Here is a 57,671-nt window from a genome sequence, read left to right on the forward strand (position 1 = left end):
TGCTTGCACTTGAACTACAAACAAGAAAGCGAGAATAATATATAATTTTTTCATTTTAATTAATTAGTTAATTAGTTTTCTCTATTTAAATATACCCAAGATGTTTTGGTTTTGTTTCCTTGATATTCCATTACGTAGAAATAAGTTCCTACTGGTAATTCATCGCCACTATCAGACTGACCATACCAATCATTAGTATAATTAGTTTTAGAGTATACTTTAATACCATGTCTGTTAAAAATTTCTAATTTACTAACATCATATCCTGTTAAATCGAAATTATCATTTTTACCATCATTATTAGGAGATATACCTTGAGGAATAATACAATTAATACTTTCTACAAGTACGTCATTGTAAACCACGCAACCTAAGTCATTAGTTACTTCTACCACGTAGTTAAATGAACTTCCAGACATTGGAGGAGTAAAAATACTTGCATCTATAACAAATACATTATCACCAACAGTATTAGTTTGTAAAACAGAATCCATATCATCATATAATACATATGTTGCAGTACTAGCATCATAACTATCATTTGCTGGGTTAATAGTTAACTCATAAATAGCACCATTACAATCCCCTATTACTGTAAAATCAAATGCATCAAGAGTAGTTAAAACCTGAGTGCTAGTTTCACTACATACTCCTGAAGTTGTGTATTCTATAGTGTATGAAGTTCCTGGCAATGCATTAGTAACTTCACCTGTTACAGGGTCAATTAGAGTTCCATCTGTTACTGCTGGGTTGAAACTAAAAGTTCCGCCAGCGTCTCCAGTAATTACCACAGTACCACCATCACATCCAGCAGTTACAGTAAACGATGCATCTTCTGCATCTAAAACAGTAACATCTTCTGAACTAGTTGCGGAACAAGAACCAGATGTAGTATATACTACCGTATATGTTTCTCCAGGTGTAGCCTCTGTTACTGTACCTGTTGCTGCATCAATTAATGCACCATCTGTTGGCACAGGATCAAAAGTAAATGTACCTCCTGTAGTTCCTGTAATTTCTGCAGTACCTCCATCACAAGTTGCTGTCATAGTAAAAGTAGCGTCTTCTACACTAGAATCATCAAAAGTAATTACAACATCATCTGTAACAGTAGATGTACCACCTGTACAAAGCTCATAAGTAATAGAAGCTGTATATGTAGTTGTTTCTGTAGGTGAAACTGTTATTGTTTCAGTATCTCCTAAAGATGTAGTACCATCAAACCATTCAAAAGTATAGTTTGGAGTACCTCCTGAAGGAGCAAATCTCCAATACTCATCACTTGCAGACCAGTCTCCTGTATTTCTTCCTGGAGGAGTAAATGCAACCGTTCCTGCTACGTTTTGAACACCTATTACAGCGCTACCACTATTCCAAGTTGTACAAGTTGGTTTATCAAAAACATTTACATCAATATTGTTAGATGATTCATATAAAATAATCTGACTGCTTGATGTTAAAGAATTACAACTAAAGTGACATACATCTGTATAATTAACAACAAACTGTCTATAAGGAGCAGAACCTAAAATATAATAATTGATATCACCACAAACACTTGGGTCTATATCATGCGCAACACCAAATATATTAGCTTCAGATAATGCATTATTTGTACTATTAGGTAAACTATCTGTAAAGCCCCAAGCATTGTAGCCACCAGCATTTTCTAATTCAAAAGATAATACACCATTAGAACCAATAAGTATTTGACTATATGTTTCCCCAAAGAAACAGAATTCAAATCCTAATTCAATAATATCTGACCATGTATCATCAATATCTAAACTAGTTGGCTCACCTCCACTTGTAGCAGGAGTTGGACAAACATCTAGAGCATTAACTACATAAGTATTAGTATCGGTTCCGAAAAGGTGGAAACTTGCAGTTAAGTCTGTTTCTGGATCATCACAGGTTACTGTTTGATCTTCACCAGCATAAATAATAGAACAAGGATTTGGTGCTGGAGGACAAACAAATGTTAATGACATGCTATCAACAACACAGTTTGCGTCATCAGTATTTGCTGCAGAAAGTATAACTTCTGTATTCGCAGTATAAGGACCAAATACTACAACACCAGGTTCTGTTAGAACTTGAGGAGCACTACCTTGATCATCTGTTACTGTTATTGAAGTAGCGTCACCAAAGTCTGTAACGTTTACTTCTACGTTAAATTCTGGATTATCTGGATCTGTATTACAATCACCAACCACATCAAAATCTACAGTTTGTGGTATACATGTTTGACACCATACATCAAAATCCCATGGTGTATAACCTGTACTTGATTGACAACTACCTGAACCATCAGAATCTATTGCAACAGATATAGAGCTTCCAGTACTTGAAAATGTTAATCCTGTAAGATCTCCACCATTATCGTCTTGAAATAAAATAGAACCATCTGAATCATAAACAATTATTTCATCCCAAAAGTTTTCAATATCACCTGCATTAAACATAAGATTTAATGGGTAACCATCTGCACTTGCAAAATAAAATACCATTGGGTCATTATTACCATAACAATATGTAGTATTATAAGGACCTGCTGCACAATCTATAATAACATTTGGATCATTACGTGTTGTAAAGCTTTCTTCTGTACAACCTGTAGCATCTCCATTACCATTATATGGTACAATAGTTACATAATACGTTGTAGCATAGTCTAAAGTTCCTGGATCATAAGTTAAAACATCTCCTACATCTAAACCATTAAGCACATCTGTTCCTCCTGGTGTTGTACCTATATATAATTTATAACCGTCTACAATAACAGATGCTGCAGACCAAGTTAAATCATCATTTTCATCTACATCTATCTCACCATCCACAGGACCTGTAAGTGCTGCATTACAATTAGGTAAGGCTGTTGTATCTACACAAGCGACATCAAAACTAACTGGTGTATAACCACTAGATTCACAGCTTCCGAAACCATCTGCGTCAAAAAAGATATATAGATTACCACTATTACCTACAAAATTAAATCCTGCTAAATCACTATTACCTACAATTCCGTCATTAGAATCATATAAAAGTGTTCCGGTATTGTCTGTACCATCATAGATAAATAAATCATCCCATGTATTACCAGAGAATGCACTTTCTTCTAAGAAACCAGCAAGAAAAGAAATTGAAATAGGGTTTCCGTTTGAAGATGCAAACCACAATTCAATTATTTCGTTATTTTCATAACAAAATGTTGTATTTATTACTTCACTAGTATCACAATCTACAATTTGATTAGGATCATCTTTTACAGTAAAGCTTTCTTCTACACAATCTACAGCAGAACCATTAACATTGTATGGTACAATAGTTACATAATACGTTGTAGAATACTCTAATACTCCTGGGTCATATGTTAAAACATTTCCTACATCTAAATTATCTAAAACGTCTACACCTCCTGGTGTTGTTCCTATAGACAAGTAATACCCTTCAACAAATACTGTTGCTGCACTCCATGTTAAATCTTCATTTTCATTTACATCTACTGCTCCGTTAACTGGAGAAGTTAGAGATGCATTACAGTTAGGTAAAGCTGTTGTATCTACACAAGAAACTGTAAAATTCCAAGGATTATTTGTACAACTAACCACAGAACCATCTGATGTTACTCCTATTGAGATTGAACCTCCTGTAGAAGTAAACATTAATCCTGCTAGATTTCCTCCATTACCATAACCATTATATAATTCTGTTCCGTCTGAATCTGTTACCACTAATTCATCAAAGATATTTTCTGTAGTTCCTGAATTAAAAACGACCACTAAAGGTGCTCCTGAATTACTTGCAAAACTATACACTGTATTGTCGTTATTTTCATAACAAAAAATAGTATTTACTTCTTCACTTATAGAACAGTCTACTATTTGATTAGGATCATTTTCTGTTGTAAAAGTTTGTTCATTACAATTAACAGCTGAACCATTATCATTATAAGGAACAATAGTTACATAATACGTAGTTTCATAAGCTAAAGTACCTAAAGTATAATTTGTAGCTCCAAACACATCTACATTATCAACAACATCTGTTCCTCCTGGCGTTGTACCAACAGAAAGAATATAACCAGTAACTAAAACAGAAGCTGGGCTCCAAACTAAATCTGTATTTACATCTACATCTATTGCACCATTTACTGGTGTTGTTAAAGTAGCATTACAGTTTGGTAAAGCTGTTGTATCTACACAAGACACATCAAAATCTATAGGTATATAACCATTAGCAGCACAACTTATAGAACTATCACTATCAATTTCAATAAAAACAAAACCTGAGGTAGCTATTACAGAAACTCCTGTTAAATCTCCATCATTATTATCATCATAAAGTACGGTTCCTGTATTGTCAGTACCATCATAAATAGTAATTTCATCACAACAAGACTCCATTTGTCCTGCATTAAAAAACACATTTAAAGGACCTCCTGTTGAACTTTGAAAGTTCCACGTTGTTGTATCACTGTTACCATAACAGTATACTGTATTAATTGGTAAGCCTGAAGCACAATCTACAGGTGCATTTGGATCTGCTCCTGTTGTAAAGGTATATTCTGTACAATCTACTGCATCACCATTAGCATTAAAAGGAGTAATTGTTACATAATATGTAGTACCATATTCTAAATCTGGTAAGTCATAAGTTGTAGACAAACCTGTATTTACATTATCTAAAACATCTGTTCCTCCAGGAGTTGTACCAACAGATAAAGTATATCCTGTAGGTATTCCTGTTGCATCAGTCCATTCTAAATCTGTAGTAATAGAAACTCCTGAACTACCATTTGTTGGTGTAAGTAAGTTTACACAAGAAGGAGGATCTACAACTACTTGTGTTGCAGAAACATTATCTAAATACAGATAATAAGTAACATCTGTATCTGTAGTAATCCAATTAGTATTAATACGTAACTTAAAGTCACTTCCTGTTGGAACATCTGCTGCAGGAACTACTACAGACCAGTTAGCACAAATATTTGATGTAACATGGTTTGAATCATCAATAGTGTCAACTGTCACCCAGTTTGTCCCGTCATCTACAGAATATTGCACCAATATTTCACCCCAACCAGGTTGTGTTTCGGTTGTTGCTAAAGACCAATCTACTATTTTATAATCAAAGGCAATAGTTAAATCAGATCCATTAGATTCACCTACAATATTTGGCGAGGTAAGTTGTGCATCTGTATTTGTAACATCTAAGTTTGCTCTTACAGATCTACCATCACAGTTTTCAACAAAAGATACTGAGTAATCTTCTGCATCACTTGTCCAACCAGTTGGCAAAGTAACTCCAGAGTCGAAATTTTCTACTAAACCCACTTGGGAGAAGCCTACAAGAGACATAAACCCCAATAATAGGGAAAGGGTAATTTTTTTCATTTTACGGTTAAGGTTAGTTAATAAATATTAAATATTTTTTTTGTAATTTACTGTTATATAAACTATTATATTTAATTGTGCTTTTTTTATTAAAACACCACCTATATTTTGATGCTTTAATTAATTACCTAAAGTATAAAAAAAGATTAGCCCTAATAAATTAACTTTAATTTAATAGATTAAATACATTTTTATCCGATAAAAAACCTGTTTTATTAACAGGTATGGTGTTTTTGCAAATACTTTATGAAGTAGGATTTGGTATGGTATTATGCACCTCTTTTATCCTGTCTAAAACTTCTTTTTTTAGCTCAATATTTACACTATCTATATTTTCTTTTAATTGGGCTATTGTAGTTGCTCCTATAATATTACTTGTTACAAAAGGCTGCTGTGTTACAAACGCTAGAGACATTTGTGCTAAACTCATATTATAATCTTCGGCTATTTTTAAATATTTTTTGGTAGCTTCTGTACAAGAGTCACTACTATACCTATTAAATCTAGAAAATAATTTTAATCTTGCATTAGCAGCTGCAGTACCTTTAATATACTTACCTGAAAGCACACCAAATGCCATTGGCGAATATGCTAACAAACCAATATTTTCTCGCATTGAAATTTCTGCCATATCCCCTTCAAAAACACGATTAAGTAAAGAGTATGCATTTTGAATGGTTATCATTCTTGGTAAGTTATGTTGTTTAGATTCTTCTAAATAACGCATGGTTCCCCAAGCTTTTTCGTTTGAAATTCCTATTTGACGAATTTTACCTGACTTGATAATTGTATCTAAAGTATGTAATATTTCATTAAAATTATCTTGCCATGCATCATTTGGATTGTGTGCATAATCTCTAACTCCAAAAGTATTGGTTTGTCTTTCTGGCCAATGTAATTGATACAGATCAATATAATCTGTTTGTAAACGCTCTAAACTTTTGTTTACAGCATCCTGAATAGCTTTTGGCGTAAAACCATCGGTTCTAATATGTGCCGTATAATCTCCTGGTCCTGCAATTTTTGATGCCAACACAACCTTGTCTCTGTTTCCAGATTTTTTAAACCAATTACCTATTATACGTTCTGTTTCTGCATAAGTTTCGACATTTGCAGGAACTGGGTATAATTCTGCAGTATCAAAAAAATTCACTCCTTGATCTAAAGCATAATCCATTTGAGCAAACCCTTCGTCTTGGGTATTTTGATTTCCCCAAGTCATGGTACCTAAACAGATTTTACTTACTTTAATACTGGTATTTGGTAGTGTAGTATATTTCATCTTTAGTTTCTATAAAAGTGCTTTCTTTTTTAATTAGTTATAATAAATAACAAGCAGTATTGACTTTTTGCAACACTATTAAATATCATTTAAAAGCTTAGTTACCTCGTCTAATTTAGGAGTTAAAATAACTTCTATTCTTCTATTTTTTGCTTTTCCTTCAGTAGTTTCATTACTTGCTATTGGTGCAAATTCCCCACGTCCTGCAGCAGTTAAATTTTCTGGTTGAATCGCTTTATTCTCCCTTAATATATTAACAATTGCTGTTGCACGTTTGGTTGACAAATCCCAGTTGCTAGAAATTTGTCCTGTTCCAGTATATGGTACATTATCTGTATGCCCTTCAATTAAAACTGCTATTTCGGCATTTTCACCAAGTACAGAACCTAGTTGTTGTACTGCTTTTTTTCCTTGAACACCAACTGCCCAACTACCAGATTCAAAAAGCAATTTATTCTCCATAGAGACATATACTTTTCCATCACGTTGCTCAACGGTTAATCCTTTACCTTCAAAATCTGTTAATGCTTTAGAGATGGCATTTTTTAATTGTGTCATTGCAGCATCTTTTGCAGCAATCATGTTTTCTAATTCGGCAACTCGATTAGAACGTTGTTCTAATTCGCTTTTTATTTTTTCAAGCCTAAGATTTTCTGCTTCTAAGGCTTGTTCTTTAGCTTCTAATTGCGCTAATAACTCTCTATTTTTTTTAGAGTTTTCTGCTATAGATGCAGAACTGTTTTTTTCTAAAGCATCATAAGAAGCTTTTAAATTTTCTAGATTTGTTTTAGATGCATTATAATCTGCCTGCAATTGGTCTCTATTAGCAATGGCTTGATCATAATCTTTTTTAAGCGTTGCGTAATCGTTTTCTGTTTTGTTATTTGCTTGTAAAAGAGATTCGTTTTCATCAGAAAGCTTTCTGTTTTCTTTTTTTAAGCTTGCATATTTACTTTCTAAATCTTTATATACTTTAGGCGAAACGCATGAGGTTACTGCTATTGTTGCTATTGCTAAAACTACTAATTTACTTTTCATATTGTATTTGGGTTCTTTTGGGTTCTTTATATTCTGTCTTTTGATTTTTTGTAAAAACCAATTACTACTAACTAAAAACTAAGTAGTAGTTCTTTTATTATTCTATTTCAACTAAAACTGGACAATGATCACTGTGCACAGCTTCTTGAAGAATAACGCTTCTTTTAATTTTTTCTTTTATAGGGTTTGCAACCATAGTATAATCTAAACGCCAACCTTTATTATTTGCTCTAGAATTTGCACGATAACTCCACCAGCTATATTCTTGTTTTTCTGGGTGTTTATAACGAAAAGCATCTGTAAAACCACTAGCAATAAAATTGCCAATCCACTCTCTTTCTATAGGAAGAAAACCTGAAACGCCTTTCATTTTAGGATTATGTATATCTATTTCTTCATGACATATATTATAATCGCCACAAATAACAAGATTAGGTATTTCTTTTTTTAAGTTATTAATATACTCCTGAAACATATCCATATATTCTAACTTATGCTCCAATCTTGCATCATTTGTTCCAGAAGGCAAATACAAACTCATTACAGAAACATCTTTAAAATCTGCACGAATATTTCTACCTTCAAAATCCATAGACTCTATTCCTGTACCAAATTCTACATGATCCGGTTTAGTTTTACTTAAAATAGCAACACCACTATACCCTTTTTTTTGAGCAGAAAACCAATAATTATATTGGTAACCAGCTTCTACAAAAACATCTAAATCTAGTTGTTCTTTCATTGCTTTTATTTCTTGCAAACAAATTACATCTGGGTTTGCTGCTTTTAGCCAATCTATAAAGCCTTTATTTAGTGCTGCTCGAATTCCGTTTACGTTGTATGAGATTATTTTCAAAAGGTTTTTTATTTTAAAATAGTTATGTTTCAGCTAAAATAAATAATGCTTTACATTTACACTAAAATATTAATGTCCTTTTAACAAAAAACTATCCATAAAATATTTTAGGTATTTTTTAGTTTTAGTAACGCATGAAGTTTACATACTTTCTTTTAATGTTCTTAATTGGTTTTACTGCTTTAGCACAAGACCAAGAATCTAATTACAAGACCAAAAAGGTTCTTGTACAAGACAGTATTGCTATAGACAGTGTTAGCATAAACCCAGCTTACTTTACTATTAAAAGAAAAGACAACACTATTATTGACAGCACTTACTATTCTGTAGATTTTGCAAAAGCAAAACTATATTTAAAAAAACCTATTGCAACAGACTCTTTATTTATTAACTACTTGAAATATCCTGATTTTATAACCAAAACCTATAAACAGTTAGACCAAAAAGTTATAGTAGAAAACACAGACAACCAGCAGCAGTTATATAAAATAAAACAACCTAGCCTAACCAATACCTTTACACCTTTTGACGGCTTAACAACTTCTGGAAGTATTTCTCGAGGCGTTATTATTGGTAACAATCAAAACTCGGTTTTAAATAGCGAATTAGATTTACAAATTACTGGTAAATTAAACGATAAGGTTTCTTTAAGAGCTTCTATACAAGACGCAAACATTCCGCTTCAAGAAAGTGGCTATTCGCAACGCTTAGATGAATTTGACCAAGTATTCGTTGAACTGTTTAGCGATAACTGGAAAATTCGCGCTGGAGATGTAGACCTAGAAAACACACAGTCTACTTTTGCTAATTTTTCTAAACGCGTTCAAGGCCTATCTCTTGATGCAACCTTACACCATCCAGATTCTAAAACCAATGTTTTTGCTGCTGGCGCAATTGTAAGAGGCCAATTTACCTCCAGTCAATTTACAGCAGAAGAAGGAAACCAAGGACCTTATAAATTAAGCGGACCCAACAACGAGCTATATGTACTTGTTGTTTCTGGTAGCGAAACGGTTTACGTAAACGGAATTACCTTAGAAAGAGGTGAAAACAATGACTACATTATAAATTACAATGCTGGCGAAATTATTTTTAATTCTACTTTTCCTATAACTAGTGAAATGCGTATTACTGTAGACTACCAATACAGCGAACGCAATTACTCCAGATTAGTAGTATACGGAGGAAGCAACTACGAAAGCGAAAAACTAAAACTTGGGGTTGCTGTATATAGTGAAAATGACGCAAAAAACAACCCTTTACAACAAAACCTATCTACAGAACAAGTAGAAATATTAGCAAATGCTGGAGATGACGAAACACTCATGACAGCTTCTTCGGCAACTCCTGAAACCTATAATGAAAACCGGATTTTATATAAAAAAGAAGTTATTAATGGTGTAGAAGCTTTTGTGTTTTCTAACAACGAAGATGATGAACTTTACAGCGTAAGCTTTTCTTTAGTTGGTGATAACTTAGGAAATTACGTAGTAAGCAATATTAACGCCATTAGTACTATTTATGAATATGTAGAACCCTTAGCAGGAATAGCTCAAGGAAATTATGAACCCATAACCAACCTTATTGCACCAGACAAATTACAAATAGCTGTTGTAAACGGAAGCTATACACCTAGCACAAAAACAAATATTGGTTTTGAACTTGCTGGAAGTAAAAATGATTTAAATCTATTCTCTAATTTAGATGATGATGACAATGATGGTTTTGCTGCTAAAATAAAATTTGAACAAGCAATATTAAAAAAAGATAGCCTTTGGAATTTAAATACTTTTGCTGATGCAATCTACATGCAAGAAAATTTTAGAACCATTGAGCGTTTATATAATGCTGAATTTATTCGCGATTGGAATATAGAACAAACCTCAACCAATGAAAATGTAATAGACAATGGTAACCAAACACTTTTTACCACTGGTGTACAAACAACACATCATGAAAAAGGACTAGCCAAATACCAATATGAATATTTAAATTATTCTGAAAACTTTAACGGAAGCAGACATATACTCTATGGAGATTTAAGGTTAAATAAATGGCAAATAACATCAAACTCTAGTGCTTTAAATGCAGAATCTACTTTAAACAATTCTACTTTTTTAAGAAGCTACAACAGTATAACCTATAGCCTTAAAAAAGCTTGGATTGGCACAAAACTCGATTATGAAAACAACGAACAAAAAGACAAAGCTACAGACACCTTTACCGCATTAAGCCAACGATATAAATCGTACGAAATATATACAGGAATTGGTGATAGCACCAAAATATTTGCAGAAATTGGTTACAAGCACAGAATTAATGATAGTGTAGTAGGTACCAATCTTCAAAAAGTAAACACCTCAAACACCTACTATATAGATTCAAGAATTATTCAAAATCAAAATACTAACCTAGCCATTTACGCCAATTACAGAACATTAAACAATGTAGATGAAACACTAGACAACGAAGAATCTTTAAATTCCAGAATACAATTCAGTCAAAAATTATTTAAGCAAATGCTACACTGGAATACGGTGTACGAAACCAATTCTGGAACCTTAGCACAACAAGAATTTACCTATGTAGAAGTAGAAGCAGGACAAGGAGCATACACCTGGATTGACTATAACGAAAACAACATTCAAGAGTTAGAAGAATTTGAAATCGCTCAATTTGCAGATCAAGGTACTTATATAAGAGTATTACTACCTAACCAAGTATATGTAAAAACGCATCAAAACAGGTTTAGTCAAACCATAACACTAAACCCTCAACAATGGGCAACTAATGATAAGGGGTTAAAAAAAACACTGTCTCATTTTTACAATCAAACGTCTTACTTAATAGACAGAAAACAAAAACGCGAAGGCAGCTCTTTTGACCTTAACCCTTTTAAAGATGATGCAGAAAAACGCCTTGGTTTACAATCTAGCTTTAGAAATGTTTTCTTTTTTAATAGAGGAAAACAACATTACACAACCTCTTATACTTTTTTAACAAGCGACTCTAAAAACCTACTAACTATAGGCTCTTTAGAGGCTAACTCCAAAAGCCACCAGTTACTTTTTAACCATAAATTTGCCACAAATTGGCTAGCAAACTTATCCACCAGTTTTAGCACTAATGAAAGTAAAAGCGAAAACTACACAAGTAAAAACTATAATATAGATGAAACACAGTTAAACCCAAAATTATCTTATTTATTTAATGATAATACACGCTTTGATATATATTACCAATACACAAACAAAGAAAATACAATCACTGACCTAGAAACACTACAACAACAAAAATATGGTGCTTCTTTTGCTTTTTCTAGTCAACAGCAAATGGCTATTTCTGGAGAATTTAACTATTTTTCAAACACTTTTACAGGAGACTCTAGTTCGCCTGTTGCATACCAAATGCTAGAAGGTTTACAACCAGGAAAAAACTTTACATGGACTCTTTTAGTGCAGAAAAAACTAACCAAATACCTAGACTTAAATCTGAGTTATTTTGGTAGAAACACAGAAACTAGTAAAACCATTCACACAGGTAACATACAATTAAAAGCCTATTTTTAAATCATTTGTAACCTATGTTACGTATTTAATAATGCTAAATTTGTAAATTAGCATTTGTTATGAACAAGGTTTTAGCATTTACTTATTCTATTTTGATTCTCATCCAGAGTTTCAACATTAACTTAGAAGATTTTTCTAAGATTAATGCTTTGCTAAATCACGCCGAATTTCACAAAGAAATGTATGGCGATACTTTTTTTGAATTTATAGCAGAACATTATGGCGATGCTAAAGACAGCCATAAAAACGACCACAAAGAGCATGACGATTTACCTTTTAAAGACAGTCATCACATTTGTACTCACATCAACACATCCTTTATTAGTATTACTAACCATTTCGATTTTATCTATACCGATTTTATAGAAATACCTTTTAATTTTCACTACAACGAAGCATTAACAGATTCTGAAAAATCTTCTGTTTTTCAGCCACCCAAACACGCATAATTCATTTTAGATTTTAATCCTGTACTATAAAACAGGCATTTATTATTTTTTAAATTAATATGAATTATGTTAACAAACATTATCAAATTTAGCTTAAACAATAAGCTAATTGTTTTTCTATTTACAGCCTTTATTTTAGGCTTTGGTATTTTTTCATTATCCCAAATACCAATTGGTGCTGTACCAGACATCACCAACAATCAAGTACAAGTTATTACAACTTCAAGAAACCTATCTACACAAGATGTCGAGCAGTTTATTACCTATCCTGTAGAGCTAGAAATGGCCAATTTACCAGGAGTTGAAGAAATTAGATCGGTTTCAAAATTCGGGTTATCCGTAGTTACCATTGTATTTAATGATGATTTAGGCACCTATTTACCACGCCAGCTTATTGCTGAAAAAATTAAATCTGCTTCAGAGCAAATACCTGAAGGTTTTGGCGCTCCAGAAATGGGACCTATAACAACAGGATTAGGTGAAATTTATCAATATATATTAGACGTAAAACCCGGTTATGATGACCAATACAGTACAACCGATTTACGTACCATTCAAGATTGGATTGTTAAACGCCAATTATCAGGAATTCCTGGGGTGGTAGAAATCAATACCTGGGGAGGATTTTTAAAACAATATGAAGTTGCTATTAACCCCAACAAACTAACAGCAATGCATATTTCTATTGCAGAAATTTATGACGCTTTAGAAAAAAACAACAGTGTAACAGGAGGTGGTTATATTGAAAAAAATAACAAAGCATTTTTTATTCGCGGTGAAGGATTGGTTAGCTCCTTACAAGATATTGAAAATATTGTTGTTAAAAATGATGGCACACCTATTTATATTAAAGATGTTGCTAATGTAGGTTTTGGTAGCGCTACACGTTTTGGTGCCATAACTGGAAATGGAGAGGGTGAAAAAGTATTGGGGCAAATCATGATGCTTAAAAACGGAAACTCTAAAGAAGTAATTGACACAGTTAAAGAACGTGTTGCACAAATACAAAGCACACTACCTGAAGGGGTTTATATTAATGGTTTTTTAGAGCGTAGCGAACTCATTAACAAAACCACGTTTACAGTAGCAGAAAACTTAATTTTAGGATCTTTAATCGTCATTTTTGTCGTGGTTTTACTCCTTGGTAATTGGCGATCTGGATTGGTTGTAGCTTCTGTTATTCCGTTAAGTTTATTATTTGCCATTATATTAATGAACTACTTTGGTGTAGATGCTAATTTAATGAGTTTAGGTGCTATTGATTTTGGTATCATCATCGATGGAGCTGTTATTATTGTCGAGTTTATTGCTTTTCAAATCATGTCTAAAACCAAACATTTGGCAGAAATTAGCAAAAAAGAAAAACAAGCAGAAATAGACCAAATAACACTAAAAAGCGCTTCAAAAATGATGAATTCTGCCATTTTTGGCCAATTAATCATCTTAATTGTATTTATCCCTATTTTATCTTTAAGTGGTATTGAAGGTAAAATGTTTAGACCAATGGCTATGACCTTTAGCTTTGCTCTAATAGGAGCCATGATTTTATGCCTAACCTATGTTCCTGTAGTTTCATCGTTATTTTTAAAACCTAACAAACAATCTGCTAAAAACATTTCGGTAAGGCTCATGCAGTTTTTAAACAAAGGATACCAACCAATTATAAACTGGGCTTTAAACAACAAAAAAATAGTAATTGTACTTTCTGCAATATTACTAACATCCAGTATATGGATTTTTAGTAAAATGGGAGGCGAATTTGTACCTACTTTAGATGAAGGTGATTTTGTTATTCAACCCGTTTTAAAAACAGGAACATCTCTTGGAAAAACCATAGAAATAACCACCAGAATAGAACAGATTTTATTAGATAATTTTCCAGAAGTAGATCAGGTAGTTACTCGTATTGGTGCAGCAGAAGTACCTACAGACCCAATGTCTATGGAAGAGAGTGATGTTATTATAAAACTAATACCTAAAAAACAATGGACATCTGCAAACAGTAAAGATGAATTAGCAGATAAATTTAAAGAAGCATTAAAGGTTATTCCTGGTATGGAAGTTGAATTTACACAACCTATTGAAATGCGATTTAACGAGCTAGTTACAGGTGTAAGGGCAGATGTTGCTATTAAAATCTTTGGAGAAGACTTAACCATTTTAGCTACTAAAGCTGACCAAATAAAAAACCTTATTAAAAATGTAGAAGGTGCTGCAGATATTTCTGTAGAAAAAGTAGAAGGTTTGCCACAAATGAGTGTAACATTTAATAGAAGTAAAATTGCACGTTACGGACTAAACATTAAAGAGGTAAACCGTATAATTTCTATGGGTTTTGCTGGTGCTACTGTAGGAAATGTTTTTGAAGGCGAAAAACGCTTCGACTTAGTACTTCGCCTACAACAAAACAGTAGAAAAAACCTAGAAAGCCTACAAAATTTATTTGTTGACACTCCTAACGGAAACAAAATACCGCTTAGCGAATTAGCCGAAATCAAATACACTAATGGTCCTGCGCAAATATCACGTGATGATACCAAAAGACGTATTGTTGTTGGTATAAATGTAAGAAACAGAGACTTACAATCTGTGGTACAAGACATACAAAACATACTAGAAAGTAAACTAAAATTACCAACTGGATACAACATTACTTATGGCGGACAATTTGAAAACCTGCAAAGTGCAAAAGACAGACTACTAATAGCTGTTCCTGTTGCTTTATTACTCATATTCATCTTACTTTATTTTGCCTTTCACTCGGTAAAAGAAGCGCTTATTGTATACTCTGCCATTCCGCTTTCTGCTGTTGGAGGCATCTTATTACTTTGGCTTAGAGGTTTACCTTTTAGTATATCTGCAGGTGTTGGGTTTATTGCTCTTTTTGGTATTGCTGTACTTAATGGTATTGTACTAATTGAACATTTTAAAGAACTAAAAGAACGAGGATTTTCAAATATTAATGAACGCATTAAAAAAGGAACTAGTGAACGTTTACGCCCTGTTTTACTTACAGCTGCTGCTGCTGCTTTAGGGTTTTTACCTATGGCTGTTTCTACAAATGCTGGAGCAGAAGTACAACGTCCATTAGCAACCGTTGTTATTGGTGGTTTGGTAACAGCAACGCTACTAACCTTGGTTGTTTTACCAATTTTATATGCTTGGTTTGAAGAAAAAAAAGAACTTAAAATGAAGAAAAAAAACATAGTAACAGTACTTGTTTTGCTACTAACATTTCAAATACAAGCACAAAACAAGCCTTTAACCATTGAGCAAACTTTAGCTTTAGCAATTGAAAATAACGCAAGTTTAAAAGCTGAAAATTTAAAAACAAATCAAGAAAACGCACTCGTTAATTCTGCTTTTAGCTTTGATAAAACGAATATCTATTATAATTATGACGAAAGTAACTTAGCTATAAACAACAAACCTTTAAAGGTTTTTGGAGTATCACAAGACTTTAAATTTCCTACGGTTTATTTTGCTCAAAAAAAACAAAACCTATCTAAATTAGGAATGCAAAAAGCATCTTACAGCATGCAATTACAGCAGGTAAAAAAGTTAGTTTATGTTAATTATTACCAATTAAGCTACGCAAAAAATAAAGTTAAAAACTATAAATACCTAGATAGTTTGTATCAAGATTTTGTTGTAAAAGCAGAACGTCGTTTTGAGCTAGGGGAAACAAATTACCTAGAAATGATTACGGCTCGCTCTAAACAAAAACAATTAGAAACACTTTACAAACAATCGCTTCTAGAAGTAAACTTATCAAGAGAACAACTAAAAAAAGTGGTGCAAATAGACTCTATCGCAATTGCAGATGATTTACTTAAAAAATTGGAAGTAGAAAATATATCCGTAAATCAAAACGCAGGCCTTTCCTTGTTTGACGCTTCTATTAATTATCAAAAAGCACAAACTACTTTAGAAAAACAAAACCTGCTTCCAGATATTAATGCAACATATTTTCAAGGAACTAACAATGGTTTAAACAAAAACTTAACAGGCTACCAACTAGGCCTTAAAATACCTATTTTGTTTGGCGCACAACGTTCTAAAATTAAAGCTGCAAAAATTGCACAAGAAGTTGTTTTAACACAAAAACAAGATTACAAAACACAATTACACGCAGAACAGCAATCTTTATTTGCAAAATTACAGCAGTATGAAGAAGCTATTCAATATTATAAAACACAAGGACAAACCCTTTCTGAAGAAATAATAAAAACCGCTAACAGAACCTTTAAAGAAGGCGAAATTGATTTCTTTCAATACATACAAAGTGTAGAAACTGCAAAAGATATTCAACTCAATTATCTGGAGCAATTAAACAATTACAACCAAACAGTTATCAACATCAATTACTTAATTTTATAACAATGAAAAACATATATATCCTATTATTTTCAATGGTTTTAATAGCCTGCGGAAATTCAGAAAAAAAAGAATCTACAATTCTTGAACCAAAAACAAATAACAATCAAATTACCGTAACCAAAGCACAATTTGAAGGCGAAAAAATGGCTTTAGGAACCCTAACGGAATTCAATTTTAATGAAACCATTAAAGTAAACGGAATGATTGATGTGCCACCACGCAACAAGTCTAGCGTTACTACTTTTATTGGTGGTTACATTACAAAAACGCCATTACTAATTGGTGATACGGTAAAAAAAGGACAGCTTTTAGTTACCTTAGAAAACACAGCATTTGTAGAAATACAACAAAATTACTTAGAAGTTGCAGAGCAATTAAACTACTTAAAATCAGAATTCAACAGACAAAAAACATTGTTTGATGAAAAAATTACTTCTGAAAAAAATTATTTAAAAGCAGAAAGCGCATACAAAAGCAACTTGGCACATTACAACGGTTTACGTAAAAAGCTACAAATGATGCATCTAAATCCTAACAATGTAGAACAAGGCAAAATCTCTTCAACTATAAATTTATACGCACCAATTAGCGGAAATATAACAAAAGTAAACGTTAGTAACGGAACCTATGTATCACCAAGCGATGTCATTTTAGAAATTGTAGATATTGATCATATTCACTTAGAGCTATCGGTTTTTGAAAAAGACATTCTAAAAATAAAAAAAGGTCAGAAAATACTATTTAAAATCCCCGAAGCTTCTAATAAAACCTATGAAGCAGAAGTACATTTAGTTGGTACGACCATTGATGAGCAAACCAGACGTGTAAAGGTACATGCGCATGTAGATAATGACAAAGAAAACTTTATAGTAGGTATGTTTGTAGATGCAGATATTATTATAGATAGTAAAAAAGCACCAAGCCTACCAAAAGAAGCGATAATTGAAAGCGATAATAATTTCTTTGTTTTAACTTTAAAGGAAGAAAATGCTACCGAATTTTATTTTGAAAAGATTAAATTAGTCACAGGAAAACAAACCGAAACCTATATTGAAATTGTAAATACTGAAGCTTTAAAAGAAAAACAAATTGTAGTTAAAGGCACAACGTTATTAAATAACAGCGAAGAATAAAACACACAAGCGCGAACACATTTTTAAAAAACTAAATGAATAACCACACAACCCATTCACACAACCATGGTCATACTATGATTTTTGGTAAAAAAACAGAACTGTATTTTGCTATACTATGTGGTATTTTTTTAGTACTTGGTTTTATTATTCAAATGCTTACTAATGCACCTAACTGGTTACACTTATTAAGCTATCTTATTTCTTATTTTTTTGGAGGGTATTTCATTTCTATTGAAGCTTTTCAAAAAATAAAAAAAGGAGGTTTTGATATTGATTTTTTAATGATTGCAGCAGCCATAGGAGCTGCCTATATTGGCAGTTGGGCTGAAGGCGCTTTACTTCTGTTTTTATTTAGTTTAGGGCATGCTTTAGAGCATTATGCCATGAATAAAGCAAAAAAATCTATTGAAGCTTTAAGTGATTTATCGCCAAAAACAGCAATAATTAAAAAAGACAACCATTTAACAGAAGTTCCTATTGAAAACCTAAAAATAGGAGATATCATTGTTGTTAAGCCAAACACTAAAATAGCAGCAGATGGCGTAATAATTTTTGGAAACAGCAGTATTAATCAAGCGCCAATTACAGGAGAAAGTATGCCTGTAGATAAAACTGCAATTTCAACAACAGATAAACTACCAGAATTTAAACATATAGACAAAAAGCATATTGCTTTTACAGGAAGCATAAATGGAGATAGCACCATTGAAGTGCATGTGCTAAAACAAAGTCATGACTCTACAGTAGCACGATTAATAAAAATGGTAAGCGAGGTAGAAACGCAAAAATCACCAACACAGCGTTTAACCAAAAAGTTTGAAAAATGGTATGTACCAATAGTAATATTTGTTGTGGCACTTTTATGTTTTGCCTATTTAATTATAGACGAAACTTTTAATCAAAGCCTATACAGAGCAATAACCGTTTTGGTTGCAGCCAGCCCTTGCGCTTTAGCAATTTCTACACCAAGCGCAGTTCTTAGTGGTATTGCAAGAGCGGCACAAAAAGGGGTTTTAATTAAAGGAGGAAAAGCGCTTGAAGACCTAGGAAGCATTAAAACCATTGCATTTGATAAAACAGGAACCTTAACCGAAGGAAAACCCAAACTTACTAATGTAATTCCTTTACATAATTTTAATGAAAAAGACTTTTTACAAATAGTTTTAGAGGTAGAAAGTTTAAGCAACCATCCTTTAGCAAAGGCAATTGCTAAAGACATTGAAAAATTACATGGTATTCATTTTAACAACCATGCTAACACCATAGAAGCCATACAAGGAAAAGGAGTTTCTGCGATTTATAAAAACGAAAAAGTTCTTATTGGTAACTTAAAACTAATGGAAGATGAAGGCATCGCTATTACAGATACCGTAACGTCAAAAATGAGCAGCCTATTGCAAAATGGGCACACTGTAATGCTAGTATCTTTTAAAAAGGAAGTTATTGGTATTATTAGCGTGATGGATCTGCCTAGAAAAACCGCAGCAAACACACTACAACAATTAAAAGCTATTGGCATAAAACGCATGATTATGCTTACTGGAGACCACCAGAATGTTGGAGATGCTATTGCTAAACAAATTGGCTTAACAGAAGCAAAAGGAAACTTACTACCAGAAGACAAAGTTGCAGCTATTAAAAATTTGTTAGCAACAGACACAAAAATAGCAATGGTTGGCGATGGTGTAAATGACGCTCCTGCAATGGCATTGAGTACTGTTAGTATAGCTATGGGAGCAGCAGGTAGTGATGTAGCTTTGGAAACTGCAGATGTAGCACTAATGTCTGACAAGATTGAAAACCTACCTTTTGTAATAGGCCTAAGTAGAGCATCTAAACGCATTATAAAAGAAAATATTTTTATAAGCCTGGGTGTTGTAGCTGTACTTGTTCCTGTTACTATTTTAGGACTAACTAATATTGGCTTGGCAGTTTTTTTTCACGAAGGCTCAACAGTGGTAGTTGTATTAAATGCCTTACGATTATTAGCTTACAAAAAACATATATAAAGTAACATTTTTAACGCAACCATTTACTATTTTAAGCATCTACTAAGGGTATATCTTTTAGAAAAATAAAGACACAACTTAAATAACAACAAAATGAAAAAAATATTTTTAGGATTACTACTTTTTACCGCTTTTACAACCTTTGCGCAAGAAGCTATTCCAGAAGAAAAAGTGAAGCATAGTGAAATTAAAGTAAATACTTTTAATCTTATTGTATTTAAAGCTGTAGATTTTTCCTATGAATATTTAATAGATTCTGAATCTTCAGTTGGCGCTTCTTTTCTTTTTAATTTACAAGACCGAGAAGACAGAGAATTTGAAGATGGACCTATTTACAACGAAAAATTTGCCTTTACGCCTTACTACAGACGCTACTTTTCTAGCAAGTATGCCTGGGGATTTTTCTTAGAAGCTTTTGGTATGTATAGCGTTCAAGAAGATGTATATACAGAGTACCTAGTAGGCTCTAACGACCCTGTTTACACAGATGAAACATCAAACAACTTAGCTTTTGGTATGTCTGTTGGCGGAAAATTTGTAAGCAAAAAAGGTTTCTTATTTGAAGTATATGGTGGCGTTGGTAGAAATTTAACAACATCTAACAATGAAGTTGGAACTGATTTTGTACCTCGTTTAGGCGCAACCCTTGGCTGGAGGTTTTAATACCAAAACTGATTTTATAAAAAAAAAGCCCAAGTTTAAAACTTGGGCTTTTTTTATTCCTGCTTTTTGCAAAGATTTATTATTTCATTTTCATTAGCCAATGTTTCACATCTACCTCAGCTTTTATTAAATCTTTTAAATCTTCTATTTTAACACGTTTTTGTTCCATAGTATCTCTGTGTCTTATAGTAACCGTATTGTTCTCTAAGGTTTCGTGATCTACAGTAATACAAAATGGTGTTCCGTTAGCATCTTGACGTCTGTATCGTTTTCCTACGGCATCTTTTTCGTCATAAAACACATTAAAATCCCATTTTAAGTCTTCTACAATTTGCTTTGCTACTTCTGGCAAGCCATCCTTTTTTACTAAAGGAAAGATTGCAGCTTTTACAGGAGCTAAAACTGCTGGTAGTTTTAAAACAGTTCTTGTAGTATTATTTTCTAATGTTTCTTCTACTAAAGAGTTTGAAAACACAGCTAAGAACATTCTGTCTAAACCAATAGAGGTTTCTAACACATAAGGTGTGTAGCTTTTGTTTTCTTCATGGTCAAAATACTGAAGCTTCTTACCAGAAAATTCTTCGTGTTGTTTTAAATCAAAATCGGTACGCGAGTGTATTCCTTCTAATTCTTTAAATCCGAAAGGGAATTTAAATTCAATATCTGTTGCAGCATCAGCGTAGTGTGCTAATTTTTCGTGGTCATGAAAACGATAATTGTCCTCTCCCATACCTAAAGAAAGGTGCCATTTTAATCTGGTTTCTTTCCATTTATCAAACCATTCTTTTTGTGTACCTGGTTTAATAAAAAATTGCATTTCCATTTGTTCAAACTCACGCATTCTAAAAATAAACTGTCTAGCAACAATTTCATTTCTAAATGCTTTTCCTGTTTGTGCAATACCAAAAGGAATTTTCATTCTTCCTGTTTTTTGTACATTCAAGAAGTTTACAAAAATACCTTGCGCTGTTTCTGGACGTAAGTACAAATCCATTGCTGTTTCTGCTGATGCACCAAGTTTGGTACCAAACATTAAGTTAAATTGTTTAACGTCTGTCCAGTTTCTGCTTCCTGTTAACGGATCTGCTATTTCTAATTCTTCAATTAGGGCTTTAACATCTGCCAGATCTTCTGCTTCTAAAGATTTTCCTAAGCGTTTTAATATGGTATCAATTTTTTCTTGATATCCTAATACTCTTCCGTTAGTTGTTAAAAACTCTTCTTTATTAAAGGCTTCTCCAAAGCGTTTTTCGGCTTTTTTTACTTCCTTTTCTATCTTGGTTTCTATTTTAGCACAATAGTCTTCTACTAAAACATCTGCGCGATATCTTTTTTTAGAGTCTTTGTTATCTATTAATGGGTCGCTAAAGGCATCAACGTGCCCAGAAGCTTTCCAGGTGGTAGGATGCATAAATATTGCGGCATCTATACCTACAATATTATCATGCATTTGCACCATGGCTTTCCACCAATAGTCACGAATGTTCTTTTTAAGCTCTGCTCCATTTTGTGCGTAATCATATACTGCACTCAAACCATCGTAGATTTCACTACTCTGGAATACGTAACCATACTCCTTTGCGTGAGAGATTACTTTTTTAAATTGTTCATCTTGATTTGCCATAGATGCAAAAGTAAAAAACCACTCCATATTAATGGAATGGTTTTTAAAAAATTATACGTTATTTTTTATTTTAATGTTATTGATGTATTTCCTAAAAATGTTGCGTTTTGAAATATGTTAACATCATAAGTACCAGCTTTTAGCATTTCTTTGTTTTTTAAACTTATTTTAAGGCATGCGGTTACTTGATCTGACACATTTTTTACTGTTGTTTTTCCGCTATATGCAATGTGCTTTTCTTCAAATTTAAGAACACCTCTTTCAGATATTATTTCATCATTAACATCTACAATTTGAACATAAATATTTTTACTTCCTTTATTTGTATATGCATTACTCTCTAAGGTAGTACAAACCTCAAAATAATCTGTTTTACTCGCTTTATTGGTTTCAAAAAACCTTAATGATGAGCTAGTATTTAATGCTGCAACTTTTATATGGTTTGCTTTAAGCATACCAACCTCATTAATGATTTTATATAGTTTTTTGTTTTTTAATACCAAACTATCTAATTCTAGTTTTTGGCTTTCAAATTGTTGAGAAACAGAATCTACCTGTGATTGTAAGATATTATTATTTCTAACAAGCGAGTCTATATGACCAAAAACACCTTCTCTTTCCTTTTTAAGAGTATGTATTTGGCTTTTGTATTTACTAATTAATGATACATCTGTTTTTGTGTTTTTTACTAAGTTTAAAATGCTCTCTACTTTTGTTTTTGAGGTTTCTAACTTTGTTTTAACAACTTGGTTTTCTACAAAAACATCTTCATAAAGAGAAATCATTTCTTTTAATTCATTTTGAACAAGGTTTTTTTCTTGCTCTAAAAATTCTTCTTGATTTTTAAATGAATTAAAATAGGAAATACTATAAGATCCTAAAACAGTAATTACAATTACCAGTGTACCAATAATTAATCTGTAGTTAAAAGTTTGAGGGAAAACTAACATATTATTTATTTTACTGCACGAAACTATATATTTTGTATGATTTATTACATTTTATTCGTTAAAGTATAAGAAATAATTGTTAAAGCAATTTTATTAAACTTTTCACTTTAAATTTTGTAAGTTTAGTATTATGTTTCAATCTATTATAGATTTATTCTTTCCAAAAGTATGCTATGCATGTTATGTGCACTTGCAGGATTATGAACAGTATGTTTGTACATCTTGCAGACATAGTTTGCCTGTTACTAATTATCATTTTAATGCAAACAATGCGGTTGAAAAAGTTTTTTATGGTCGTGAAAAAGTAGAACAAGCTACTGCTTTACTTCGTTTTGAAAAGAAAAGCATTGTACAGCAACTTATTCATAATTTAAAATATAGAGGTTATGAAGAAATTGGTGTTTTTTTAGGGCAATGGTTAGGTAACGAATTAAAAGAAATAGCAGCTTATAATGAAATAGATATTGTTATTCCTGTGCCTTTACATAAAAAGAAATTAAAAAAAAGAGGCTATAATCAAGTTGCTAAATTTGGCCAAGAAATAGCCAAAGCTTTGCAAGCAGATTACAATGATGCTTCATTAATTAAAATTACAAATACCACCTCACAAGTAACCAAGAAAAGATTTGCTCGTTGGCAAACTAACTATGAGCTTTTTGCTTTGCAAAATGCTTCTTTAATAGAAAACAAACATGTTTTAATTGTAGATGACATTATTACCACAGGAGCAACTTTAGAGTCTTGCATTCAAATACTAAATAAAGCCAAAAATGTTAAAATAAGCATTGCTACCATGGCAATAGTGCAATGAGTGTTTTGTTAATGATAAATATGTTGTTACTTTGTACAAAATCATGAAATTAATAATGCGTAATAAGTTATCTAATTTATTTTTTATACTAACCATAGGCTTAATCCTAATTAGCTGTGCAAATAGAGGAAATCCTAGTGGTGGACCTAAAGATATTACTGCTCCTAAAATTGTTAAATCTATACCCCAAAATTACACCACTAATTTTAACGGTAAGGAAATTAAAATCTATTTTGATGAGTATGTAAAAATTAAAAACCTTACCAAACAGCTTATTATTTCTCCGCCAATGGATCCTTCTCCAGAAGTAACTCCTCTAGGTACAGCCAGCAAGTACATTACTATTAAAATTAATGATACCTTGTTAGAAAATACTACCTATGCTTTTAACTTTGGAAACAGTATAGTAGATAATAATGAAGAAAATCCATACTCTTATTACAAATTTGTTTTTTCTACTGGTAATTATATAGATTCACTATCTGTTAAAGGAGATATTTTAGATGCTTCGTTACGTAAACCTGAAGATTTTGTTTCTGTTAGGTTATATGAAATAGATTCTACTTTTAGCGACTCTATTGTATACAAAAAACTACCAAAATATGTAACTAACACATTAGATAGCACTACAACTTTTAGTATAGATAATATTAAAGCAGGCAAATATATGCTTGTGGCCTTAAAAGATGCTAATGAAGATAATAAATTTCAGCAATTAACAGATAAAATAGGGTTTTATAAAGACTACATTACAGTACCTACAGACAGCACTTATTCTTTAAAATTATTTAAAGAAGAAGCAGATTTCAGCATTATAAGACCTCGTTTGGTTGCTGGCGAAAAAATAGCATTTGGTTATCAAGGTGATTACAAAAATACAGCAATTAATATTACCTCTGTGGTACCTGATACTTTTAAATATACCATTACAAAAGATGCTCAAACAGATTCATTAAACTATTGGTATTCCCCAAGATTAAAAGATACAGACTCTTTACTTTTTACAGTAAAAAACAATAAATACACTAAAGATTTTACGGTTAAAATAAGTGACCAACCTAGAGATTCATTAAAAATAGAGGCTAGTAAAGGAACCTTAAACTTTAAAGACAATTTTAAAATAACTGCCAATATTCCGTTGACTAATTTTAACGAAAAAAAACTTACTATTTTAGATAAAGATTCTTTACAAGTAGCATACACAACGGTTTTAGACACGCTTAAAAACACCTATTCACTTATTTTTGATAAAACGGAAAACAACAAATACTTTGTTCAAGTTTTACCTGAAGCCTTTACCGATTTTTTTAATAATAAAAATGATTCTTTAAATTACACTTTAAGCACAAGAAACTTTGCAGATTATGGTAATGTAAGAGTAACTTTATACAATGCTAAATACCCAATAATTGCACAACTAACAGATGCTAAAGGCGAATTAAAAGCAGAAATATATAGTACACAACCAGAACCATTAGATTTTAGGTATTTAGACCCTGCAAAGTATTATTTACGTATTATATATGATACCAATAAAAACAAAAAATACGACTCTGGTAATTATTTAAAAAAGCGTCAACCAGAGCGTATTAGCCATTTTAAAGAAGCTATTGAGGTACGTGCTAATTGGGATCCTATTATAGATTTTACTCTGTTAGATTAAAAGCATCGCTATCTCCTAAAAACTGTAATCGCTCACGATATTTTTTTATATGCTTTTTATCTAGTGTAACGATTTGGGTTTGCTCTTTACCTAAGGTAATAGCACTTATTTTTTCACCTAAAACGTCATATACAGCAGAACTTCCAGAGTATTCATAATTATTGACATCAAAACCAACTCTGTTAACACCAATGCAATAGCTCATATTTTCTATAGCACGTGCTTTTAGCAAGGCATCCCAAGCAGTAATTCTTAGTTTTGGCCAATTAGCAACATATAGTAACAAATCATATGCATCTGTATTCCTTGCCCAAACAGGAAAACGCAAATCATAACACACTAAAGGGCATATTTTCCAACCCTTATAGTTTACCAATATTCTTTTATCTCCTGCCTGATAGACTTTATCTTCGCCTGCAAGCGTAAAGGTGTGTCGTTTATTATAAACGTCTATTCTTCCTTCAGGATGCACAAATAAAAGTCGGTTATAGTATTTATTATCCTCTGTAATAATAAGACTTCCTACAATAGCAGATTTACTTTTACTAGCCATTTCAAGCATCCATTGTACCGATGCTCCTTGCATGGTTTCTGCAAGTGTTGAGGCATTCATGGTAAACCCTGTAGTAAACATTTCTGGAAGCAAAATAAGATCTACTGCCTCTGTGATTGCATTGATTTTTTGCGCGAAAAGCAACCTGTTCTCTTTTGGGTTTTCCCAAACTAAATCAGACTGAACAACTGCTATTTTTAATTTTTCTTGCATACTTTAAAAGTACAGGATTTTTGTTAAAAACAACAAGAATTTAAAACTAAAAAAAATCCAGAAACAAGTAATTATGTTTCTGGATTTTAATTAAAATAACCTTAAGTAAGCACTAAATTTTTCTTAGTTTTTTATCTGCTTTCTCTATGTCTTTATTATAACCTTCTATTTTTTTAAGCCATTTTTCTTCATCTTGTGGAGAAAGTTTTCCTTTTCGCTTTAGCTTATCATATTTTTTCTGAGAACTATATAATTTGTTTTTAGCTTTTTCAAGGTTTTTTTGCGCTTTTTCTTTATTCTTTATTTCTTTTTGCGCTTTTTTAAGTTCCTTTTCTGCTTTTTTTCGTTCTTTTTCACTCGTTTTTAGCGCTTCTTCACGAGCCTCTTCTTCCTTTTGCTTATTTTTAAATGCTTTTTCCTTTTCCTTTTCGGCCTTTGCTATTTCTTTTTCTTTTTTCTCTTGCTCCTTTTCTGCTTTCTCTTTTGCTATCTCGGCTTGTTTTTTCTCTTCTAGTAATTGCATCTCTGCTTCATAAGCAGTAAAGATTTCATTGCGTTTTTCTTGAGTTAACATTTCTGTAACCTCTTTATCTCCTTGATAAATTTTATTGTTTTTTACTTTATAAGCTTCTGTATTTTCTACATTTTGAGCATGAATAGTAAAGCTAAAAGCTAAAAAAAATGTTACTGCAATTAATTTTTTCATTATTATCTTATTTAATATTTTTCTTAATATAAATTACAAATATATTGCCAAACTATATATAACCAACTTATATTTTATTAATAATTTCTGCTGCCTTTTTTAAAGTATCCTTTGTTTTGGCAAAACAAAAACGCAATACCTTATCATCTTTGTTATCATCATTAAAAACCGATAATGGTATAGCAGCTAATTTATTTTCAACCGTTAATCGTTTTGCAAAATCTACATCGTATTCTTGGGTAATTTCAGAAAAATTTAAAACCTGAAAATACGTTCCTTGTGATGCTTGAAAAGTAAATCTTGAGTCTTTAATCAAACTTAAAAACAAATCTCTTTTTTCTTGATAGAATGCTGCTATTTCTAGATAATGATTAGAATCTTGTAAATAATCTGCCAACCCTTTTTGCATAGGATGGTTTACAGAAAACACATTAAACTGGTGTACTTTTCTAAACTCTGTCATCAACGGTTTTGGAGCGCAACAATACCCTATTTTCCAACCCGTATTATGAAAAGTTTTACCAAAAGAAGCTGTTATAAAACTTCTAGCTTTTAAATCAGGAAACAAACAAGCGCTTTGGTGCTTTTTACCATCAAAAATAATATGCTCATACACCTCATCACTAAGCACAATAATATTTGTGTTTTTAGTAAGTGCTTCAAGTTGCAACATATCTGCTTTACTTAAAACACTACCACTAGGATTATGTGGTGTATTTATTATAATCATCTTTGTTTTATGGTTAATTTTTTGCTTTACAGCACTCCAATCTACACTATAATTTGGTGCATTTAACTGTACGGAAACAGGTTTTGCTCCTTGAAGTAAAATTGCTGGTTCATAACAATCATAAGCAGGTTTAAAAATAATAACCTCATCCTCCTGTTTTACAAAAGCAGAAATAATAGTAAAAATAGCCTGTGTAGCTCCAGCAGTAATGGTAATTTCTGTTTCGGGATGATAACTACTGTTATATAATAAATCAAATTTATTAGCAATACGCTCTCTTAACTCAATATTTCCTGGCATTGGCGCGTATTGGTTATAACCAGATTGCATGGCTTTGGCAACCAAATCCTTTAATTTTTTATCACTTTTAAAGTTTGGAAATCCCTGCGATAAATTAATTGCCTGGTGCTTATTTGCTAAGGCACTCATGACAGAAAAAATAGTAGTTTCTATGTTTGGAAGTTTAGAAATATGCTTCATAATTATAAATATAATGACAATTTATCTTTAAACGCTTCTTTGTCCTTAATAAAAATAGGAATACCGTTTACAAAAGGAAACACGTGGAATGAACAAGAAATTAGTAAAATCTACAAAAAGAAAACAGTAGTTTAATTACATCTATTAATACTTCATTTTTTATCTTTGGAAGCATTCAAACAAAAACAGAACATATGAAATTTTTAAAATTTTTATTACTTTTTATAACGCTGAATATGTCAGCGCAGCAAGGTGGTATGTGGATTCCTTCACTATTAGAAGGTATGAACGAAACCGAAATGGCAAATCTTGGCAGTAAACTTACAGCCCAAGATATTTATGATGTGAACCAATCTAGTTTAAAAGACGCTATTGGTCATTTTAATGGTGGTTGTACCAGTGAAGTTATTAGTGACAAAGGATTAATTTTAACTAACCATCACTGCGGATTTAGTCAAATACAATCACATTCTTCATTAGAAAACGACTATTTAAAAGATGGTTTTTGGGCCATGTCTTTAGATGAAGAATTACCAAACGAAGGTTTATTTGTTGAGTTTATTGTTAGCATTACAGATATAACAGAAGAAATTCTTGCTGTTATTAACGATGACATGACCGAAAAAGAAAAGCAATCTGTTATCGATAAAAACGCTAATGGCTTAATGAAAAATTGGCCTAGAGAGGCTTGGCAAGATGTAAAAGTGAAAGCTTTTTTTAAAGGAAATCAATATTTTTTATTCGTTACAGAACGTTTTGAAGATATTCGTTTGGTTGGTGCACCACCAACAAGCATTGGTAAATTTGGTAGTGATACAGACAATTGGGTGTTCCCGAGACATACTGGAGATTTCTCTATGTTTCGTATTTATGCTGATGCTAATAACAGACCTGCAAAATACAGCAAAGACAACAAACCATACAAGCCAAAACACTTTTTACCAGTTTCTTTAGATGGTGTTGAAGAAGGTGACTTTACTATGGTTTTTGGTTTTCCTGGAACCACAAATGAGTACCTTCCTGCTGTAGCAATTGAGCATATTACCCAAGAATTTAACCCAACAAATATTGCTATTCGTGAAGCTGCATTACAAGTGATTGATGCAAAAATGAAAGAAAGTGATGCAGTAAGAATTAAATACGCCTCTAAACAAGCACGTATTGCTAACGCTTGGAAAAAATGGATTGGCGAGAATTTAGGAATTGAAAAAAGTGATGCTGTTGCAAAACGACGTGCTTTTGAAGCTACTTTTACTAAAGCGTTAAAAGAAAAAGGACTAGAAGATAAATACGGAAATATTTTACCTCAATTTGACAAATTATATAGTGACTTTGCACCTATAAACATTAAACGCAGAAACTTTATTGAAGTCTTTTTGGTAACTAATGAGTTAATGCAAATGACGTTTAGAGCCTACCAAATGGAACAAGCTATCACTGCAAACCCGGAAGCTTTTGACAAAGCAAAAGAGCGTTTAGAAGGAACCCTAAAAAGCATTCATAAAAATTATGATGTAGCTGTAGATAAAGGTGTTTTTACTAATGTAATGCCTTTTTACAATAAAGATGTAGATGCTTCTATTTATGACAAAACAGCTTTCACTACCCTAGACAACGCTTTAAAACTTTTAGATGGAGATGCTAAAGCCGTAATTAAAAAGCTAAATAAAGATGTGGCATACCAATATGCCAAACCAATGATTGAAGAGTTCTACAGCACAATAAACAAAGAATTTGAAGAAAAAAACGAACCTATTACAGCCTTACAAACTACGTATATGACTGCTTTAATGAAAGCTTTACCAGAAGCACGTTATTTTCCAGATGCTAATAGTACGCTTCGTGTAACCTATGGTCAAGTACGAGGTTACTCACCAAGAGACGCTGTATATTACAACCCTGTGAGTTATTTAGAAGGTGTGGTTGAAAAATATGTTCCTGGAGATTATGAATTTGATGTTCCAGAAAAGTTATTAGAACTTTATAAAAACAAAGATTATGGTCAATATGCAGATAGTAACGGAAAAGTGCCTGTTTGCTTTTTAGGAACCAACCACACTACAGGAGGAAACTCTGGAAGCCCTGCCATTGATGCACACGGAAACTTAGTAGGACTTAACTTTGACAGAGTTTGGGAAGGTACTATGAGCGATATGAATTACGATCCTGAAATTTGCCGAAATATTATGGTAGATTTACGTTATGTATTATTTATTGTAGATAAATACGCTGGAGCCACGCATTTAATTGACGAGATGCAATTGGTACACCCTAAAACAGATAAGCAATAAGCATCTCGCTTATACCTAAAATTAAGTATCAAAAAAACCTGTCTCGTTTTAAAACGAGACAGGTTTTTTTTTATTTAGATTGCGCAAAAACCAATAAGTAAATACCTATTCTTCTATTTTAGCATCTGTATTTTTAGCTACTTAAACAATCTCCATCTTCTTCAACAAAAAACTAGCATTCATATTTTGACAAATACCTTGTTTTAATTTGTAATCAAAATACAATTCGTCGTTTACAATTTCTGCATCAAAATAATAGTTTTTTACTTCATCGAGTTCTTTTTCAATTTCGCATAAACTTAAATCATGCGTTGCTATAATTCCTATTGCGTTTTTAGAAACTAATTTTTCAACAAACTTACGAGAACCAATCGCTTTATCTGTAGAGTTTGTGCCTTTTAAAATTTCATCCAGAATAATAAAATATCTATCCTCTTGTAAAGCGTCTACAATAAACTTTAAGCGCGTTAACTCGCTAAAGAAATAACTACTGTCATCGGTAAGAGAATCGCTGGTACGCATACTTGTAATCAATTTTATAGGATTGTATATGCTAGACGTTGCGCAAATAGGCAAGCCTACATTTGCCATCACGATATGTAAGGAAACGGTTCGTAAAAAAGTACTCTTTCCTGCCATATTAGCTCCTGTAACAATAAAAAACTGTTGGTCTGTGATGGTTAAATCACTTGCAACTCTTTTAGAAGCATCTAGTAATGGATGCCCTAAATTTTTAGCTTCTAATACAGTATCATTAGCCACAATTTCTGGAAAAACATATTCTTGGTGATTAAAAGTATAGGCACCAAAAGTATTATATGCATCAAAAAAAGCAACCACTTCAAACCAGTGCGCAACTGTAGTTTTGTATTGTGCAATCCATTGTTCTATAGCATATGCGTTTCTTAAGTCGGATAAGAAAAAACCGTTTCCAAAAATGGCAGAAATTAAATTATTTCTATTGTCTAAAGCATCTAAATTTTTTGAGAACTGCTTAAAAATAAGGGAAGCTTTTTTTTCCTCCTGCTGTATGTATGCTTGCTTTTCTTTTAATAAAGAACTTGTAAAACTTTCACTTTCTATTTGCTGTAATAAGGAAGCATATTGTTTAAAAACATCTTTTACCTTATCTGTATTTGCAGCAAGAATATTTATTTTTTTAAGATATATACCAGAAATACCTAAACCTATAAGCAACCAATACCCTAAAAATAAAAAGGAGATCACCTCAAAAATTGCTAATAATAAAACAATAGCAGAACCAATAGTAAAAGCCAGTGGTAAAACCCGCATGACTTTAGGCAAAAATGAAGTATGCGCTTTTAGCCATTCTATAATTTGTATTGCAGGAGTTTCTATTTTAATTAAACTTGCAACTGCTTTAAAATGTTGTCGCCATTTTGGCTTATTCGCTAATTCTTTAATTGCTTCTTGACGTAAATTAATGTTTTCAATATTATTTGCCGTAAGCGCTTGCACTAAAGCTTTGGTACCTTCTTCTGTTGCTGTTCTATTAATAAACTGAAAAAAAGAACCCTTACCAAACAAATCAATATCTAAGCTAAAAGCATGGTTTGGGTTTTGATACTGTAAGCCTGTTTCTCTTTCTTTAAAATCTCCAGAAGCTATTTTAAGCTCTTCTTCATTAATAGTAATTAATGCTTTTTTTAACTTATGTTGGTATTTAAGATCTGTGTATTTAGAAAGTAAATAGATAAAAACAGCGATACCTAAAAGCGCTATAGGTATTACTATTTTAGCAGTATTAAAAGTATAATAAACACCTATAGCAGTAGCTACAAATACCACAAATCTTACTAAACTTAAACTTGTAAGTTGTTTAAATAACTGTTTAGCTTCTAGCGTATATTGTTCTTTTTCTTGCTTGTAAAATGTATTTGAATCTTGCATTGTTTATAGTTGCATGGTATCTAATTTTTGAAAAACAGCTAGTATGGTATGTACCGCATTTTTATAAAAATCAGGATGAATATTTTTGTAATCGTCTGTTGGTTGGTGGTAATCTTTATGATCTTCAACACCAAAATAAATAAAAGGAATACCTGCTTTATGAAAGGATGCATGGTCTGAAGCATAGGTCCAATCGTCTAGTTTATCGCTACCATCATGCCCAATACGCAATTGTAAGTTGCCATAAGGAATTGTATTTTTAATAGGAGCTTCTAAATGTTTGTAGTATTTAGAACCAACAGCATATAATTGGTTTTTATCGCTTCTACTTATCATATCCATATTGATATTTAACTTAATATTTTCAATAGGAATAATGCTATTTTCCACAAAATATTTAGAACCTACTAAGCCTAGCTCTTCTGCATCAACAGCAGCTAAAATTACAGAATGCTTAGGCGGATTTTCTTTAAAGTATTCCGCGAAAGCGATTAAAGCAGCAATACCAGAAGCGTCATCATCTGCACCATTATAAATTTCTCCGTTTTGTATACCTTCATGGTCATAATGGGCAGATAAAATAATGTACTCTTTAGTGTTTGATGTACCAGGTATAAGAGCTAAAACATTAGCCGCATGATACGTTTTTCCTGCTTGAAAAGTAAAGGATTGCAAATACCCAGAACCTAAAGGATGTACTCCTAATTGGGCAAAGCGTTCTACAATATACTCTTGGGCTAAAGCAGCACCATTAGTACCTGTTCTTCGTCCTTCATACGCATCAGAAGACAGTATTTCAACGTCTTCCAGCAATGCGCTTGTATTTAAATAATAGGCTGTAGAAACCACCGCAGCTTCTGTATTCTTTTGCGATGTGTTTTGCGTTTTGCAGCTTATAACAAATACCACTAAAAATAAACAAGTAAAGTATCTATAATTCATATGGAATGATTTGATGCTAAAGCTAAACAAAAAATCTCAAGATTGCTCTTGAGATTTTTTGTTTTATATGAGATTCTTTGCTTACGCTCTGAATGACATTATCCTTTTAAAGACGCTTTTAAATACTCGCTGTTCATACGTGCAATGTTTTCTAAAGAAATTCCTTTAGGACATTCTACCTCACAAGCTCCAGTATTGGTACAGTTACCAAAACCTTCTTCGTCCATTTGTTTTACCATATTTAAAACACGGTCTGTAGCTTCTATTTTACCTTGAGGTAAAAGTGCAAATTGCGATACTTTAGCACCAACAAATAACATAGCACTTGAATTTTTACAAGAAGCAACACATGCACCACAACCAATACAAGTAGCAGCTTCAAAAGCTTTATCTGCATCGTGTTTGTTTACAGGAATTGCATTTGCATCAATAGTATTACCCGAAGTATTTACAGATATAAATCCTCCTGCATGTTGAATTCTATCAAAAGCACCTCTATCTACAATTAAATCTTTTACAACAGGAAATGCAGTAGCTCTAAATGGCTCGATAGTAATAGTATCTCCATCTTTAAACATACGCATGTGTAACTGGCATGTTGTTACACCACGATCAGGACCATGTGCTTCTCCGTTAATATATAAAGAACACATACCACAGATTCCTTCACGACAATCGTGATCAAAAGCTACAGGTTCTTCATCGTTATTTACAAGTTGTTCGTTAAGTACATCTAACATTTCAAGGAAAGACATATCTGGTGAAATATCGCTGACTTTATAATCAACCATTTTACCTTTATCACTAGCGTTTTTTTGACGCCAAATCTTAAGTGTTAAATTCATCATAGCTTCCTTTATTTGTAACTTCTTTGTTTTAATTCTATATCCTTGAACTCTAATTCTTCTTTGTGTAAAACAGCATCGCTAGGCTCTCCTTTATACTCCCAAGCAGCAACGTATGCAAAGTTTTCATCGTCACGTTTTGCTTCTCCTTTTTGCTCACCATCTAATTCTACAGCATCTTCTCTAAAGTGTCCTCCACAAGATTCTTCTCTATTAAGAGCATCTTTAGCAAATAACTCACCTAATTCTAAGAAATCTGCAACACGACCAGCTTTTGCTAATTCTTCATTATATTCTTCGTTTGTTCCAGGAACTTTAACATCTTTCCAGAATTCTTCACGAAGGGCTTTAATTTCTGAAATAGCTTCTGTTAAACCTTTAACATTACGAGCCATACCTACTTTATTCCACATGATTTTCCCTAATTTCTTATGGAAATAATCTACAGAGTGTTTTCCTTTATTATTAACAAAGAAATCTAATTTTTCACGAACTTCTTTTTCTGCATCCGCAAATTCTTTAGTTTCTGTTGAAATAGGTCCTGTACGAATATCATTAGATAAATAATCTCCAATAGTATATGGTAACACAAAATAACCATCTGCTAAACCTTGCATTAATGCCGAAGCTCCAAGTCTGTTTGCTCCATGATCAGAGAAGTTAGCTTCTCCAATACAGTATAAACCAGGAACGGTTGTCATTAAGTTATAATCTACCCAAATGCCTCCCATGGTATAGTGTACTGCTGGATAAATCATCATAGGTGTATTGTATGGATCTTGATCTACGATCTTCTCATACATTTGGAATAAGTTTCCGTATTTATTTTTAATTACTTCTTGTCCTAATTTAGTAACAAGTGCCGCATCATTTTCATTTAAACCTTTAACGTGTGCTTGCTCTTTTCCGTAACGTTGAATTGCCGAAGCAAAATCTAAGAAAACAGCTTCACCAGTTGCGTTTACACCAAAACCAGCATCACAACGCTCTTTTGCTGCACGCGAGGCAACATCACGAGGTACTAAGTTACCAAAGGCAGGATATCTACGTTCTAAGTAGTAATCTCTATCTTCTTCTGCTAAATCTTTTGGTTTTAATGTACCTGCTTTAATAGCCTCTACATCTTTCATATGTTTTGGTACCCAAATACGTCCATCATTACGTAAAGACTCAGACATTAACGTTAGTTTAGACTGGTGATCTCCAGAAACTGGAATACATGTTGGGTGAATTTGTGTGTAACAAGGGTTTGCAAAGTAAGCACCACGTTTGTGTGCTTTCCATGCTGCAGTTACGTTACTTCCCATCGCGTTTGTAGATAAGAAGAATACGTTACCATAACCACCAGTACCAAGAACAACAGCGTGTGCTGAGTGTCTTTCAATTTCACCAGTAATTAAGTTACGTGTTATAATTCCACGAGCTTTTCCATCAACCTTAACAACGTCTAACATTTCGTGACGGTTGTACATTTTGATTTTACCACGACCTATTTGACGGTTCATGGCAGAATATGCTCCTAATAATAATTGTTGTCCTGTTTGTCCAGCAGCATAAAAAGTACGTGATACTAGTACTCCACCAAATGAACGGTTATCTAATAATCCACCATACTCACGAGCAAAAGGAACTCCTTGCGCCACACATTGGTCAATTATATTTGCTGAAACCTCAGCCAAACGATATACGTTAGCTTCACGAGAACGATAATCTCCTCCTTTTACAGTATCATAAAATAATCTGTAAGTAGAATCCCCATCTCCTTGGTAATTTTTTGCTGCGTTAATACCTCCTTGTGCTGCAATAGAGTGCGCACGTCTTGGAGAATCTTGAAAACAAAATGCTTTTACATTGTAACCAAGCTCTGCTAAGGTAGCAGCAGCCGATCCACCTGCTAAACCTGTACCAACAACAATAACATCTATGTTACGTTTGTTAGCAGGATTTACTAAATTGATATGATTTTTATAGTCTGTCCATTTATCTTTAATTGGACCCTTTGGTATTTTTGAATCTAAAGCCATATTAGATATTTTTTAGTGATTAAAATGATGAAACAATGCAATAAAAATGAATCCTAGTGGAATGATAATTGCATACGCTTTTCCGAATCCTTTTAATCCTTTTGTGTATTTATTATTTGCACCTGCAGATTGAAATGCAGAGCTAAAACCGTGTAGTAAGTGTAGTGCTAAGAAAACAAAAGCAATACAATATAAAGCAACTCTCCAGATATCTACAAACTTGTGTTGTAGTTCTTCAAAGTATCTAAATTCACCATTAGCAAGTAAACCAGACATATCGCCTTGAATGTATTTTGTGTTAATTTCTGGTAACCAAAAATCGTAAAAATGTAAACAGATAAAAGCTAAAATAGCTAAACCACTGTAAATCATATTACGACTCATCCATGAAGAATTAGCAGCACCATTGTTTTTTGCATAACTTACTGTACGCGCTTTTTTGTTTTTAATTTCTAGTACAAATCCCATTACAAAATGAAAAATTACACCAAAAATTAAAACCGGTTGCATGACATATTGAATCACCCAAAAAGTACCCATATAATGAGAAACTTGATTAAAAGTGTCTGCACTAAATACAGATAATAGGTTGATTGCAAAATGCTGTAATAAGAAAATCATTAGGAAGAGTGCCGAAAGTGCCATGGCAAACTTTCTTCCAATCGAAGAATTTAAAATTCCGCTCATTATTTTATGTAGTTAGATTATAATTACACAAATATAATAAGCCAAAAGTAGGCAGCCAAGCTAAAATGAATTTTAAAAATTTATTTAGAATGGATTTAATTAATTCACAAAAGGGATTAAACCACGAAGTCCCATATCTACTACTTGCTCTCCTGCACTAGGCTCATACTTACCATCTGTGTTTACTTCTGTCCACTCAAAACTATTATTAATGGAAAAAGAAAGCGTCACTACAACATCTTCGGTTTCTTCACCAGAAATCGTTAGGCCATTTTCAAATTCTCCTGTTACCACACAAGAACCTTGCGGAATAGGCGAAGAATCAAACAAAGGGTTTGGAACTGTTGTAGCTCCTTCTGGCGCTTGACCTTGCGTAGTAAAACCTAAAGTTTCAAAAGCCCAAAAACCCTGTAATTTATTTGCGTTTACTGCAATTTCGTTTCCATTTAAATCTAAGCTTGAAATATACGTGTTGTAACCTACAAAACTAGCTAAAGTACCTGTATATTCATTACCATCTGCTGCCAGAAAATCAATATCTCCTTCTTGATATGCCAAAGATACACGAACCCACTCATAACTTCCTGCACTAACATCACTTAAAGGCATTGTTAAAAAAACTTCATTATCTCCTGCAAACCTAGCATTTTCAAAATCTATGGCATTACCTCCTCCTGCAGTAGTTTCGTCTCCTGCAAAAATAACTTCTCCTGTTCCTAAAGCGGTTAAAGCATTTGGTGCAAACTCTATATAATTTGCACTCATTTTACTAATGGTAGGCGATTGTGCTGCGTTACCTGAAGCAACACTTACAGGTTGCCCTAAATTACCTAAGCGCTCTTGTGCTGGATCAAATTGTAGTTGAATAATTAAATTTGCTTCAGAAGTAGTATTGCTATCCTCTTCTGCATCAGAACATGCAGATAAAGAAATGAAACTAATACAAAATATCCATTTTAGTGCTTTCATGTTGTAAAGGTTTTGCTTATAGTAACTTAAAAAACACAAAATTAGTATGTTATTGGACTTCAAAACTTATTTTCTCTCCTTCTATTTGAATAAAATATTTGCCAATAGGTAAATAATATTTGCCGTTTTTAGCTTCTGTAATATCAATGCTTGTATTTTCTTTTAAAAGTATTTTCTTTCCGTTTTCGGTTATCGATAAATCATAATCTACATAGTTAAAACCTGTATCAGACGCTACCAAAATGCTGTTTAGAGTAGCTCCTTTTTCCGAAAGGATTTTAACTTCTTTTTCACCTAAAGTTGTTGTGTAAAATCTTATGGTTTCTGAAGGCTCATAAACATCAAACCATTTGCTCCAAGAACTTCCCCAACGCGAAGAGTAACGAACCTCTTGAAAAGGAAAAATCGTCGTATTTTTACTTAATAACGTAGCATTCATTTTTTGTAAAGGCGCAATATTGGTTTTATAAATACTTCTTCCGTGTGTTCCTAAAAGCAACTCTTTAGCTTCGGCTTGTATTACCAAATCATGTACTGCAACTGCTGGTAAATTTTTACTAAACGCTTCCCATTTCTCTCCTTTATTAAAAGTTACATAGGCGCCATTATCGGTTCCTAAGTAAAGTACATTTTCATTTTCAGGATCTTCTTTTATTACATTTACTGGAGACATTGCAATGTTAGAAGAAATGCTTTTCCAGGTATTTCCGTAGTCTTCAGAAACATATACGTAAACATTAAAATCATCCCAACGATAGCCGTTTAAAGTTACATATACACGTTCTTTTTTGTGCTGCGAAGCGATAACACGCGTAACCCAAAGGTCTTTAGGAAAACTAGTAGAAATATTTTGCCAGCTTTCTCCTGCATTTTTAGTTACATGTACTAAACCGTCATCACTTCCTGTATAAATAACACCGAATTCAAAAGGCGATTCGCTAATAGAAGTTAGTGTACCATAAGCCACATTTCCTTTTTTTCCGCCTTGGGTTAAATCGTTACTAATAGCTTTCCAGTCGTCTCCTTGGTTCATAGAGCGCATTAATTTATTTCCTCCTAAATACAGAATATCCTGATGATGTGGCGATAATAATATTGGTGTTTGCCAATTAAATCGATACGGATTTTCACCCAACTCATGTTTTGGCTGTATGTATTTTTGTTCTTTAGTTTCGCGATTAATTCTAAAATAATTTCCAAACTGATATCCTGTGTAAACCACATTGGCATTCCTGCTATCTATTTGCACTTGCATACCATCACCTCCCATTAAGCTCTCCCAAGGGTTTTGCCCACTTTGTTGCCAATACTTATCTTGTTCGGCATTATTTGCACCTACCCAAACACCATTATCTTGCAAGCCTCCATAAACATTATATGGTTTTTCATTATCTACATTAATGGTATAAAACTGCCCTACAGGATTTACATTTAGTTTTTCCCAGCTTTCGCCATCATCATAACTTATGTTTAATCCGCCATCATTTCCATCAATTAAATGGCCTTGTCTTTTAGAATTCACCCAAAGTGCTTGATGATCTGCATGTACATTTTCTTTACTTATAGAAGTAAATGTTTTTCCGCCATCTTTAGATTTTAAAATAGGAACACCAAGTACATAAATACCATTTTCATCTTGCGGATCTACACGAATTTCGCCAAAATAATACCCATAACTATAATATAAATCGTCTAGAAAATCGTCATGTGTTTTTTGCCAAGTTTTTCCGCCATCTGTACTTTTATACACCTCAGCGCCAATTACAGGCGTATCAAAAAGCAACGTATTTGCATTTTCTAAATACGCAGCTACATCTATTGGTTTAACGTTTCCGCTACGCACTAATTGTTTTACATTTTCGGCACGATATTTTTCCTGAAAACCATTCCTTTTTAAAAAGTTGTTTAACTTTTTATCTTCTAAGGTTAAGAAAGTTTCGGTAGTCATGGTTTTAAAATCTTCTTTAGTTAAACCACTACGCGTTGTTTTTTCACTTTCTTTTTTTCTTCTAAATTGATTATCATGCAATGCATAAATAGTAGTATCATTGTAAACTGCCAATCCTATTCTACCAACGCCTTTTCCTGTAGGGAAACCACTTTTTTTTGTAGAAATTTTTTGCCAAGTTGCACCAGCATCTGTACTTTTATAAATGGCAGAATTGCTTCCGCTTCCTTTAAAATGCCACGCTTTTCTATCTTTAGCCCATGAAGCAGCAAACATAATATTGTAATTATCTGGTGCATGCTGCAGGTCTATAATTCCGCTTGTTTCATCAACAAACAACGTTTGCTTCCAGGTTTTACCTCCATCAATGGTTTTATAAACACCACGCATTGTGTTTGCCGAGTATAAATGTCCAACAACACCAACCGTTACTTCCTCTGGATTATTAGGATTTATTAAAATACGACCAATATGATGCGCATCTTGCAAACCAACATTCTCCCAAGTTTTTCCGTTATCTGTAGATTTTAAAACACCAATCCCTGAATACGAAGAACGCGAGGAATTATTTTCACCTGTACCAACCCAAAGGATATTATTTTTCCAGTCTACAGCAATGTCTCCAATATTTTGAGTAGGTGCTGTATCTAACACAGGCACAAACGTAGCACCATTATTGGTTGTATACCACAAGCCACCTGAAGCATAAGCCACATAAAACACTATTGGGTTTTCTGGATTTACATCTATATCTACCACACGACCACTCATTACAGCTGGCCCAATATTTTTAAAAGGTACATTTTTTACTAAAGAACCTTGCTGTAGTTTTGCCTTTTGCATTAATTCTTTTTGTATCACTGCTGCGCTAGTGGCTGGCTGCTGTGCTTTTACCTGAAGAATAAAACAAATAAAAAACACAAAAAAGATTCTTGTTTTCATAATGAAGGTTTTAAAGTTTCAAGATACTTATAATTGTAAAATACACAAAGCAATTACAAAAAGAGCCTATATTTTAAGATGCTTTTATAACTATTGTATTTTAAACTTCTTACTTTTGATATTCTAAACTGAATTCAAAATAAAATTCCATTTCTTAAAGGAATTAAAAACGATTTTCTCATGAAATACAACCCAATAGACAATCAACTTTTTATAAAAAACCGCAAAAATTTTGCTTCGCAAATGACCTCTAAAAGCCTTGCTGTTTTTAACTCTAATGATATTTACCCTGTTAGCGCAGATAGCACCTTACCTTTTGCACAACATAGAGACATCTTTTTTTTAAGCGGTGTGGATCAAGAAGAAAGTATTTTAGTACTTTTTCCAGATTGCCCAAACCCAAAACATAAAGAAATTCTATTTTTAAAAGAAACCAACGAGCATATTGCTGTTTGGGAAGGCGAAAAACTTACCAAAGAAGCCGCGTTTAAAACAAGTGGTATAAAAACCGTATACTGGTTACAAGACCTAGAAAGAATATTGTTTGAATTAATGACGCAAGCAGAAACGGTTTACATAAACACCAACGAACACTACAGAGCAAATGTAGAAACCGAAACTCGCGAAGACCGTTTTACTAAATGGTTAAAAGAAAAATATCCTGCGCATCGTGTTGCAAAAAGCAACCCTATTTTACAAGCATTACGCGCTGTAAAAGACCCAATAGAATTAGATTTAATTCAGCAAGCTTGTACGATTACCGAAAAAGGGTTTAGAAGAATATTAAACTTTGTAAAACCTGGTGTTATGGAGTATAATATTGAAGCAGAGTTTATGCATGAGTTTTTAAACAACCGCTCTAAAGGATTTGCATACACGCCAATTGTTGCTTCTGGTAATAACGCAAACGTATTGCATTATATAGAAAACAACCAAGAATGTAAAGCTGGCGATTTAATTTTACTAGATGTTGGTGCAGAATACGCTAATTACTCTAGTGATATGACTAGAACTATTCCTGTTTCCGGAAAATTTACCAAGCGTCAACGCGAAGTATATGATGCTGTAAATAGAGTAAAAAACGAAGCTACAAAACTATTAGTTCCTGGAGCATTTTGGGCAGAATACCATAAAGAGGTTGGTAAAATAATGACTAGCGAATTGTTAGGCCTTGGCTTAATTGACAAAGCAGACGTACAAAACGAAAACCCAGATTGGCCAGCATATAAAAAATACTTTATGCACGGAACCAGCCACCACATGGGATTAGATACGCATGATTACGGTTTATTATATGAACCAATGCAAGAAAATATGGTGTTTACCGTAGAACCTGGAATTTATATTCCAGATGAAGGATTTGGTATTCGATTAGAAGATGATGTAGTAATACAAAAAACAGGAGAACCTTTTAATTTAATGCGCAATATACCTATTGAAGCAGAAGAAATTGAAGACCTAATGAACCAGTAAAAACAAACATACATTTTAAAAAGCCTCTATATAGAGGCTTTTTTTATGCTTTTTTTCTTGCTTACGGAAAACCATAAAGTTGAATAAACAAGCTTTTATACCTTGCCTGTACCTATAAAATATACGTAGTACTACGTATTTTATTTGTTTGTGAGAAAGTCTAGATTTGAGGTAAGGCTTTTTTGATTATAAAAATTGGGATATAATTCGTTGGCGATAATTTAAACATAATGAGAATGAAGAAAGTTTTACTATTAACATTGACAATTTTAATTTCAAACCTATCAATCGGACAAGAAATTCCACAATTAAAATTAACACCAAATGGTGTTAAACCTATTGTTGTTGTAGTTGACAACTTAAGTGCTAGCGAAATCTATAACAAAGCCCTAAATTGGGTTCAAGAAACTTATAAAAATCCAGACAAGGTCTTAAAAGCAAATATTGCGAATGAAAAAATTAGAATTGACGGTTTTGCAAGTGAAGCCTGGTGGTTTAAATCTTTAGGGATTTTACAAACTATAGATATGGCATATACTGTAGAGATTTCTTTTAAAGACGGAAAATATCGTTTTGAATATATAATCGGACAATTTTATGTTGGTGGAGGACAAAAAGCACAATATAGTTACAACTCTTTTTATAAAAAAAAGAATGGTGAAATTAGAAAAACATATAAAGATGCTGTACCGAGTTTAGAAATGACAATGAATAGCCTTTCTCAATCATTTTATGATTATGTTATTGGAAAATCTACCAAAAAAGATAATGATTGGTAAAGAATTTAATAAAACGGAATAAAAACTATTACCAAAAACATGTAAAATTAATTGCTAGTTAGAGCTTACTTACAAAAATCCTTCAGACTTTCTATCTATGATTTTTTTTCTAACTTTAGTACTTAAATACGTTAGAATAAAATACGTTGTGCATAATTTGACCAAAAATGAGAATACTTACTATTTTACTACTTTTTTGCTTTTCGATTAGCTATTCCCAAACAGCAGAATATGGAAAATTGACAAAAAAATCTGAATATAAAATTTATATAACCAAAATTGGAGATTCTTTAAAAGTCGGAGATACTTTGACTATTGGAATACCCACTTCTGATTTAGGATTCACTTATATTTCGCAAGGAGGACAAAGAGTTTCTAATACTTTAGCTGATAAAAAAGTTGTTGTAGATAAATTAAAAACTTACGGAACTAAAAAAACCGGATATAAATTATATGCACATTTTAAAGGTTATGGACTAATTCCTGTTTTAATAGATTATGACACAGCGCTGGAAGTTGGAGAAATAAAAAACCCGAATAGAAAACTAACTAAAGAAGAAGCTATTGCTAAATTGAAAGAAGCAAAAGAATTATTAGAATTAGGAGTAATAACCCAAGTAGATTATGACAAATTGAAATCAGAAATGACACCTATTATTCTGAATTAAAAAAACTAGCACCACTAACCTACTTACTAAAACACGCTCTTACTTACACACTCACCACCCCCTAAACCTCAACCGCACAATTCTCAAAAACGTAACGTTGTAATTTCTTTAAGGTTTCTAGCTTATCGCTGGTATTAATAAGCAAAGAAATATTGTTGTTAGAACCACCATACGAGATCATACGTACGTTTACATCTTGTAAAATCTGGAATAAGTTAGGTGTATCTGCATGAAAAATAATAGCATTACCAACCAGGCAAACAATACTCATATAATCATCTACTTCTACCAAAGCAAAACGCTCTAACTCCTCAACAATAGCTTTTAAATGCGTGGTATTGTCTATGGTTAGTGACACTGCAATTTCAGAAGTGGTAATCATATCTATAGACGTTTCATAACGCTCAAAAATCTCGAATACTTTCTTTAAAAAACCATGTGCTAAAAGCATTCTTGCCGATTTAATTTTTATGGCTGTAATACCATCTTTAGCAGCAATAGCTTTTATACCTTCACCATGTACTTGGTTGGTAATTAAAGTACCATAAGAAGCTGGAGACATGGTATTTTTTAAGCGTACAGGAATATCTAAAGCACGAACTGGCATAACCGTTTGCGGATGCAATATTTTTGCTCCAAAATAAGCCAACTCTGCAGACTCATCAAAAGACAAATTAGAAATGGCTGTGGTATTTTCTACAAAACGCGGATCGTTATTATGAAAACCATCAATGTCTGTCCATATTTGTACTTCTTCGGCTTGTACTACAGCACCAATAATAGTTGCTGTGTAATCGCTTCCGCCACGTTGTAAATTACTAATTGCTCCTTCGGCATCTCTACAAATAAACCCTTGAGTAATATATATTTCTGCTTCTGGAGTTTCAGCAATAACTCGGTTTAAATTCTGCTGTATATAATAGTTATCTGGCTCGTTGGTTTTATCAATTCGCATAAAATCTAAAGCAGGCAGTAAGGCTGCATTCATATTTTCTTGTTGTAAGTAACTACTAAAAATAAAAGTAGATAGCAACTCGCCTTGCGCCACAATTTCATTGTACAATAAAACATCGTGCTTTTTATTCACTAAGGTTTCTAAGGTAGTAAATACAAGATTTACATAATTAAAAACCGATTTGTAAATTTCTGGGTTTGTAATTAAAGTTTTTATGGTTTTGTTATAGTTGTTTCTAAGCGCATCAATAACAATACGTGCTTCGTCAACATCTCCTGCTTTAATGTATTCTGAAATCTTTACAAGCGCGTTTGTAGTTCCTGACATAGCAGATAAAACCACCACTTTTTTCTGTCCGTTGTTAATGATGTCTTTTACATGCATCATGTTTTCAATTGAACCAACAGATGTACCTCCAAATTTTAATACCAACATAATATTTACTGTTTTATAAGCACAAAACTAATTAGGAAGTAACTGATAACCATAAAAATGAAAAAATTGTACTACTTTTGCACAACTTGTTAAATAATTAACAATTAGTATTGTTTTTAGTATTGGTAAAATAGCAACCTTAAAAAGGAATACACCATACAACAAGGTCTGCTTATCATACAGAATGATAAAAGGAAAAGCAAAAAGAAAACTTATTTATGAAAACCATAGCCTCTTGTGTAGAAGACATATTAATTACACAACCTTTTTTAGAAGAAGCATTATCTAGAAGCATTATTAACTATTCTGCTTTAGCCGAAGAATTAAAAACACCTATTAGCGATATGCTAAGAAAGCCTGTAAAAGCTGGTGCTATCATGATGGCTTTGCGTAGATACAATACACCAAACACCTTACGTCACTCTTTAAAACTAAAAAGCACCTTACAAAAATTAGGAGATATTACGGTGCGTTCTAACTTGAGTGATTTTACGTTTCAAAACTCAGAAACCTTAATACAAAGTCACTCTAAAATTTTAGAACAAGTAGAAAGCAACAAAGATGTTTTTTATGCTTTTACCAGAGGTATTTATGAAAGCAACATCATTATATCTAGTTCAGAAAAAAAGGCCATTACCAAGTATTTTGTAGCAGAAAACCAAACAGGAATTCAAGAAGGACTATCTGCCATTAGTGTACGTTTACCAAAAGACAACTCAAAAATATCGGGTTTATACTACCAGATTTTTAAGCGATTGGCTTGGGAGAACATTCCTATATACGAAGTGGTTTCTACCACCAACGAATTTACCGTATTGGTAGAAGACCACGTAGTAGACAAGGCTTTTTCTGTTATTAAAAACTTAAAGAACTAGTTGGTAACTAAAACCAGTTCACCTGCTTGTAAAGCCTTTTTATAATTAGCCTTTACAGTAGCATACAAACCAAAAAATTTAGTACCATCTTCCTTTTTTAAAACAACATAATTTTCATTATTGTCATCACTAACAACATCAGCAACCACAACTTGGCTACCAATTACAGGTTTATAACTGGAAGTTTTACCACGCTTTACTAAAATATTTAATTGTGGAAATGAAATATGATTATAAAATTGAGCCGAAGGTGCTTTAACCATTAATTTATCACCAACCTTTGGCTGACTTTGTCCATAAGACAATAAACTAACACAAATAAACAATACCATTACAACTATTTTTTTCATAAACTTTTAAGCTTTAAAATTAAGATTGCAAAGTTAAAAAAAGGACATAAAAAAAAGGCAAACTTTAACAAAGTTTGCCTTTTTTTCACCTAAAATATTATCTATTTATTCCACTGTTAAGGTATATTGAGGTGTTTTATTTAATGGGCAAAAATAGGTGTAAGTTCCTTTAGCAAGTGTTACTTCTTTGGTAGACTCTGTTTTGCCTAATTTCACCACTTCGGTAACATAAGCATCTGTAATATGGTTTTTAGGGTTTGATGCATCATCTCCCGCTTTAACCAATACTAAACCAACCTCTGGTGCTGCATTATTATTAGATACTTGAAACACATAAATACCTTCTTTTAACCTTAGTTCTTTTTGTGTAAATGCTCCTTTTGTTTGCTCTAAAGCAACAGTTGTAACGGTTGTTTTTTCTTGTGCTGTAGCTGTGAATGAAAATGCAACTACAAAAAATGCGATCCATAAATTTTTCATGATTTTGTTTTTATATGTTTTTAATTATTGAACTATTAGTTATTTGTTACTGTAAATTTTCCTGCTTCAACACTTGGAAAATCTACTTCGGTTTCTGCAATATGATTTACATAGTTGGTAAGCGTATTAGAAACTACGTTTAAAACAATTTCTAAAATATCACCATCATTAAAACCTGCTGCTTTTACTGCCTGAATAGCTTCGGTAGAAACCTTTCCTCTGTTTTTAGTAACTGCTTGTGCAAATTGCAAACCTGCTTGTGTTTTAGTGTCTGCAGCAATTGCTTGTCTGCTTAATTCGGTTTGCTCTTCTGTTAAACCATTCATTTTACCTATTGCTGTATGTGCAGACAAACAGTAATTACATTGGTTTTCTTCGGCAATCGCTAATGCTAATTGCTCTCTAAACTTGTTATTAAAGTTTCCGCTTGCAGTTAATTCTCCTAAGCTTAAATAGGTTTGTAAGCTTGCTGGAGAGTTACCAAATACTTTTATTAGGTTTGGTATAAAGCCTAATTTGCTTTGTACTGCGTTAAATAAGTCTTTAGATTTTCCTGTGGTAGTTTCTGGGTTTAAGGTTTCAATTCTTGTACTCATAATTTCTGTTTTTTATTATTATGTTGTTGTTTGTTGTTATCTTTTGTTGTTGCATTCGCAAATTTTATTGTCTACTTGTTTCTCATCGTATTCCTGAAATCCCCAACAATTAGGACATTGTGTATTTTCTGTAGCTTTCATATTGGCCATGTTTTTATATTACTAATTAATTACAATGCAAAGATGCGATGGGAATAGGCTTTTAAAAATGGACAAAAGTTCCTAATGCTTGGACGCAGCTTATTGCATTAGGTTGTATTGGGTATTGAACCTGTAATTATTGCGTGAAGGATGGAAATGGCATCCTTTTTTTGCTGCCATATATGGCAAAAAAAGATATAATGTACAGCCTGACCTTTATGGTCACGCCAAAAAAATTAGTGTTCTTTTTTAAACTGAAGTGGTGATTTTAAGGTTCCTTTTTTAAAGAATCTTGTAAAATAGGCAGCGTCATTAAACCCTAAATCATAGGCTATTTCTTTTACCGAATGGTTAGAGTAAATGAGCTGGCGTTTGGCTTCTAAAATAATTCTGTTTTTAATAAAATCGCTAGGTGTTTGGTTTCCTATTTTATTAAAATGCTTGGTTAATGATTTTGGCGAGAGCCCTAAACGGTTTGCGTAAGCGGTAACGGTATGTAGTTTTTTATAATTTTGCTCTACCAAAACACTAAAGTCTTTAAAGAGTTTGGTTTCCTGGTCTTCTTTAATAGTATGTTGTATTTTTCTTACACGTACAGCATGAATGATAAATTGCTTTAAATAGGTTTGCAACATATCATATTGCGCAGCTTGGTCTGTTTTAAACTCTTGAATTAGACTTTCTAGTATAAATTGCAGCTTTTGTGTATCACGCTCGCAAGGTTTTACAAAAGGGGTTTGGTATACATTATTAAAAAGAATTCCGTTACAAGCAACTTCTTTATCATGTGTTTGAATACAGTAAAAATCACGCACAAAGGATATTTTATAGGCTTCTTGAATTTGTTCGGAATCTACAGAAAACACTTGACCAGGAGACAGAAAGAACAGCACGTTATCTTGAAAATCATAGCTTTCAAAATCGATATTATAGGTGCCTTTCCCTTTATTAATCCAATAAATATTATAGGCACTTACTTGTTCTGGTTTATTAAAAACGCAGGCTTTTTCAAACTGAACAACGCTTAATGAAAATATATCTTTATACGAATATCTTGTAATGTCCTGCTCTGCCATACTGTACTAATTAGTGAGATGTGGCTTTAGTCGTAAAAGTTTTAAAATTTAACAGAATAAAGCTAATAAAAGCTGGCAGCACCCAACCTAAACTGTGTTTTGCAAACGGAATAGTATCTAGTATTGCTGATATCTTATCTGAAGGACTTAAAAAATGAAGCACATCTGGAATGCTAAAAACAAAAGTTACCAATACTACCACGCGAAACACTCTTTTAGAAGCAAATTTTTCTGGAATTGCATTTAGTAAAATTAACACAATAGTTATTGGGTAAATAAACAGTAACACTGGCAAGGCAATTACAATAATAGAATTAAAATCTAACTGCCCAACAACTACTCCAAAAACCGAAGCTATTACAGCAGCAACCACATAAACGGTTTGCGAGTTTTTTAGTAAACCTTTAAAATAATCTGCTGTACCTGTAACGATACCTACTGCTGTTGTAAAACAAGCCAGAGATATTAATATACTTAAAACGGTATTACCAAATTCACCCAAAGCTTTTATACTAATACCTCTTAATAAAGTTGCACGCTGTACATCACCACTTAAGTTTTGATTTAAATTAATATCTGCACCAAAATAAGCACCAACTGCTATTAAACCCGCATATATTATAAACAACCCAAAACCAGCAATAAGACCAGATTTTTTTATAAGCTCTTTTTTAGCTTCAAAAGAAGCTTTTACATGTAAATTAACAGAAATAATAATTACAGCTCCAACAACTACAGCTGCAATGGCATCAAAGGTTTGATAGCCTTCTAAAATACCGTTTACAATAGGAGTTTTACTAGTAGCTGTATTAGGAGTAAAATTTGTAGTAAACAAACCAACACCAATAACCAGCAAAAGAATACTTACTATAAAAGGAGTTAAATATTTACCAATTACATGTAATATTTTAGACCTGTTTAAAACAAAAACAAGCACGAAAACAAAGTAAATACTACTAGTTAATAAAGGAGAAGTGCCAAAATTTGGCTGTATAGCAATTTCATGAGTCGCTGCTGCTGTTCTTGGCGAAGGGATTGCAACAGCAATAAAGTATATTAATATACAATAAACATAACTAAAAGCAGGCGATACTTTTTTACCAAAATCATATAAAGTACCCTGTAATTTGGCATGTGCATAAATACCTATTATAGGAATTACCACTGCTGTAATAATAAAACCAAGAGTTACCCAAAACCAATTCTCTCCAGCATGATAACCCAAAAGTGGTGGTAGCAATAAATTTCCGGCTCCAAAAAACAACGAAAACAACGCAAAGCTCGTAATTAATAATTCTTTAGTTTTACTCATAGGTTGCTTCAAAAAAAGAGGAAGTTTCTCATTTTAAATTATAGAGTCGTAATTTATTAAAAACCCTTAATTATCTTTGCACAATATAGCTTAAATATGATTTTAGAATACAAAGGCATTAATGTTTTTTTTACAGATCAAGGAGAAGGTACTGCAATTATATTATTGCATGGTTTTCTTGAAAACCACAAAATGTGGCATGCTTTTTTACCAGAACTCACAAAAAAAAATAGAGTAATCTGTATCGATTTACTAGGTCATGGTAAAACCGATTGCTTAGGCTATATACACAGCATGGAAGAAATGGCTGTTATGGTACATGCCGTTTTAAAACACTTACGCCTTAGAAAGTACTATATGCTAGGGCACTCTATGGGAGGATACATTGCTTTGGCATATGCCGAGAAATATGCAGAAAACTTAAAAGGTTTATGTTTAATGAATTCTACCTATAAGGCTGATGATGCAGAACGCAAAAAACTTCGAGCAAGAGCAAACAAAATGATACAAACCAATTTTAACAATATGGTACGTATGTCTTTTGCTAATTTGTTTAGTGAAAAAAGCAAAATCACACACAAAACAGCATTTGATGCTGCTTTAAAAGAAGCTTTAAAAACACCTGTTCAAGGGTATATTGCTTGCCAAGAAGGCATGCGCTTAAGACCCAACAGACAGCAACTCTTTACTTCTTTACCTTGTAAAAAACTCCTGATTGCTGGAAAAAATGATCCTGTTGTAGATGCCGAAAACCTAGTAGAAGAAACCAAAAACACTCAAATAAAAACAGTGGTTTTAAGCGAAGGACACATGAGCCATATAGAAAATTCTAGAATGTGCCTAGAAGTAATTATGCATTTCATCGAATAAATATAGCTTTTTATCGTTTATTTGATTTTTTTTATTAGGTTTATGCTTACCAAACGCTAAAAAGATGAAAAAACCTACGTTAAAGCCTGCTTTTATCCCTCATTTAGTTTGCAATATTTTTGGACATAAATTTGAAGTTTCTAAAAATGTCACCTACCATGTAAAAGAATACCAATGTACACATTGCAAAAAACAAATGACTACAAACAGTAATGGCAATTTAATTCCGTTAACGGCAAAGTACAAAAAGATAAACTCTGTTTTAGAACACATTTATATTAAAAAAGAATTACGTTTACAGGAAAAATCTTACGCTTCATCGATTAACTAATCTGTTTTTTTGCAATAAGAAGAAAATCTATTAGCTTAAAACCAACAAATTAGCTAATAAATTCTATGAAGAAAATTCAATGTAGCGTTTTTGGTCATAATTTTAATGTTTCTGAAGACATCACAGCACATGTGAAAGAATACCAATGCAAACATTGCAAAAAACAAATGACTACAAGTGCTAATGGTAACCTAATACCACTCACACCAAAATACAAGAGAATAAATTCTATTTTAAAAAGCGTGCATTATAAAAAAGAAAAGCGCAAAGCAATTATTCTTGATCATTAAGCGCGTTCCAACCTTGTGCTTGTAAAGGTATTTTAGTTTCTGCTCTTGTTACTAAATGCATGCCTACATTTGGCTCTGTCATATACCCAATTACCGTAAAATTAGGATTTGCTTTTATTTTTGGATAATCTTCCTGCGAAAGCGTAAATAACAACTCATAATCTTCTCCTCCATTTAAAGCAACCGTTGTACTATCTATATTAAATTCTTCGCAAGTAGAAATAACTTGAGGATCAAGAGGTAACTTTTCTTCATATAAATCGCAACCCACATTACTATGCTTACATAAATGCATGATTTCTGAAGATAAACCATCACTAACATCTATCATAGCAGTAGGTTTAACCTCTAAATCTTTAAAAAGTTTTACTATATCTTTTCTAGCTTCAGGTTTTAATTGTCTTTCTATAATATAGCTGTAAGGTTCCATATCTGGTTGGCTGTTTGGGTTTACCAAAAACACTTGTTTTTCGCGTTCTAAAACTTGTAATCCCATATATGCACCACCAAGATCACCTGTAACCACTAATAAGTCATTAGGTTTAGCGCCACTTCTGCAAACCACATCTTCTTTTTCTACTTCACCAATAGCAGTAACAGATAGTAATAATCCAGAGGTAGAAGAAGTAGTGTCTCCACCAACCACATCAATGTCGTAAATTTTTGCAGCAGTAGCAATTCCAGAATATAATTCTTCTAGAGCTTCTAAAGGAAAACGGTTAGAAACAGCAATAGACACTGTAATTTGTGTAGCCTTTGCATTCATTGCAAATACATCTGATAAATTAACAATAACCGCTTTATAACCCAAGTGTTTTAAAGGCATATAACTTAAATCAAAATGCACACCTTCTACCAGTAAATCTGTAGTAACTACAATTTGCTTGTTATTAAATTCTAAAACAGCAGCATCGTCACCAATACTTTGTATTGTTGATTTTTGCGTCACTTTAAATTGAGAGGTTAAATGGTCTATTAAACCAAATTCTCCTAAATCACTTAATGCAGTACGTTGTTGATTTTTATCTTCTATCATACTGCAAAAATAAGAAGCTTATTTTTAATGCCTCGATATTTTTTAATGAAAATAATCCAGATCTAATTACAAATCACATTAAAAACAGTAGAACATGTTCTAAATCTTGAAAATACAGACTTTATTTACAAGTAAAGGCACACAAAACTAGTCATAGATTTTTCTTATAAAAACATCACTAATATAATGTAAGCATATATGGTAATCCATGACTTATATTGTATATTTGCACTCTATTTAGACAAAATCTATTTAATAATATGATAAAAGTTTCAGATACAGCTAAAAAGAAAGTCATAGAACTTATGACAGATGATGGCTATAATGCAGCAACAGACTACGTTCGTGTTGGTGTAAAAAGTGGAGGTTGCTCTGGTTTATCTTATGATTTAAAGTTTGATAAAGAACAACAAGAAGACGATAAAGTTTTTGAAGACAACGATGTAAAAATTATTGTTGATAAAAAAAGTTTTTTATACTTAATAGGAACAACACTAGAGTATTCTGGAGGATTAAACGGAACAGGTTTTGTGTTTAACAACCCAAATGCCAATAGAACTTGTGGTTGTGGTGAATCTTTTTCACTATAAACCAATGTAAATCTTTCTTTAAAAAGGAAAGACTTTAAAATTAAAATTGAGATATGAGTAAATATACAGAAGACGATCTAAGAGAAGAACTTAAAACCAAAGAATATGAATATGGTTTTTACACAGATATTAAATCTGACACTTTTCCTATTGGATTAAATGAAGACATTGTTCGCGCTATTTCTAAAAAGAAAGAAGAGCCAGAATGGATGACGCAATGGAGACTAGAAGCTTTTAAGGTTTGGCAAGAAATGCAAGAACCAGACTGGGCAAATGTACATTACAAAAAACCAGATTTTCAAGCTATTGCTTATTATTCTGCACCAACTTCTGTAGATCCTAACAAAACTTTAGATGATGTAGACCCAGATTTACTTGCTATGTATAAAAAGCTAGGTATTTCTGTAGACGAACAGAAAAAAATGAACAACATTGCCATGGATATTGTGGTAGATTCTGTTTCTGTTGCTACCACTTTCAAAAAAACATTAGCAGAAAAAGGCATTATATTTATGTCTATTTCTGAAGCTATAAAAGAACATCCAGAACTAGTAAAAAAATACTTAGGTACTGTGGTGCCGCAAAAAGACAACTTTTATGCAGCATTAAACTCTGCAGTATTTAGTGATGGCTCTTTTTGCTACATTCCTAAAGGTGTAAAATGCCCAATGGAATTATCTACATACTTTAGAATAAACCAAGCAGGAACAGGACAGTTTGAAAGAACACTGGTAATTGCAGATGAAGGTAGTTACGTATCTTACCTAGAAGGTTGTACTGCACCTAGTCGTGATGAAAACCAATTACACGCTGCTGTGGTAGAGCTAATTGCTCTTGATGATGCAGAAATTAAATATTCTACTGTACAAAACTGGTTTCCAGGAAATGCAGAAGGAAAAGGTGGTGTTTACAACTTTGTAACCAAACGTGGTTTATGCGAGAAGAATGCAAAAATCTCTTGGACACAAGTAGAAACTGGATCTGCCGTAACCTGGAAATACCCTTCATGTGTATTAAAAGGAGACAATTCTGTGGGTGAATTTTACTCTATTGCAGTAACAAACAATTACCAGCAAGCAGATACAGGAACCAAAATGATTCATTTAGGTAAAAACACAAAATCTACTATTATATCTAAAGGTATTTCTGCCGGAAAATCACAAAATTCTTACAGAGGTTTAGTACAAGTAAGCTCTAGAGCAGAAAACGCACGTAACTTTAGCCAATGTGATAGTTTATTAATGGGAAATGAATGTGGAGCACACACCTTCCCTTATATAGAAGCAAAAAACAAAACAGCACAAATAGAGCACGAAGCAACAACCAGTAAAATTGGTGAAGACCAAATATTTTACTGTAACCAACGTGGTATAGACACAGAAAAAGCCATTGCATTAATTGTAAACGGTTTTAGTAAAGATGTACTAAACAAGTTACCAATGGAGTTTGCTGTTGAAGCGCAAAAACTATTAGAAATTTCTCTAGAAGGTTCTGTAGGATAAATGGCATTCTTGTGAAAACAGGAATTTCATTATTTGAATTCGAATTATATTATGTTTAATCCAATTAATTTTTTAAATGCAAATGAAAAAATTAGTATTCTTATTCGTTTTAGCAATAACATTTACAAGCTGTAAAAACGATGCAAAAAAGGAAAACTCAGAAGATACTGTTGAAACAAAAGATGGCAGAACAGCTAAACAAAGTGATGGTTTAACCCTATTACAAGGGGAGTTTGTATATTACGCAGATGCTGCAGTTTTACAAACCAACAGCCAGATTTACGGTGTCGTTTTAAACAATAAGGTGAACGAATTAAACAAACAGGCTGCAGCCTTTAAAAAAGAGCCTACAGACTTTGTAATGGTAGAAGTAAGAGGGAAGATTACACCAAAGCCAGCAAACGAAGAAGGTTGGGAAAATCGCGTAGAAATTAAAGAAATACTAAATATATCTGCTTTAAATACACAAGCAGAAAACGTTGTAAAATTAGGTACAAAATAATTATGTTAAAAATAAACAACTTGCACGCAAGTGTAGAAGACAAGTCTATTTTAAAAGGAATTAATTTAGAAATAAAAGCAGGAGAAGTACATGCTATTATGGGACCTAACGGTTCTGGTAAAAGTACTTTAGCTTCTGTAGTTGCAGGAAAAGAAGAATACGAAGTTACCGATGGTACTATTCTTTTAGAAGGAGAAGATATTGAAGAACTTGCTGCAGAAGAAAGAGCTCATAAAGGAATATTTCTTTCCTTTCAGTATCCAGTAGAAATCCCTGGTGTTTCTGTAACCAATTTTATGAAAACAGCTATTAACGCTAACCGAAAAGCAAAAGGCTTAGAAGATATGCCAGCTAATGAAATGCTGAAACTTATTCGTGAAAAATCGGAAATGCTGGAAATAGACAGAAAGTTTTTATCACGTTCTTTAAACGAAGGTTTTTCTGGAGGAGAAAAGAAACGTAATGAAATTTTTCAAATGGCAATGCTGGAACCAAAATTAGCTATTCTAGATGAAACAGATTCTGGATTAGATATTGATGCTTTACGTATAGTGGCAAATGGTGTAAACAAATTAAAAAGCAAAGACAACGCTGTTTTAGTAATTACACACTACCAACGTTTGTTAGACTATATTGTTCCAGACTTTGTACACGTATTATACAATGGTAAAATTGTAAAATCTGGTGGTAAAGAACTTGCGCATGAGTTAGAAGAAAAAGGTTACGACTGGATTAAAGAAGAAGTAAACGCATAAATTAGTAAGCAGTGGTCAGTTTGCAGTAAAGCAGTTGCTTACTCAAATGCGATTACTCTAATACTTAAAAAAGTAGTCAAATAACAGCGTACCGTTTGCTTTTGAGTGAACTGAAAACTGAAATACTGATTACTGAAGACTTATAATAATGGATTTAAAAGAAAAATTAGTTTCCTCATTTTTAGCTTTCGAAAATCATGTAGACATAGATTGTAAAATACATGATATAAGAACCGAAGCTATTAAAACTTTTGAAACAAAAGGGTTTCCTTCAAAAAAAGAAGAAGCTTGGAAATACACATCGTTAAACAGTATTTTAAAACATGACTACAGTGTTTTTCCTAAACAGGAAAACGCTATAGAGTATAGTGATGTTAAAAAGTACTTTATTCATGATATAGACACCTATAAAATTGTATTTATAGATGGTAAATATGCTTCACATTTATCGCAAACTACACATGACGGAATAGATGTTTGTTTAATGTCTGCTGCTTTAAACAAACCAAAATATCGTCTTGTTATTGAAAACTATTTTAATAAAGTAGCTACCAAAGAAAGCTTAACGTCTTTAAATACAGCATTTGCACAAGAAGGTGCTTATATTCATATTCCTAAAAATAAATTGGTAAATAAACCTATTCAAATTTTACATTTATCTACAGGAAGTGAAATTGCACTAATGCAACAACCACGTAACTTGATTGTTGTTGATGAAAACTCTCATGTACAAATTATTGAACGTCACCAAAGTTTATCAGACCATCCTGTTTTAACCAACAGTGTTACCGAAATTTTTGGAAACAAACGCGCAATTATAGATTACTATAAAATTCAAAACGATAATGTAAATGCATCGTTAATAGATAATACCTATGTAAATCAAAAACGCGAAAGTCATGTTTCTGTACATACGTTTAGTTTTGGTGGTAAGCTAACACGTAACAACCTTAATTTTTACCAAAATGGAGAACACATGGATTCTACATTAAATGGTATAACTATTATTGGCGACAAGCAACATGTAGATCACAACACATTAGTACACCATATAGAACCAAATTGTGAAAGTCACCAAGATTACAAAGGTATCTTTAACGATAGTGCAACAGGTGTTTTTAATGGAAAAGTAATTGTAAATAAAGAAGCGCAAAAAACCAATGCTTTTCAGTCTAATAATAACATTTTATTAAGTGACAAAGCAACCATAAACTCTAAACCACAATTAGAAATTTTTGCAGATGATGTAAAATGCTCACACGGTTGTACCATTGGTCAGCTAGATGAAAGTGCTATGTTTTACTTGCGCTCTAGAGGTATTCCACAAAAGGAAGCTAAAGCTTTATTAATGTATGCCTTTGCTAACAACGTACTAGAAACAGTAAAAATTCCGGAACTTAAAAAACGTATTAACAGACTTATTGCAACCAAATTAGGTGTAAATATAGGTTTCGATTTATAATTTTTTTTGAAGCTATTTCCAGCTTTTGGCAGTCGCTCTCTTTGAGGAGCTCCAACAATGCCGCAATCTGGGCTAAAAACAAAAAACGGCAAACATTCATATGTTTGCCGTTTTTTGTTTCAAGTC

44 protein-coding genes are annotated in these 57,671 nt (G+C 32.5%); 21 read left to right on the forward strand and 23 right to left on the reverse strand.

Annotated features, from left to right (window positions below):
* Window positions 1-71: 71 nt before the first annotated feature.
* The 4 genes from KO494_RS14845 to KO494_RS14860 form a co-directional block, all read right to left on the reverse strand.
* On the reverse strand, window positions 72-5,396 hold the full coding sequence (locus KO494_RS14845; RefSeq protein WP_215968404.1) for a gliding motility-associated C-terminal domain-containing protein: 5,325 nt from the start codon (window positions 5,394-5,396) through the stop codon (window positions 72-74).
* A 244-nt stretch (window positions 5,397-5,640) separates the two neighbouring features.
* Window positions 5,641-6,678, reverse strand: a complete 1,038-nt coding sequence (locus KO494_RS14850) for an aldo/keto reductase (protein ID WP_215968405.1) — start codon at window positions 6,676-6,678, stop codon at window positions 5,641-5,643.
* Window positions 6,679-6,756: 78 nt separating this feature from the next.
* On the reverse strand, window positions 6,757-7,716 hold the full coding sequence (locus tag KO494_RS14855; RefSeq protein WP_215968406.1) for an OmpA family protein: 960 nt from the start codon (window positions 7,714-7,716) through the stop codon (window positions 6,757-6,759).
* A gap of 97 nt (window positions 7,717-7,813) precedes the next feature.
* Window positions 7,814-8,572 (reverse strand): exodeoxyribonuclease III, encoded by a 759-nt coding sequence (locus tag KO494_RS14860; protein WP_215968407.1) that lies wholly within the window; start codon window positions 8,570-8,572, stop codon window positions 7,814-7,816.
* A 134-nt stretch (window positions 8,573-8,706) separates the two neighbouring features.
* Between KO494_RS14860 and KO494_RS14865 the strand changes: the two genes are divergently transcribed.
* The 6 genes from KO494_RS14865 to KO494_RS14890 all read left to right on the forward strand — a co-directional run bounded on the left by KO494_RS14865 (window position 8,707) and on the right by KO494_RS14890 (window position 20,778).
* Entirely contained in the window at window positions 8,707-12,141 is a 3,435-nt protein-coding gene (locus KO494_RS14865; protein WP_215968408.1) for a hypothetical protein, read from the forward strand.
* A 59-nt stretch (window positions 12,142-12,200) separates the two neighbouring features.
* Window positions 12,201-12,590 carry a hypothetical protein gene (locus tag KO494_RS14870; RefSeq protein WP_215968409.1) on the forward strand — a complete coding sequence of 130 codons (390 nt, stop codon included), beginning with the start codon at window positions 12,201-12,203 and terminating at the stop codon, window positions 12,588-12,590.
* A 66-nt stretch (window positions 12,591-12,656) separates the two neighbouring features.
* Entirely contained in the window at window positions 12,657-16,970 is a 4,314-nt protein-coding gene (locus KO494_RS14875; protein WP_215968410.1) for a CusA/CzcA family heavy metal efflux RND transporter, read from the forward strand.
* Between the two features lie 2 nt (window positions 16,971-16,972).
* Complete coding sequence (locus tag KO494_RS14880; protein ID WP_215968411.1) at window positions 16,973-18,103, forward strand: efflux RND transporter periplasmic adaptor subunit; 1,131 nt, start codon at window positions 16,973-16,975, stop codon at window positions 18,101-18,103.
* Between the two features lie 35 nt (window positions 18,104-18,138).
* Window positions 18,139-20,115: a heavy metal translocating P-type ATPase gene (locus tag KO494_RS14885; RefSeq protein ID WP_215968412.1), complete on the forward strand. Its 1,977-nt coding sequence runs from the start codon at window positions 18,139-18,141 to the stop codon at window positions 20,113-20,115.
* A 93-nt stretch (window positions 20,116-20,208) separates the two neighbouring features.
* The gene (locus tag KO494_RS14890; protein WP_215968413.1) at window positions 20,209-20,778 is read left to right on the forward strand and encodes a DUF3575 domain-containing protein; all 570 of its coding nucleotides are present in this window, start codon (window positions 20,209-20,211) and stop codon (window positions 20,776-20,778) included.
* A gap of 79 nt (window positions 20,779-20,857) precedes the next feature.
* Here the strand turns inward: KO494_RS14890 and KO494_RS14895 are convergent, their stop codons facing one another.
* Both KO494_RS14895 and KO494_RS14900 read right to left on the reverse strand, forming a co-directional pair.
* On the reverse strand, window positions 20,858-22,402 hold the full coding sequence (locus KO494_RS14895) for a glycine--tRNA ligase (protein WP_215968557.1): 1,545 nt from the start codon (window positions 22,400-22,402) through the stop codon (window positions 20,858-20,860).
* A gap of 65 nt (window positions 22,403-22,467) precedes the next feature.
* Window positions 22,468-23,352, reverse strand: coding sequence for a hypothetical protein (locus KO494_RS14900; RefSeq protein WP_215968414.1), 885 nt, complete (start codon window positions 23,350-23,352; stop codon window positions 22,468-22,470).
* A 130-nt stretch (window positions 23,353-23,482) separates the two neighbouring features.
* Between KO494_RS14900 and KO494_RS14905 the strand changes: the two genes are divergently transcribed.
* Both KO494_RS14905 and KO494_RS14910 read left to right on the forward strand, forming a co-directional pair.
* Window positions 23,483-24,163: a ComF family protein gene (locus KO494_RS14905; protein WP_215968415.1), complete on the forward strand. Its 681-nt coding sequence runs from the start codon at window positions 23,483-23,485 to the stop codon at window positions 24,161-24,163.
* Between the two features lie 43 nt (window positions 24,164-24,206).
* Window positions 24,207-25,826: an Ig-like domain-containing protein gene (locus tag KO494_RS14910; protein ID WP_252730411.1), complete on the forward strand. Its 1,620-nt coding sequence runs from the start codon at window positions 24,207-24,209 to the stop codon at window positions 25,824-25,826.
* Here the strand turns inward: KO494_RS14910 and KO494_RS14915 are convergent.
* The 3 genes from KO494_RS14915 to KO494_RS14925 form a co-directional block, all read right to left on the reverse strand.
* Complete coding sequence (locus tag KO494_RS14915; RefSeq protein ID WP_215968416.1) at window positions 25,810-26,592, reverse strand: amidohydrolase; 783 nt, start codon at window positions 26,590-26,592, stop codon at window positions 25,810-25,812. The two genes, KO494_RS14910 and KO494_RS14915, sit on opposite strands and share 17 nt — an antisense overlap.
* 112 nt (window positions 26,593-26,704) lie before the next feature.
* The gene (locus KO494_RS14920; protein ID WP_215968417.1) at window positions 26,705-27,298 is read right to left on the reverse strand and encodes a hypothetical protein; all 594 of its coding nucleotides are present in this window, start codon (window positions 27,296-27,298) and stop codon (window positions 26,705-26,707) included.
* 67 nt (window positions 27,299-27,365) lie between these two features.
* A complete protein-coding gene (locus tag KO494_RS14925) occupies window positions 27,366-28,508 on the reverse strand; it encodes a methionine aminotransferase (protein ID WP_215968418.1) in 1,143 nt (380 codons plus the stop codon).
* Between the two features lie 194 nt (window positions 28,509-28,702).
* Between KO494_RS14925 and KO494_RS14930 the strand changes: the two genes are divergently transcribed.
* Window positions 28,703-30,799, forward strand: coding sequence for a S46 family peptidase (locus KO494_RS14930; protein WP_215968419.1), 2,097 nt, complete (start codon window positions 28,703-28,705; stop codon window positions 30,797-30,799).
* Between the two features lie 141 nt (window positions 30,800-30,940).
* Here KO494_RS14930 and KO494_RS14935 read toward each other — a convergent pair whose 3' ends face one another.
* From KO494_RS14935 to KO494_RS14965, 7 genes are all read right to left on the reverse strand, one after another.
* Complete coding sequence (locus KO494_RS14935; RefSeq protein ID WP_215968420.1) at window positions 30,941-32,710, reverse strand: DNA mismatch repair protein MutS; 1,770 nt, start codon at window positions 32,708-32,710, stop codon at window positions 30,941-30,943.
* A gap of 3 nt (window positions 32,711-32,713) precedes the next feature.
* Entirely contained in the window at window positions 32,714-33,652 is a 939-nt protein-coding gene (locus KO494_RS14940) for a M28 family peptidase (RefSeq protein WP_215968421.1), read from the reverse strand.
* Window positions 33,653-33,750: 98 nt separating this feature from the next.
* Window positions 33,751-34,497 carry a succinate dehydrogenase/fumarate reductase iron-sulfur subunit gene (locus KO494_RS14945; RefSeq protein WP_215968559.1) on the reverse strand — a complete coding sequence of 249 codons (747 nt, stop codon included), beginning with the start codon at window positions 34,495-34,497 and terminating at the stop codon, window positions 33,751-33,753.
* A gap of 11 nt (window positions 34,498-34,508) precedes the next feature.
* Entirely contained in the window at window positions 34,509-36,521 is a 2,013-nt protein-coding gene (locus tag KO494_RS14950) for a fumarate reductase/succinate dehydrogenase flavoprotein subunit (RefSeq protein WP_215968422.1), read from the reverse strand.
* Window positions 36,522-36,533: 12 nt separating this feature from the next.
* Window positions 36,534-37,208, reverse strand: a complete 675-nt coding sequence (locus tag KO494_RS14955; RefSeq protein WP_215968423.1) for a succinate dehydrogenase cytochrome b subunit — start codon at window positions 37,206-37,208, stop codon at window positions 36,534-36,536.
* Window positions 37,209-37,307: 99 nt separating this feature from the next.
* Window positions 37,308-38,177, reverse strand: coding sequence for a hypothetical protein (locus tag KO494_RS14960; RefSeq protein WP_215968424.1), 870 nt, complete (start codon window positions 38,175-38,177; stop codon window positions 37,308-37,310).
* A 49-nt stretch (window positions 38,178-38,226) separates the two neighbouring features.
* A complete protein-coding gene (locus KO494_RS14965) occupies window positions 38,227-41,067 on the reverse strand; it encodes a sialidase family protein (protein ID WP_215968425.1) in 2,841 nt (946 codons plus the stop codon).
* Window positions 41,068-41,247: 180 nt separating this feature from the next.
* On the opposite strand from KO494_RS14965, the gene KO494_RS14970 reads away from it, so the two are divergent.
* From KO494_RS14970 to KO494_RS14980, 3 genes are all read left to right on the forward strand, one after another.
* A complete protein-coding gene (locus tag KO494_RS14970; RefSeq protein ID WP_215968426.1) occupies window positions 41,248-42,540 on the forward strand; it encodes an aminopeptidase P family protein in 1,293 nt (430 codons plus the stop codon).
* A 236-nt stretch (window positions 42,541-42,776) separates the two neighbouring features.
* Window positions 42,777-43,319, forward strand: coding sequence for a DUF4468 domain-containing protein (locus KO494_RS14975; protein ID WP_215968427.1), 543 nt, complete (start codon window positions 42,777-42,779; stop codon window positions 43,317-43,319).
* Window positions 43,320-43,486: 167 nt separating this feature from the next.
* A complete protein-coding gene (locus KO494_RS14980) occupies window positions 43,487-43,987 on the forward strand; it encodes a hypothetical protein (RefSeq protein WP_215968428.1) in 501 nt (166 codons plus the stop codon).
* A gap of 61 nt (window positions 43,988-44,048) precedes the next feature.
* Here the strand turns inward: KO494_RS14980 and KO494_RS14985 are convergent, their stop codons facing one another.
* Window positions 44,049-45,377, reverse strand: a complete 1,329-nt coding sequence (locus KO494_RS14985; RefSeq protein WP_215968429.1) for an aspartate kinase — start codon at window positions 45,375-45,377, stop codon at window positions 44,049-44,051.
* Window positions 45,378-45,595: 218 nt separating this feature from the next.
* On the opposite strand from KO494_RS14985, the gene KO494_RS14990 reads away from it, so the two are divergent.
* Window positions 45,596-46,252 (forward strand): hypothetical protein, encoded by a 657-nt coding sequence (locus KO494_RS14990; RefSeq protein ID WP_215968430.1) that lies wholly within the window; start codon window positions 45,596-45,598, stop codon window positions 46,250-46,252.
* Here the strand turns inward: KO494_RS14990 and KO494_RS14995 are convergent.
* The 5 genes from KO494_RS14995 to brnQ form a co-directional block, all read right to left on the reverse strand.
* Window positions 46,249-46,602 (reverse strand): hypothetical protein, encoded by a 354-nt coding sequence (locus KO494_RS14995; protein WP_215968431.1) that lies wholly within the window; start codon window positions 46,600-46,602, stop codon window positions 46,249-46,251. The genes KO494_RS14990 and KO494_RS14995 overlap by 4 nt on opposite strands.
* Before the next feature lie 105 nt (window positions 46,603-46,707).
* Window positions 46,708-47,082: a cupredoxin domain-containing protein gene (locus tag KO494_RS15000; protein WP_215968432.1), complete on the reverse strand. Its 375-nt coding sequence runs from the start codon at window positions 47,080-47,082 to the stop codon at window positions 46,708-46,710.
* A gap of 35 nt (window positions 47,083-47,117) precedes the next feature.
* Entirely contained in the window at window positions 47,118-47,678 is a 561-nt protein-coding gene (locus KO494_RS15005) for a carboxymuconolactone decarboxylase family protein (protein WP_215968433.1), read from the reverse strand.
* 377 nt (window positions 47,679-48,055) lie between these two features.
* Window positions 48,056-48,895, reverse strand: a complete 840-nt coding sequence (locus KO494_RS15010; RefSeq protein ID WP_215968434.1) for an AraC family transcriptional regulator — start codon at window positions 48,893-48,895, stop codon at window positions 48,056-48,058.
* A 10-nt stretch (window positions 48,896-48,905) separates the two neighbouring features.
* On the reverse strand, window positions 48,906-50,207 hold the full coding sequence (gene brnQ / locus KO494_RS15015) for a branched-chain amino acid transport system II carrier protein (RefSeq protein WP_215968435.1): 1,302 nt from the start codon (window positions 50,205-50,207) through the stop codon (window positions 48,906-48,908).
* 96 nt (window positions 50,208-50,303) lie between these two features.
* Here brnQ and KO494_RS15020 point away from each other — a divergent pair, with 96 nt between their 5' ends.
* The 3 genes from KO494_RS15020 to KO494_RS15030 all read left to right on the forward strand — a co-directional run bounded on the left by KO494_RS15020 (window position 50,304) and on the right by KO494_RS15030 (window position 51,698).
* On the forward strand, window positions 50,304-51,077 hold the full coding sequence (locus KO494_RS15020) for an alpha/beta fold hydrolase (RefSeq protein WP_215968436.1): 774 nt from the start codon (window positions 50,304-50,306) through the stop codon (window positions 51,075-51,077).
* 64 nt (window positions 51,078-51,141) lie between these two features.
* The gene (locus KO494_RS15025; RefSeq protein ID WP_215968437.1) at window positions 51,142-51,408 is read left to right on the forward strand and encodes a DUF1660 family phage protein; all 267 of its coding nucleotides are present in this window, start codon (window positions 51,142-51,144) and stop codon (window positions 51,406-51,408) included.
* A 65-nt stretch (window positions 51,409-51,473) separates the two neighbouring features.
* Window positions 51,474-51,698 carry a hypothetical protein gene (locus KO494_RS15030; RefSeq protein ID WP_215968438.1) on the forward strand — a complete coding sequence of 75 codons (225 nt, stop codon included), beginning with the start codon at window positions 51,474-51,476 and terminating at the stop codon, window positions 51,696-51,698.
* Here KO494_RS15030 and thiL read toward each other — a convergent pair.
* Window positions 51,682-52,734 carry a thiamine-phosphate kinase gene (thiL, locus tag KO494_RS15035; protein ID WP_215968439.1) on the reverse strand — a complete coding sequence of 351 codons (1,053 nt, stop codon included), beginning with the start codon at window positions 52,732-52,734 and terminating at the stop codon, window positions 51,682-51,684. The two genes, KO494_RS15030 and thiL, sit on opposite strands and share 17 nt — an antisense overlap.
* Window positions 52,735-52,994: 260 nt before the next feature.
* Here thiL and KO494_RS15040 point away from each other — a divergent pair, with 260 nt between their 5' ends.
* The 5 genes from KO494_RS15040 to sufD all read left to right on the forward strand — a co-directional run bounded on the left by KO494_RS15040 (window position 52,995) and on the right by sufD (window position 57,545).
* The gene (locus KO494_RS15040) at window positions 52,995-53,324 is read left to right on the forward strand and encodes an iron-sulfur cluster assembly accessory protein (RefSeq protein ID WP_215968440.1); all 330 of its coding nucleotides are present in this window, start codon (window positions 52,995-52,997) and stop codon (window positions 53,322-53,324) included.
* A 53-nt stretch (window positions 53,325-53,377) separates the two neighbouring features.
* Window positions 53,378-54,826, forward strand: coding sequence for a Fe-S cluster assembly protein SufB (gene sufB / locus KO494_RS15045; RefSeq protein WP_215968441.1), 1,449 nt, complete (start codon window positions 53,378-53,380; stop codon window positions 54,824-54,826).
* 82 nt (window positions 54,827-54,908) lie between these two features.
* Complete coding sequence (locus KO494_RS15050; protein ID WP_215968442.1) at window positions 54,909-55,328, forward strand: hypothetical protein; 420 nt, start codon at window positions 54,909-54,911, stop codon at window positions 55,326-55,328.
* Between the two features lie 2 nt (window positions 55,329-55,330).
* Window positions 55,331-56,083 (forward strand): Fe-S cluster assembly ATPase SufC, encoded by a 753-nt coding sequence (sufC, locus tag KO494_RS15055; protein ID WP_215968443.1) that lies wholly within the window; start codon window positions 55,331-55,333, stop codon window positions 56,081-56,083.
* A gap of 148 nt (window positions 56,084-56,231) precedes the next feature.
* Entirely contained in the window at window positions 56,232-57,545 is a 1,314-nt protein-coding gene (gene sufD, locus KO494_RS15060) for a Fe-S cluster assembly protein SufD (RefSeq protein ID WP_215968444.1), read from the forward strand.
* The last annotated feature ends 126 nt before the right edge of the window (window positions 57,546-57,671 follow it).

Origin of the sequence: Lacinutrix sp. C3R15, assembly GCF_018860825.1 — a bacterium.
Lineage (GTDB): Bacteria > Bacteroidota > Bacteroidia > Flavobacteriales > Flavobacteriaceae > Oceanihabitans.

Excerpts from the sequence above, each read along its gene's own strand:
- KO494_RS14865 (WP_215968408.1), top strand. The coding sequence starts at position 8,707 with ATGAAGTTTACATACTTTCTTTTAATGTTCTTAATTGGTTTTACTGCT.
- KO494_RS14925 (WP_215968418.1), bottom strand. The coding sequence starts at position 28,508 with ATGAAGCATATTTCTAAACTTCCAAACATAGAAACTACTATTTTTTCT.
- KO494_RS14990 (WP_215968430.1), top strand. The coding sequence starts at position 45,596 with ATGAAAACCATAGCCTCTTGTGTAGAAGACATATTAATTACACAACCT.
- KO494_RS14920 (WP_215968417.1), bottom strand. The coding sequence starts at position 27,298 with ATGAAAAAATTAATTGCAGTAACATTTTTTTTAGCTTTTAGCTTTACT.
- KO494_RS14985 (WP_215968429.1), bottom strand. The coding sequence starts at position 45,377 with ATGTTGGTATTAAAATTTGGAGGTACATCTGTTGGTTCAATTGAAAAC.
- KO494_RS14855 (WP_215968406.1), bottom strand. The coding sequence starts at position 7,716 with ATGAAAAGTAAATTAGTAGTTTTAGCAATAGCAACAATAGCAGTAACC.
- sufD (WP_215968444.1), top strand. The coding sequence starts at position 56,232 with ATGGATTTAAAAGAAAAATTAGTTTCCTCATTTTTAGCTTTCGAAAAT.
- KO494_RS14935 (WP_215968420.1), bottom strand. The coding sequence starts at position 32,710 with ATGCAAGATTCAAATACATTTTACAAGCAAGAAAAAGAACAATATACG.
- KO494_RS14885 (WP_215968412.1), top strand. The coding sequence starts at position 18,139 with ATGAATAACCACACAACCCATTCACACAACCATGGTCATACTATGATT.
- KO494_RS14950 (WP_215968422.1), bottom strand. The coding sequence starts at position 36,521 with ATGGCTTTAGATTCAAAAATACCAAAGGGTCCAATTAAAGATAAATGG.
- KO494_RS15005 (WP_215968433.1), bottom strand. The coding sequence starts at position 47,678 with ATGAGTACAAGAATTGAAACCTTAAACCCAGAAACTACCACAGGAAAA.
- KO494_RS15025 (WP_215968437.1), top strand. The coding sequence starts at position 51,142 with ATGAAAAAACCTACGTTAAAGCCTGCTTTTATCCCTCATTTAGTTTGC.
- KO494_RS14970 (WP_215968426.1), top strand. The coding sequence starts at position 41,248 with ATGAAATACAACCCAATAGACAATCAACTTTTTATAAAAAACCGCAAA.
- KO494_RS14955 (WP_215968423.1), bottom strand. The coding sequence starts at position 37,208 with ATGAGCGGAATTTTAAATTCTTCGATTGGAAGAAAGTTTGCCATGGCA.
- KO494_RS14965 (WP_215968425.1), bottom strand. The coding sequence starts at position 41,067 with ATGAAAACAAGAATCTTTTTTGTGTTTTTTATTTGTTTTATTCTTCAG.
- KO494_RS15030 (WP_215968438.1), top strand. The coding sequence starts at position 51,474 with ATGAAGAAAATTCAATGTAGCGTTTTTGGTCATAATTTTAATGTTTCT.
- KO494_RS14850 (WP_215968405.1), bottom strand. The coding sequence starts at position 6,678 with ATGAAATATACTACACTACCAAATACCAGTATTAAAGTAAGTAAAATC.
- KO494_RS14945 (WP_215968559.1), bottom strand. The coding sequence starts at position 34,497 with ATGAATTTAACACTTAAGATTTGGCGTCAAAAAAACGCTAGTGATAAA.
- sufC (WP_215968443.1), top strand. The coding sequence starts at position 55,331 with ATGTTAAAAATAAACAACTTGCACGCAAGTGTAGAAGACAAGTCTATT.
- KO494_RS14975 (WP_215968427.1), top strand. The coding sequence starts at position 42,777 with ATGAAGAAAGTTTTACTATTAACATTGACAATTTTAATTTCAAACCTA.
- KO494_RS15050 (WP_215968442.1), top strand. The coding sequence starts at position 54,909 with ATGAAAAAATTAGTATTCTTATTCGTTTTAGCAATAACATTTACAAGC.
- KO494_RS14875 (WP_215968410.1), top strand. The coding sequence starts at position 12,657 with ATGTTAACAAACATTATCAAATTTAGCTTAAACAATAAGCTAATTGTT.
- KO494_RS14995 (WP_215968431.1), bottom strand. The coding sequence starts at position 46,602 with ATGAAAAAAATAGTTGTAATGGTATTGTTTATTTGTGTTAGTTTATTG.
- KO494_RS14890 (WP_215968413.1), top strand. The coding sequence starts at position 20,209 with ATGAAAAAAATATTTTTAGGATTACTACTTTTTACCGCTTTTACAACC.
- KO494_RS14905 (WP_215968415.1), top strand. The coding sequence starts at position 23,483 with ATGTTTCAATCTATTATAGATTTATTCTTTCCAAAAGTATGCTATGCA.
- thiL (WP_215968439.1), bottom strand. The coding sequence starts at position 52,734 with ATGATAGAAGATAAAAATCAACAACGTACTGCATTAAGTGATTTAGGA.
- KO494_RS15000 (WP_215968432.1), bottom strand. The coding sequence starts at position 47,082 with ATGAAAAATTTATGGATCGCATTTTTTGTAGTTGCATTTTCATTCACA.
- KO494_RS15020 (WP_215968436.1), top strand. The coding sequence starts at position 50,304 with ATGATTTTAGAATACAAAGGCATTAATGTTTTTTTTACAGATCAAGGA.
- KO494_RS14900 (WP_215968414.1), bottom strand. The coding sequence starts at position 23,352 with ATGTTAGTTTTCCCTCAAACTTTTAACTACAGATTAATTATTGGTACA.
- KO494_RS14960 (WP_215968424.1), bottom strand. The coding sequence starts at position 38,177 with ATGAAAGCACTAAAATGGATATTTTGTATTAGTTTCATTTCTTTATCT.
- sufB (WP_215968441.1), top strand. The coding sequence starts at position 53,378 with ATGAGTAAATATACAGAAGACGATCTAAGAGAAGAACTTAAAACCAAA.
- KO494_RS14930 (WP_215968419.1), top strand. The coding sequence starts at position 28,703 with ATGAAATTTTTAAAATTTTTATTACTTTTTATAACGCTGAATATGTCA.
- KO494_RS14880 (WP_215968411.1), top strand. The coding sequence starts at position 16,973 with ATGAAAAACATATATATCCTATTATTTTCAATGGTTTTAATAGCCTGC.
- KO494_RS14870 (WP_215968409.1), top strand. The coding sequence starts at position 12,201 with ATGAACAAGGTTTTAGCATTTACTTATTCTATTTTGATTCTCATCCAG.
- KO494_RS14910 (WP_252730411.1), top strand. The coding sequence starts at position 24,207 with ATGAAATTAATAATGCGTAATAAGTTATCTAATTTATTTTTTATACTA.
- KO494_RS14980 (WP_215968428.1), top strand. The coding sequence starts at position 43,487 with ATGAGAATACTTACTATTTTACTACTTTTTTGCTTTTCGATTAGCTAT.
- brnQ (WP_215968435.1), bottom strand. The coding sequence starts at position 50,207 with ATGAGTAAAACTAAAGAATTATTAATTACGAGCTTTGCGTTGTTTTCG.
- KO494_RS15040 (WP_215968440.1), top strand. The coding sequence starts at position 52,995 with ATGATAAAAGTTTCAGATACAGCTAAAAAGAAAGTCATAGAACTTATG.
- KO494_RS15010 (WP_215968434.1), bottom strand. The coding sequence starts at position 48,895 with ATGGCAGAGCAGGACATTACAAGATATTCGTATAAAGATATATTTTCA.
- KO494_RS14940 (WP_215968421.1), bottom strand. The coding sequence starts at position 33,652 with ATGAATTATAGATACTTTACTTGTTTATTTTTAGTGGTATTTGTTATA.
- KO494_RS14895 (WP_215968557.1), bottom strand. The coding sequence starts at position 22,402 with ATGGCAAATCAAGATGAACAATTTAAAAAAGTAATCTCTCACGCAAAG.
- KO494_RS14915 (WP_215968416.1), bottom strand. The coding sequence starts at position 26,592 with ATGCAAGAAAAATTAAAAATAGCAGTTGTTCAGTCTGATTTAGTTTGG.
- KO494_RS14845 (WP_215968404.1), bottom strand. The coding sequence starts at position 5,396 with ATGAAAAAAATTACCCTTTCCCTATTATTGGGGTTTATGTCTCTTGTA.